Annotated in this window: 67 protein-coding genes, 1 tRNA gene and 1 pseudogene (2 of these 69 cut by a window edge); 66 read left to right on the plus strand and 3 right to left on the minus strand. The window is 63.0% G+C overall.

Annotated features, from left to right (window positions below):
• The 6 genes from pbN1_RS17285 to pbN1_RS17310 all read left to right on the plus strand — a co-directional run.
• A protein-coding gene (locus pbN1_RS17285) for a lipocalin-like domain-containing protein (protein ID WP_169203612.1) crosses the window boundary here: on the plus strand, positions 1-672 show its 3' portion. Its footprint begins 435 nt before the window's first position; the window shows 672 of its 1,107 coding nt (coding positions 436-1,107); the start codon falls outside the window, past its left edge; the stop codon is at positions 670-672.
• Positions 673-745: 73 nt separating this feature from the next.
• Positions 746-830: transfer RNA gene (locus pbN1_RS17290), tRNA-Leu, on the plus strand.
• 61 nt (positions 831-891) lie between these two features.
• Positions 892-1,692: a tyrosine-protein phosphatase gene (locus tag pbN1_RS17295; RefSeq protein ID WP_169203611.1), complete on the plus strand. Its 801-nt coding sequence runs from the start codon at positions 892-894 to the stop codon at positions 1,690-1,692.
• A gap of 90 nt (positions 1,693-1,782) precedes the next feature.
• Positions 1,783-2,487 (plus strand): polysaccharide biosynthesis/export family protein, encoded by a 705-nt coding sequence (locus pbN1_RS17300; protein WP_169203610.1) that lies wholly within the window; start codon positions 1,783-1,785, stop codon positions 2,485-2,487.
• A 37-nt stretch (positions 2,488-2,524) separates the two neighbouring features.
• On the plus strand, positions 2,525-4,816 hold the full coding sequence (locus pbN1_RS17305; protein WP_169203609.1) for a GumC family protein: 2,292 nt from the start codon (positions 2,525-2,527) through the stop codon (positions 4,814-4,816).
• Entirely contained in the window at positions 4,813-6,318 is a 1,506-nt protein-coding gene (locus pbN1_RS17310) for a J domain-containing protein (protein WP_210147556.1), read from the plus strand. The genes pbN1_RS17305 and pbN1_RS17310 overlap by 4 nt, the downstream gene beginning before the upstream one ends.
• A gap of 133 nt (positions 6,319-6,451) precedes the next feature.
• Here the strand turns inward: pbN1_RS17310 and pbN1_RS17315 are convergent, their stop codons facing one another.
• The 3 genes from pbN1_RS17315 to pbN1_RS17325 all read right to left on the minus strand — a co-directional run bounded on the left by pbN1_RS17315 (position 6,452) and on the right by pbN1_RS17325 (position 9,590).
• Entirely contained in the window at positions 6,452-6,952 is a 501-nt protein-coding gene (locus pbN1_RS17315; protein WP_210147557.1) for a hypothetical protein, read from the minus strand.
• A gap of 75 nt (positions 6,953-7,027) precedes the next feature.
• Positions 7,028-8,293, minus strand: a complete 1,266-nt coding sequence (locus pbN1_RS17320; RefSeq protein ID WP_169203230.1) for a tetratricopeptide repeat protein — start codon at positions 8,291-8,293, stop codon at positions 7,028-7,030.
• 292 nt (positions 8,294-8,585) lie between these two features.
• The gene (locus pbN1_RS17325; RefSeq protein ID WP_169203229.1) at positions 8,586-9,590 is read right to left on the minus strand and encodes an Rpn family recombination-promoting nuclease/putative transposase; all 1,005 of its coding nucleotides are present in this window, start codon (positions 9,588-9,590) and stop codon (positions 8,586-8,588) included.
• 472 nt (positions 9,591-10,062) lie between these two features.
• On the opposite strand from pbN1_RS17325, the gene pbN1_RS17330 reads away from it, so the two are divergent.
• The 60 genes and pseudogenes from pbN1_RS17330 to pbN1_RS21000 form a co-directional block, all read left to right on the plus strand.
• Positions 10,063-11,169, plus strand: coding sequence for an MraY family glycosyltransferase (locus pbN1_RS17330; RefSeq protein WP_169203228.1), 1,107 nt, complete (start codon positions 10,063-10,065; stop codon positions 11,167-11,169).
• A 212-nt stretch (positions 11,170-11,381) separates the two neighbouring features.
• Positions 11,382-11,639, plus strand: a complete 258-nt coding sequence (locus tag pbN1_RS17335; protein WP_169203227.1) for a DUF4160 domain-containing protein — start codon at positions 11,382-11,384, stop codon at positions 11,637-11,639.
• A gap of 4 nt (positions 11,640-11,643) precedes the next feature.
• Entirely contained in the window at positions 11,644-11,901 is a 258-nt protein-coding gene (locus pbN1_RS17340; RefSeq protein WP_169203226.1) for a DUF2442 domain-containing protein, read from the plus strand.
• A gap of 57 nt (positions 11,902-11,958) precedes the next feature.
• The gene (locus pbN1_RS17345) at positions 11,959-12,204 is read left to right on the plus strand and encodes a DUF6364 family protein (protein WP_169203225.1); all 246 of its coding nucleotides are present in this window, start codon (positions 11,959-11,961) and stop codon (positions 12,202-12,204) included.
• Positions 12,204-12,632: a TA system VapC family ribonuclease toxin gene (locus pbN1_RS17350; RefSeq protein WP_169203224.1), complete on the plus strand. Its 429-nt coding sequence runs from the start codon at positions 12,204-12,206 to the stop codon at positions 12,630-12,632. The genes pbN1_RS17345 and pbN1_RS17350 overlap by 1 nt, the downstream gene beginning before the upstream one ends.
• 294 nt (positions 12,633-12,926) lie before the next feature.
• Positions 12,927-14,372, plus strand: coding sequence for an MBL fold metallo-hydrolase (locus pbN1_RS17355; protein ID WP_169203223.1), 1,446 nt, complete (start codon positions 12,927-12,929; stop codon positions 14,370-14,372).
• A 282-nt stretch (positions 14,373-14,654) separates the two neighbouring features.
• The gene (locus pbN1_RS17360) at positions 14,655-16,037 is read left to right on the plus strand and encodes a Fic family protein (RefSeq protein ID WP_210147558.1); all 1,383 of its coding nucleotides are present in this window, start codon (positions 14,655-14,657) and stop codon (positions 16,035-16,037) included.
• Between the two features lie 7 nt (positions 16,038-16,044).
• The gene (tviB, locus tag pbN1_RS17365; protein WP_169203221.1) at positions 16,045-17,322 is read left to right on the plus strand and encodes a Vi polysaccharide biosynthesis UDP-N-acetylglucosamine C-6 dehydrogenase TviB; all 1,278 of its coding nucleotides are present in this window, start codon (positions 16,045-16,047) and stop codon (positions 17,320-17,322) included.
• Between the two features lie 188 nt (positions 17,323-17,510).
• Entirely contained in the window at positions 17,511-19,001 is a 1,491-nt protein-coding gene (locus pbN1_RS17370; protein ID WP_169203220.1) for an ATP-binding protein, read from the plus strand.
• 110 nt (positions 19,002-19,111) lie between these two features.
• Positions 19,112-19,240: a hypothetical protein gene (locus tag pbN1_RS20985; protein ID WP_280516160.1), complete on the plus strand. Its 129-nt coding sequence runs from the start codon at positions 19,112-19,114 to the stop codon at positions 19,238-19,240.
• A gap of 123 nt (positions 19,241-19,363) precedes the next feature.
• The gene (locus tag pbN1_RS17380; RefSeq protein WP_169203219.1) at positions 19,364-20,002 is read left to right on the plus strand and encodes a type II toxin-antitoxin system MqsA family antitoxin; all 639 of its coding nucleotides are present in this window, start codon (positions 19,364-19,366) and stop codon (positions 20,000-20,002) included.
• On the plus strand, positions 19,999-20,472 hold the full coding sequence (locus pbN1_RS17385) for a hypothetical protein (RefSeq protein WP_169203199.1): 474 nt from the start codon (positions 19,999-20,001) through the stop codon (positions 20,470-20,472). Before pbN1_RS17380 ends, pbN1_RS17385 begins: the two co-directional genes overlap by 4 nt.
• A gap of 155 nt (positions 20,473-20,627) precedes the next feature.
• The gene (locus pbN1_RS17390) at positions 20,628-21,659 is read left to right on the plus strand and encodes an NAD-dependent epimerase/dehydratase family protein (RefSeq protein WP_169203218.1); all 1,032 of its coding nucleotides are present in this window, start codon (positions 20,628-20,630) and stop codon (positions 21,657-21,659) included.
• 58 nt (positions 21,660-21,717) lie between these two features.
• Positions 21,718-22,101 carry a hypothetical protein gene (locus tag pbN1_RS17395; RefSeq protein ID WP_244857003.1) on the plus strand — a complete coding sequence of 128 codons (384 nt, stop codon included), beginning with the start codon at positions 21,718-21,720 and terminating at the stop codon, positions 22,099-22,101.
• A gap of 115 nt (positions 22,102-22,216) precedes the next feature.
• Entirely contained in the window at positions 22,217-23,284 is a 1,068-nt protein-coding gene (locus pbN1_RS17400; protein WP_210147559.1) for an O-antigen ligase family protein, read from the plus strand.
• On the plus strand, positions 23,277-24,392 hold the full coding sequence (locus tag pbN1_RS17405) for a glycosyltransferase (RefSeq protein ID WP_169203215.1): 1,116 nt from the start codon (positions 23,277-23,279) through the stop codon (positions 24,390-24,392). Before pbN1_RS17400 ends, pbN1_RS17405 begins: the two co-directional genes overlap by 8 nt.
• The gene (locus pbN1_RS17410; RefSeq protein ID WP_169203214.1) at positions 24,376-25,590 is read left to right on the plus strand and encodes an MATE family efflux transporter; all 1,215 of its coding nucleotides are present in this window, start codon (positions 24,376-24,378) and stop codon (positions 25,588-25,590) included. Before pbN1_RS17405 ends, pbN1_RS17410 begins: the two co-directional genes overlap by 17 nt.
• Positions 25,581-26,120, plus strand: a complete 540-nt coding sequence (locus pbN1_RS20990) for an acyltransferase (RefSeq protein WP_169203213.1) — start codon at positions 25,581-25,583, stop codon at positions 26,118-26,120. Before pbN1_RS17410 ends, pbN1_RS20990 begins: the two co-directional genes overlap by 10 nt.
• A gap of 151 nt (positions 26,121-26,271) precedes the next feature.
• A pseudogene (locus tag pbN1_RS17420) lies at positions 26,272-26,977 on the plus strand (IS5 family transposase); the annotation flags it as partial.
• Positions 26,978-26,995: 18 nt separating this feature from the next.
• Positions 26,996-28,162: a glycosyltransferase family 4 protein gene (locus tag pbN1_RS17425; RefSeq protein ID WP_169203212.1), complete on the plus strand. Its 1,167-nt coding sequence runs from the start codon at positions 26,996-26,998 to the stop codon at positions 28,160-28,162.
• A gap of 3 nt (positions 28,163-28,165) precedes the next feature.
• A complete protein-coding gene (locus pbN1_RS17430) occupies positions 28,166-29,347 on the plus strand; it encodes an AAA family ATPase (RefSeq protein ID WP_169203211.1) in 1,182 nt (393 codons plus the stop codon).
• Positions 29,348-29,438: 91 nt separating this feature from the next.
• Positions 29,439-30,617 carry a LegC family aminotransferase gene (locus tag pbN1_RS17435; RefSeq protein WP_210147560.1) on the plus strand — a complete coding sequence of 393 codons (1,179 nt, stop codon included), beginning with the start codon at positions 29,439-29,441 and terminating at the stop codon, positions 30,615-30,617.
• Positions 30,614-31,801, plus strand: coding sequence for a UDP-N-acetylglucosamine 4,6-dehydratase (locus pbN1_RS17440; RefSeq protein ID WP_169203210.1), 1,188 nt, complete (start codon positions 30,614-30,616; stop codon positions 31,799-31,801). Before pbN1_RS17435 ends, pbN1_RS17440 begins: the two co-directional genes overlap by 4 nt.
• A gap of 1 nt (position 31,802) precedes the next feature.
• Positions 31,803-32,480, plus strand: coding sequence for a sugar transferase (locus tag pbN1_RS17445; protein WP_169203209.1), 678 nt, complete (start codon positions 31,803-31,805; stop codon positions 32,478-32,480).
• On the plus strand, positions 32,477-33,067 hold the full coding sequence (locus tag pbN1_RS17450; RefSeq protein WP_169203208.1) for a GNAT family N-acetyltransferase: 591 nt from the start codon (positions 32,477-32,479) through the stop codon (positions 33,065-33,067). Before pbN1_RS17445 ends, pbN1_RS17450 begins: the two co-directional genes overlap by 4 nt.
• 226 nt (positions 33,068-33,293) lie before the next feature.
• Complete coding sequence (locus pbN1_RS17455; RefSeq protein WP_244857004.1) at positions 33,294-35,177, plus strand: nucleoside-diphosphate sugar epimerase/dehydratase; 1,884 nt, start codon at positions 33,294-33,296, stop codon at positions 35,175-35,177.
• Between the two features lie 229 nt (positions 35,178-35,406).
• Positions 35,407-35,655: a DUF6932 family protein gene (locus pbN1_RS17460; protein WP_169203207.1), complete on the plus strand. Its 249-nt coding sequence runs from the start codon at positions 35,407-35,409 to the stop codon at positions 35,653-35,655.
• A 9-nt stretch (positions 35,656-35,664) separates the two neighbouring features.
• Positions 35,665-36,621, plus strand: a complete 957-nt coding sequence (locus pbN1_RS17465; protein WP_169203206.1) for a hypothetical protein — start codon at positions 35,665-35,667, stop codon at positions 36,619-36,621.
• A gap of 282 nt (positions 36,622-36,903) precedes the next feature.
• Entirely contained in the window at positions 36,904-37,203 is a 300-nt protein-coding gene (locus pbN1_RS17470; RefSeq protein WP_244857005.1) for a BrnT family toxin, read from the plus strand.
• Positions 37,193-37,513: a helix-turn-helix domain-containing protein gene (locus pbN1_RS17475; RefSeq protein WP_244857007.1), complete on the plus strand. Its 321-nt coding sequence runs from the start codon at positions 37,193-37,195 to the stop codon at positions 37,511-37,513. Before pbN1_RS17470 ends, pbN1_RS17475 begins: the two co-directional genes overlap by 11 nt.
• Before the next feature lie 5 nt (positions 37,514-37,518).
• Positions 37,519-37,692 carry a sugar phosphate nucleotidyltransferase gene (locus tag pbN1_RS21065; protein ID WP_342343985.1) on the plus strand — a complete coding sequence of 58 codons (174 nt, stop codon included), beginning with the start codon at positions 37,519-37,521 and terminating at the stop codon, positions 37,690-37,692.
• Positions 37,693-37,803: 111 nt separating this feature from the next.
• On the plus strand, positions 37,804-37,992 hold the full coding sequence (locus pbN1_RS17485; RefSeq protein ID WP_169203204.1) for a type II toxin-antitoxin system HicA family toxin: 189 nt from the start codon (positions 37,804-37,806) through the stop codon (positions 37,990-37,992).
• Between the two features lie 5 nt (positions 37,993-37,997).
• Positions 37,998-38,387 carry a type II toxin-antitoxin system HicB family antitoxin gene (locus tag pbN1_RS17490; RefSeq protein ID WP_169203203.1) on the plus strand — a complete coding sequence of 130 codons (390 nt, stop codon included), beginning with the start codon at positions 37,998-38,000 and terminating at the stop codon, positions 38,385-38,387.
• 140 nt (positions 38,388-38,527) lie between these two features.
• The gene (locus pbN1_RS17495) at positions 38,528-38,731 is read left to right on the plus strand and encodes a hypothetical protein (protein WP_169203202.1); all 204 of its coding nucleotides are present in this window, start codon (positions 38,528-38,530) and stop codon (positions 38,729-38,731) included.
• Positions 38,732-38,801: 70 nt separating this feature from the next.
• On the plus strand, positions 38,802-39,083 hold the full coding sequence (locus pbN1_RS17500; RefSeq protein WP_169203201.1) for a nucleotidyltransferase family protein: 282 nt from the start codon (positions 38,802-38,804) through the stop codon (positions 39,081-39,083).
• A gap of 315 nt (positions 39,084-39,398) precedes the next feature.
• Positions 39,399-39,743 carry a VanZ family protein gene (locus tag pbN1_RS17505; protein ID WP_210147561.1) on the plus strand — a complete coding sequence of 115 codons (345 nt, stop codon included), beginning with the start codon at positions 39,399-39,401 and terminating at the stop codon, positions 39,741-39,743.
• 40 nt (positions 39,744-39,783) lie between these two features.
• On the plus strand, positions 39,784-41,340 hold the full coding sequence (locus tag pbN1_RS17510; RefSeq protein WP_210147562.1) for an ATP-binding protein: 1,557 nt from the start codon (positions 39,784-39,786) through the stop codon (positions 41,338-41,340).
• 251 nt (positions 41,341-41,591) lie between these two features.
• The gene (locus tag pbN1_RS17515) at positions 41,592-41,927 is read left to right on the plus strand and encodes an H-NS histone family protein (protein ID WP_169204263.1); all 336 of its coding nucleotides are present in this window, start codon (positions 41,592-41,594) and stop codon (positions 41,925-41,927) included.
• Positions 41,902-42,330, plus strand: coding sequence for a hypothetical protein (locus pbN1_RS17520; RefSeq protein WP_210147784.1), 429 nt, complete (start codon positions 41,902-41,904; stop codon positions 42,328-42,330). The genes pbN1_RS17515 and pbN1_RS17520 overlap by 26 nt, the downstream gene beginning before the upstream one ends.
• Positions 42,330-42,518, plus strand: a complete 189-nt coding sequence (locus pbN1_RS17525; protein ID WP_169204264.1) for a DUF4160 domain-containing protein — start codon at positions 42,330-42,332, stop codon at positions 42,516-42,518. The genes pbN1_RS17520 and pbN1_RS17525 overlap by 1 nt, the downstream gene beginning before the upstream one ends.
• Positions 42,515-43,009: a DUF2442 domain-containing protein gene (locus pbN1_RS20855; RefSeq protein WP_169204265.1), complete on the plus strand. Its 495-nt coding sequence runs from the start codon at positions 42,515-42,517 to the stop codon at positions 43,007-43,009. The genes pbN1_RS17525 and pbN1_RS20855 overlap by 4 nt, the downstream gene beginning before the upstream one ends.
• On the plus strand, positions 43,006-43,668 hold the full coding sequence (locus pbN1_RS20995; RefSeq protein ID WP_280516161.1) for a WecB/TagA/CpsF family glycosyltransferase: 663 nt from the start codon (positions 43,006-43,008) through the stop codon (positions 43,666-43,668). The genes pbN1_RS20855 and pbN1_RS20995 overlap by 4 nt, the downstream gene beginning before the upstream one ends.
• A gap of 91 nt (positions 43,669-43,759) precedes the next feature.
• Entirely contained in the window at positions 43,760-44,200 is a 441-nt protein-coding gene (locus pbN1_RS17535; protein WP_169204273.1) for a hypothetical protein, read from the plus strand.
• 56 nt (positions 44,201-44,256) lie between these two features.
• Positions 44,257-45,249, plus strand: coding sequence for a ParB/RepB/Spo0J family partition protein (locus pbN1_RS17540; RefSeq protein WP_169204272.1), 993 nt, complete (start codon positions 44,257-44,259; stop codon positions 45,247-45,249).
• On the plus strand, positions 45,155-46,543 hold the full coding sequence (locus tag pbN1_RS17545; protein WP_169204271.1) for a Mu transposase domain-containing protein: 1,389 nt from the start codon (positions 45,155-45,157) through the stop codon (positions 46,541-46,543). The genes pbN1_RS17540 and pbN1_RS17545 overlap by 95 nt, the downstream gene beginning before the upstream one ends.
• Positions 46,530-47,324: an IS21-like element helper ATPase IstB gene (gene istB / locus pbN1_RS17550; protein ID WP_210147564.1), complete on the plus strand. Its 795-nt coding sequence runs from the start codon at positions 46,530-46,532 to the stop codon at positions 47,322-47,324. Before pbN1_RS17545 ends, istB begins: the two co-directional genes overlap by 14 nt.
• 421 nt (positions 47,325-47,745) lie before the next feature.
• Positions 47,746-47,973 carry a type II toxin-antitoxin system RelE/ParE family toxin gene (locus pbN1_RS17555; protein ID WP_244857008.1) on the plus strand — a complete coding sequence of 76 codons (228 nt, stop codon included), beginning with the start codon at positions 47,746-47,748 and terminating at the stop codon, positions 47,971-47,973.
• On the plus strand, positions 47,966-48,277 hold the full coding sequence (locus tag pbN1_RS17560) for a helix-turn-helix domain-containing protein (RefSeq protein ID WP_169204319.1): 312 nt from the start codon (positions 47,966-47,968) through the stop codon (positions 48,275-48,277). The genes pbN1_RS17555 and pbN1_RS17560 overlap by 8 nt, the downstream gene beginning before the upstream one ends.
• Positions 48,244-48,615, plus strand: a complete 372-nt coding sequence (locus pbN1_RS17565; protein ID WP_244857009.1) for a type II toxin-antitoxin system RelE/ParE family toxin — start codon at positions 48,244-48,246, stop codon at positions 48,613-48,615. The genes pbN1_RS17560 and pbN1_RS17565 overlap by 34 nt, the downstream gene beginning before the upstream one ends.
• Positions 48,616-48,762: 147 nt before the next feature.
• A complete protein-coding gene (locus pbN1_RS17570; RefSeq protein ID WP_169204317.1) occupies positions 48,763-49,980 on the plus strand; it encodes an IS256 family transposase in 1,218 nt (405 codons plus the stop codon).
• Positions 49,981-50,064: 84 nt separating this feature from the next.
• On the plus strand, positions 50,065-50,292 hold the full coding sequence (locus tag pbN1_RS17575; protein WP_425305743.1) for a helix-turn-helix domain-containing protein: 228 nt from the start codon (positions 50,065-50,067) through the stop codon (positions 50,290-50,292).
• A gap of 51 nt (positions 50,293-50,343) precedes the next feature.
• Positions 50,344-50,568 carry a hypothetical protein gene (locus tag pbN1_RS17580; protein ID WP_244857010.1) on the plus strand — a complete coding sequence of 75 codons (225 nt, stop codon included), beginning with the start codon at positions 50,344-50,346 and terminating at the stop codon, positions 50,566-50,568.
• A gap of 32 nt (positions 50,569-50,600) precedes the next feature.
• Positions 50,601-50,834: an addiction module protein gene (locus pbN1_RS17585; RefSeq protein ID WP_169204243.1), complete on the plus strand. Its 234-nt coding sequence runs from the start codon at positions 50,601-50,603 to the stop codon at positions 50,832-50,834.
• A complete protein-coding gene (locus pbN1_RS17590) occupies positions 50,835-51,128 on the plus strand; it encodes a type II toxin-antitoxin system RelE/ParE family toxin (protein WP_169204242.1) in 294 nt (97 codons plus the stop codon).
• A gap of 86 nt (positions 51,129-51,214) precedes the next feature.
• Entirely contained in the window at positions 51,215-51,622 is a 408-nt protein-coding gene (locus pbN1_RS17595) for an NAD-dependent epimerase/dehydratase family protein (protein WP_210147565.1), read from the plus strand.
• Between the two features lie 93 nt (positions 51,623-51,715).
• Complete coding sequence (locus tag pbN1_RS17600) at positions 51,716-52,411, plus strand: glycosyltransferase (protein ID WP_244857272.1); 696 nt, start codon at positions 51,716-51,718, stop codon at positions 52,409-52,411.
• On the plus strand, positions 52,408-52,545 hold the full coding sequence (locus pbN1_RS17605; protein WP_169204240.1) for a hypothetical protein: 138 nt from the start codon (positions 52,408-52,410) through the stop codon (positions 52,543-52,545). Before pbN1_RS17600 ends, pbN1_RS17605 begins: the two co-directional genes overlap by 4 nt.
• An 18-nt stretch (positions 52,546-52,563) precedes the next feature.
• On the plus strand, positions 52,564-52,950 hold the full coding sequence (locus pbN1_RS17610; protein WP_169204239.1) for an NUDIX hydrolase: 387 nt from the start codon (positions 52,564-52,566) through the stop codon (positions 52,948-52,950).
• A 31-nt stretch (positions 52,951-52,981) separates the two neighbouring features.
• Positions 52,982-53,977 (plus strand): Rpn family recombination-promoting nuclease/putative transposase, encoded by a 996-nt coding sequence (locus pbN1_RS17615; protein WP_169204238.1) that lies wholly within the window; start codon positions 52,982-52,984, stop codon positions 53,975-53,977.
• Positions 53,978-54,082: 105 nt separating this feature from the next.
• Positions 54,083-54,102: the beginning of a WecB/TagA/CpsF family glycosyltransferase gene (locus tag pbN1_RS21000; RefSeq protein ID WP_280516162.1), read on the plus strand. It continues 331 nt past the right edge of the window; the window shows 20 of its 351 coding nt (coding positions 1-20); the start codon lies at positions 54,083-54,085; the stop codon falls past the right edge of the window.

Consider the following 54,102-nt stretch of genomic DNA (forward strand, 5'->3'; position numbering starts at 1 on the left):
TGGGCGCTCGAATGGTCGCAGGACCATTACCGCGCCTCGGTCGACGCCGACAGCTTCGCCTACGACCTGCGCTTCGACCCCGCCGGCCCGCCGCTGCCCAACGGCCAGGACGGTTTCAGCCAGAAGGCGCCCGACCCGCGGCACGCGAGCTATTACTACAGCCGTCCGCAGCTCGGCGTGAGCGGCAGCCTGCGCGTGCGGGGCAAGACGCACCGCGTCGCCGGCCACGCGTGGCTGGACCACGAATGGTCGAGCGCCTACCTGCCGGAAAAGGCGCGCGGCTGGGACTGGATCGGCATCAACCTCTCCGACGGCGGTGCGCTGATGGCGTTTCGCATGCGCACCGCCGCAGGCGAAGCGATGTGGACCGCCGGCACGCTGCGCCGCGGCAACGGCGCCCCGCGTGCGCTCGCCCCCGGGCAGGTCGCGTTCATCCCCGGGCGGCGCTGGCGCTCGCCGCGCACCGGCACCGAATACCCGGTCGAATGGCAGCTCGACATCGACGGCCGCCGCCTGCAGCTGCAGCCGCTGATGGACGACCAGGAACTCGACAGCCGCCGCACCACCGGCACCGTTTACTGGGAAGGCGCGGTGCGCCTTCTCGAAGACGGCCGCGAAATCGGCCGCGGCTACCTGGAGATGACGGGCTATGGCGAGCGCCTGAGAATGTAGCCTCAATGTAACGTCGGCCATCCCCCCTTCTATGTATAATCCGCGCTCCGGGCGTCGTTCGAGCGCCTGGCGGGCGAGGGTGGCGGAATTGGTAGACGCACTGGATTTAGGTTCCAGCGCCGCAAGGCGTGAGAGTTCGAGTCTCTTCCCTCGCACCACCCGGCTTTTCTGCATCCGCACCCGCATCCTTTCCCGTATTTTTTTCGACCCCCGCGCGGCATGATCGACCTGCACTGCCACATGCTTCCGGGCATCGACGACGGGGCAACCGATCTTGCGACTGCGCTCGACATGGCGCGCATGGCCGCGGCCGACGGCATCACCACCGTGGCGTGCACGCCGCACATCTATCCGGGCATGTTCGACAACGACAGCGCCGGCATCGCCGCGGCGATCCACGCCCTGCAGCAGGAAATCGACGCCGCCGGAATCCCCCTCCGGCTGACCTGCGGGGCCGACGCGCACGTCGCGCCGGAGCTGCTGTCGCGGCTCAAGGCGGGCAGCGTGCCGCGGCTGGGCGACAGCCGTTATTTTCTCCTCGAGCCGCCGCATCACGTCGCGCCGCCGCGCTTCGAGGAATTCGTCTTCAATCTCCTCGCGTCCGGTTACGTCCCCGTCGTGACCCACCCGGAGCGGCTGACCTGGATCGAAAGCCACTACCCGATGTTCGGCGAACTCGTCCGCTCGGGGGCGTGGATGCAGGTGACCTCCGGCAGCCTCACCGGGCGCTTCGGCAAGGAGGCGAAATACTGGGGCGAGCGCATGCTCGACGAGGGCCTCGTGCATATTCTCGCGACCGACGCCCACAGCGCGCGCCGACGGCCCCCGCTGCTCGCCGAAGGGCGGGCCGCCGCCGAACGCCGGCTCGGCGCCGACGAGGCATGCAATTTGGTCGAGGTCCGGCCCGCGGGTATACTCCGCGACCTTTCGCCCGAGGAACTGCCGCCGTTGCCGCAAACCCGCCGTTCTTCGGCGAGCATGCGACCCGGCTTCTTCAACCGGCTGTTTCGACGGCATTAGCCTGCTTTGTCGAAAACGTCAGATTTTTCCGCGTCGGCCACAGGCTCTTGCCCTAGAGTCTCGGCTCCGTCGTCCGGGGAGTGGTTGTAAATGCGTGTTTACCTTGCAGGCGTGATGTTGTCCTGCGCAATGATTTCGTCGTCCCCCGTTCATGCCCAGGCGACGTCCACGCCGGCGCCCGTGGCGTCGGTCCTCCCGTCGGCGGGCACCGCGCTCGACGATCCCGGTCCCCTGTTCGACGACTACTACATCGGGCCGTATGACCTGCTCGAAATCACCGTCTTCCAGGTAGAGGACCTGTCGCGCACGGTGCGCGTCAATGCGCGCGGCCTCATCGGGCTGCCGCTGATCGGCCAGGTCCAGGCTGCGGGGCTGAGCGCCCGCGTCGTCGAGGAGGAGATCGCGCGGCGCCTCACCGAGTGCTGCCTGCAGGACCCGCAGGTCACGATCTTCATCAAGGAGTTCGTCAGCCAGCGCGTGACCGTCGAAGGCGAGGTGACCAAGCCGGGCATCTTCCCGCTGTCCGGGCGCACGTCGCTGCTGCAGGCCATCGCGCTCGCCGCCGGCGTCAGCGAGATCGCCGATATCAACCAGGTCAGCATCTTTCGCACGCTCGCCGACGGCAACAAGGAGCAGCTGGTGTTCGACCTCGAAGCCGTGCGCTCCGGCAAGGTCGATGACCCGCTCATCCAGGGCAACGACGTCGTCGTCGTCGGCAGCTCGACGACCCGTTCGATGGTCAAAAGCGTGACCGGCACCCTGCGCGGCTTCATCGGCTTCGGCACCGTCCGCTAGTCTTCCGAACAATTCGCAAAAAAAATCCCCGGAAATGATGGATAACACAGAAAAGCCGGATGCCGGCGACGAGCGCGGGCAGGAAGCCCCGCGCCGCAACGCGCTGATCGAGCGCCGCGAAAGCACCGCGCTCGCCCGTCCCACCGAATGGCGTTCCCATGTCGAGGAGGACGATGACGACACGATCGACCTGCGCGCGATCTGGGACACCATCGTCAAGCGCAAATGGACGGTGATCACGTTCTTCGTCATCGTCATGGTCTCGGTGCTGACCGCGACCTTCCTGATGACGCCGATCTACCGCGCCAGCCTCACGCTGCAGATCGAGCGCCAGGAAGCCAAGGTGCTCGACTACCAGGGCGTCACGCCCAACGAAATGCAGGGCGACACCAAGGACTTCTACGAGACGCAGTACGAGCTGCTGAAGAGCCGCTCGCTCGCGCAGCGCGTCATCGACCAGCTCAACCTCGGCGACCACCCGGTTTTCGCCGCAGCTAATCCGTCGCTGCTCGCCAGCATCAAGGGGCTTTTCGTAGGGGAGGAAGAGGAGGCAGAGGCGGTCGAAGGCGACGCCGAGCAGATCCGCAAGCTCAAGCTGACGAAAGCTTTCCTCGAAAACCTGACGATCGAGCCGGTGCGCAATTCGCGCCTCGTCAAGATCCATTTCGACAGCCCCGACCCGGTGCTCGCGAGCCGCATCGTCAACGCCATCTCGGAAGCCTTCATCAATGTGAACCTCGAGCGGCGCATGGACGCGTCGTCGTTCGCCAAGGTGTTCCTCGAAGAGCGGCTGCAGCAGTTGAAGATGAAGCTCGGCGAAACCGAGAAGGAACTCGTCGCCTTCGCGCGCGAGGAACAGATCGTCCGCGGCGGCGAGCAGGAAGCGAGCGTCGACACCCAGGTCATGCAGGAATTCACCACCGCGCTGGCCAAGGCGCAGCAGGAGCGCATCCGCGCCGAAGCGATGTACCAGCAGCTCGAAAGCGGCAGCGTCGAAGGCATCCCGCAGGTGCTGGAAAACAAGGTGATCCAGGAGTTCAAGGGCCACAAGGCCAAGCTCGAAACCGAGTACCAGGAAAACCTCAAGATCTACAAGCCCGGCTATCCGAAAATGGTCCAGCTGCAGAGCCAGATCGACGAGATGCAGGCCAAGATCGCCGAAGAACTCGCCCACGTGCGCAGCGGCATCCGCAGCGCCTACCAGGCGGCGCGCTCGCAGGAGGCGATGCTGCAGGTGAAGATGGACGAGAGCAAGCGCACCGTGCTGGGCGTCCAGGACCGCAGCATCCAGTACAACATCCTCAAGCGCGAAGTCGACACCAACCGCCAGCTGTATGACGGCCTGCTGCAGCGCTACAAGGAAGTCGGCGTCGCCGGCGGCGTCGGCGTGAACAACGTGTCGGTCGTCGACAAGGCCGAAGTCCCGCTCCAGCCGTTCAAGCCGAAGACGCTGCTCAACGCGCTGATCGCCGCGCTGCTCGGGCTGTTCGGCGGCATCGGCCTGGCTTTGCTGTTCGAACACCTCGACGACACGATCAAGGACGGCGAAAGCATGGAGCGCCTGCTCGGGCTGCCGGTGCTGGGCCTGGTGCCGCTGATCAAGCGCGCTGGCGACGCCACTCGCGAGCTGGTGCTGGAGCAACTCGACGACCCGCGCTCGGGCTTCTCCGAAGCCTATCGCTCGCTGCGAACCGCGATGCAGTTCTCGACGCAGGACGGGATACCCAAAGTCCTGATGGTCACCAGCGCATCGATGGGCGAAGGCAAGAGCACCACCGCGCTGGCGCTGGCGATCAACCTGTCGCAGATGGGCGCGAAAGTCCTGCTGCTCGACGCTGACCTGCGCAAGGCCTCGATGCACCGCAAGCTCGGCCTGGCCAACACGGCGGGGCTGACGAACTACCTCGCGGGCGACTCCAGGCCGGTCGACGTCACGCAGCCGACACCCTATGACAAGCTCTTCGTCATCACGTCCGGGCCGCTGCCGCCGAACCCGGCGGAACTCCTCGGCAGCGCCAAGATGGTCGCGCTGCTCGATGTCGCCAAGGACCGTTTCGACTGCGTCATCGTCGACGGCCCGCCGGTGCTCGGCCTCGCCGACGCGCCGCTGCTCGGCAGCATCACCGATGCCACCGTCGTCGTCGTCGAGGCGGGCGGCACGCGCAAGGACTTCCTCGCCGGCGCGCTCAAGCGTCTGCGCAGCACGCGGACCCACGTCATCGGCGGCGTGCTGACGAAGATCGCATCCCGCAGCGGTGCCCAGGGCTACTACTACAACTCCTACTACCAGTACGGCGGCGACACCGAAGGCAGTCGTTCCGCGGCATGAGCGCGGCCAACCAGCAGGGCGGCGGGGGGGCCGCCGAGCTAGCGCTGGCCGTGTTCGCCGAGCCGACGCGCTTCGGCGAACTGGTGCGCGGCGGCGGATCGCTGCCCGCGGACACCATCGTCGTCATGCGCGCGGCAGCCGAAGCGATGCGCGACGGCAGGCAGCACATGCTCGACGAGAACCGGCGCGCGGCGCTGTTCTTCGTCGAGCATGTGCTGCTGGCGTATGAAGCGGACCATTACCGTGCTCTCGGGCTGAACCGGGACGCCACGGACGACCAGGTGCGCGAGCACTACCGCGTCATGATGGGCATTTTCCATCCCGATCGTCAGGGCTGGGCCGACAGCGACCGGGAAAAACTCTCGGCGCGGATCAACCTCGCGCACCACGTGCTGCGGGACGCTCACCGCCGCGCGGCCTACGACCTGGAGCGGATGCAGGCGCGGCCGCGGATGTCCGTCTCGATCAAGATCGTCTCGCAGGCGGAACGCAAACGCGCTGTCGACGCCGCCCCCACGCTGTCGGAAAAACTGCCCCTGACCGTGCGGCGGAATTTCCCGCAGTACGTCCTCGGCAGCGTCGCGCTCGTCGGCCTCGTCGCCGTCCTCGCCGTCTATTTCAATCGCGCCCCTGCCGGCGCGATCGGCGCGTCCCGGGCCGCGTCGAAAGTCCCAGCCGCCGTTGCCCGCCCCGAACGTCCCGCCCCGGTTCCGCAGGCCACGGTTCAGCAGGCCCCCCTCGCAGCGGCGCCGGCCAAGGTGGCAGAAGTCGTGCCGGCCAAGGCGATGCCCGCCGCGTCGCCGGTGCCGCCAGCAGCCGGAAACATCCCGGCGCCTGCAACCCCCGCCCCCGTGGACCGGACACCGGGAAAAAACCCGCCCGACGCAGCTATCTCCCCGGTTCGCGAACACGTGCCCGAGCTGCCCGAGGCCGTCCCCGCCGTTCGCAGCGAACGCCCGCCGGTCGTCGTCGACAAACCGCTCGAAGTGGCCGCAGCGCCTGTCACACCCCCGCCGCCGCGCGCCCTCCCGCAGGCTGAAACGCAACCCCCGCCAGTCGAAATCATTCCCGCACCCGCACGCGCCGCGGAGGCGCCTGCTCCCGCGAGTCCGCCGGCCGAAGCGGCCGTTCCTGCCGGCCTGACGGTATCGGACGCAGCGCGCGTCCTGGGCCAGTTCTCGTCGTCCTATCAGCTCGGCGACATCGACCGCTTCATGAAGCTGTTCACCGAAGATGCACGCTCCGAAACCGGCCGCAGGGCGCAGATTCGCAAAGACTACGAGCAGCTGTTCGGCTCGACCCAGGCGCGTCGCATCGAACTCCTCGACATGCGCTGGTCGCCGGACAGCGCCTCGGCGCGCGGCGAAGGCGGCTACCTGGTGCGGATCCGGCGCAGGGGCGACGCCGGCGAGGAAGTGTTTGCCGGATCGATCCGTCTGGAACTCACCCGGCGCGGCCAGGACGTGCTCATCAGCGGCCTGTTCCACAAGCCCTCCGACTGACCGGCAGGGCAGGGTGGGGCGGGCTGAAACCCGTCCGCTCGTTCGGCGCGCTTTCCCCGGCACAATTGAAAAGGGCCCCGCGCTGTGCGGAGCCCCTTGGAAATTCGACCGGCGCGGCGCGTGGCCGCTCGGCTTATTGCCCGCTGATCGGGGAGTCGTTGTGGTCGTCGTCGTGGTTTATGCCATACGTGGCGCCCGCCAAGACCAGGCCGCCGCCGATCAGCGCGCCCATGCCGGAACTCAGGCCCCCCAGGCCACTGCCCGGCAGATTCGACGCGCCTGGGTTCTGCGGCGCGCCGATTGCGGCGGCATACTTCGCGGGTTCGGGGTTTGCCGACAGCGGGCCGGTGGCGCAGACATCCACGCCGCCGATCGCCAAGACTGCGTTTTCCTTGAGGTTGGTCACGCAACCTTTGGTAAACGCGACGTCGGCCTTCGAACCTTTCAGCGTGATGACGCGGTCGCCTTCGAGCAGGGTGGAACCGGCCTTGGCGACGGTGTAATCCTTGCCCTTGTGGATCAGGACTTTTCCATCGACGGCCGTCAGTGCGGCCACCTGCAGCGGCTCGGCGGCATGCGCGGCACCCATCGTGCCAACCAGGGCGATTGCGGCGGCGATTCCAGCGATTTTCATTGTTTGGCCTCTCGGTGAGTTCAATGTAACAAAATTCGATGTAACAAAACTTTGGAACGGAAGATACAGGGCGCATCAGCGAGCGTCAAGCCGCTCGATCACAATGTCATCGAACCAGATCGGCCCGCTGGCCTCGAAGTCCAGCGCGACCTGGCCACCGAGCTGTAGCCGCAGCACCTGTGCCGGGCACTGCACGGCGGGGACGGTGAAGGGCGTCTCGAACTTGCGCCACGCCGAGCGGCCGGAAAAATATTCCGTGACGCCGATCTCTCGCTCGCGCGCGCCGCCGATGCACGCCACCGTCCACGTCAGTCCCGGCTTCGCTTCCAGCCCGTCGGGGCGCACCCGCCCGCGCAGCACGTAGCTTCCCGGTTCCAGCATCACGTGCTGGCTCAGGTGGCGGTAGCGCACGCGCGGGCCGCGAAACACGACGTTCAGCGCGGCGGCGCCGGTCGCGCCGGGCGTAGGCAGCGGCTCGGCCAGCACGTGGCCCGCCTTCGCGCTCACCCAGTCGAAGCCGACGCCCGAGAGTGGCTGTTCGAAGCCGCCGTTGAACACGTTGCCCATTCCTTCGAGCTGCTCGACCGGCAGCGCGCTCATCCACGCCAGCCGCGCATCGAGCCACAGGCCTTCGCGCTGCAGGCGCCGCAGCACCGCCGCGAGGCCGTGGCCCTGCAGCGAATTCGCCACGCTCGCTTCCGACAGCGCATACAGCGCCATCACCGTTTCCAGCCGCTCGCCCTTGTTCGCCGCGAAAGCGACGAACGCCGGCCACCACGCCACGGGTTCCGCGAGCAGCGCCGAAAGCGCCGCGCGATTCGCGGGTTCGTCCGCGATGCGCAGCAGCTCCGGGAACATCGCCGCGCGCAGGCTGCCGCGGCGGGTCAGCGCCACGCTCGAATGGCGCAGCGCCGCGGCGAGGTCGTTGCGCCCCAGCTCGAACCCGGCCGCGATCAGGCGCACATCCACCTTCGCCGGCGCGAAGGCCGCCGCCGCGTCGATCGCGCTCCTCGCGCGCCGCTCGTCGCCGGCTTTTTCCCACAGCGCGCCCAGCAACGCATACGACAAGCCGTAAGTCGGATCGGCGCGCACCGCCCGCTGCAGCAGCGCAACCGCCTCTTGCGGGTCGGCGTCGAGCAGCTGCCGCGCCTCGCGGGTCAGCGCGACCGGATGTTCCACGCCAGGCAGTTCCGCCGCCGCCACCGTTTCGCCGGCATCGGCGTAGTGGTCGGCGAGGTTCAGCGTGACGATCCGCCACGCCGCGAGCGCGGCGAACAGCGCGAAAGCGAGCCACCTGGCGAGGTTGAGGGGACTCGTGAAGGGGGGCGGGCGGTTTGGCATGGGGGCGCAGTATACCCGGCGCACGTTTGGTGACCGATTTTAGAACTTGAGACTCAGCTTGACGTAAGCGCACACCGCAAGGGCGGATGAGCCGAAGGCGTTATCCGCCAAGTCTTGCGGCGGTGCCTATGCAGGCGCCGGAGTGGTGGAAGGCGCTGCGCTTTTCAACCCTACGCGGGCTGCTCGCACTACGCGGGCTGCGCGGTCAAGCGCATGGCGGAGAGATCCCTGAAATGGTCACGAGGACATGCGCATTCCCCCGCGCAACAGGAAGACCGACGCCGCCGTGGCCTCAATGTTCTTCAAATACGTCATCGAGCGTCGTGGCGTCGAGCACCTTGATCGCCCAATTCTCGAGCTGGTTGGTACTCGCCGCGGCGAGCCGGACCCGGCAGGTTTTGTCGAGCGGACCGAAACGGCGGGTGAGCAGACGCTCGAGCAGAGTGACTTCGCCCTCCTGACGGCCCTCCTGACGGCCCTCCTGGCGGCCCTCCTGGCGGCCTTTCCGGAGGCCCTCCTCGAGCCCTTGTTGTTTCCACTCCTCGGTCCATTCGATCACGCGTTCTGCAAGCATGGTTTCTGCCTCGTGTAAGTCCGCAATTTCCGGGATCCGGACGCCCGGCAGGCGCCCGGGCAACAGCACCCGCTTGATCCAGACGGTAAAGGCACGCCGCAGGCTGCTCTGTTCGGGGGCGCGCACCCAGTCGCTCAGTGCCGCGATCGTTTGCCGCAGATCCTCCGGGCTGTGGCTGCGCTCCAGCCGAAAGAGCGCGGCGGCCAGATTCCGGATGTCGGGCAGATCGCTTTCGCGTAGCGCCCCTTCGTCGAGCAGCAGGTAGCGCATCTGCGGGCGGTAGCGCTCGAGCCCGCCGCCGGGAAGGGTTTCGACCAGCTCGGCGACGTCGGTGGCGGCGTTCCATCTCGACTTGCCATTATAGAGAACCAGCGGCAGCACCGGCGGCAGCTTGCCATCCGCGCTCAGGCTCTTCTGGCGGACCAGCTCCTGATAGAGCAGGCCCACGTAGGTGAGCAGGCGCACGGCCATGAACGGGTCCGAGCGCGACTGGAACTCGAGCAGCAGATAGACGTACAGCCAGCTCTCGCCCCACCGCACTTTCCAGATGATGTCGTCTTCACGGTCACGCAAGTCGTCCGCCACGTAGCTGCCGCTGACCTTTTCGAGGCTGCCGAAGTCGAGGCCGGCCACCCATTCCTCGTGCACAAACCCGCGCAGCAAGTCTTCGACCATCTGCGGGTGCGAGAAGAGGTGTTTGTAACCGTTGTCGTGGTCGGTCATGATCGCTGCCGTCATTTTTGGGCGGCCGCCGGGAAAGCGGCCTCGCCATTTTGCACCACCCCGTTGCCACTGGTGCGCGGAATGCTCAACCCGCATAAGGCGGAAGGCGCTGCGCTTTTCCGCCCGAGCTCACCCGGCCTTTTCCCACAGCGCGCCCAGCAATGCGTACGACAAGCCGTGTGTCGGGTCGGCGCGCGCCGCAGTCCGGCGCGCGTCGATCCGGGAGATACCGTAATTACGGTATAACCCTGCTCATGACACTACCTTAGATGCCTTACCGATAAGTACCTGCATTCTGCCGTGAAATATTTGCTTGCAGGGCATGTTTATGTTGATAACATTGCGCCCCGTGCTTCGAAAGAAGCCGCAGGGCCGCGCCCCCGAGGGCATTTCCGCCGATCCGAGACTTGTCGGGGCGGGAAGGCAAGGGCACAGGCAACAAGCAAACAAGCCAGAAAATGAGAAACGCCTGATGAGTTTTCCGGAAAGTTTTTTCGCCATCGCAGCAACCTCCTGCCTTGTTGCCATTGTCATCGTCCTCACCAAGAATCTGCACGGTCGCTTCACGCTGGACTCGGATCATGGAATCCAGAAGTTCCACGTCGCGCCGACCCCGCGCGTCGGAGGCGTCGCGGTGGTGGCGGCGCTCGTCGTCGGCGCCTTCACGGCGGGCGCGGACGAGCAGGCGATCCTCTTCCCCCTCCTGCTGGCCGCGGTGCCGGCGTTCGGCTTCGGCATTGCCGAAGACCTCACCAAGAAGGTCAGCGTCACCCGGCGGCTGGTGGCCACGCTGTGCAGCGGCGTGCTGGCCTGGCTGCTCACGGGCATCGCGCTGCATCACCTCGACCTCGCGCCGGCCGATTTCATCCTGCAGTGGCTGCCGGCGGCGGTGATCCTCACCGCGTTCGCGGCGGGCGGAATCGCCAACGCGGTCAACATGATCGACGGCTTCAACGGTCTCGCCGGCGGGGCGCTGGTCATCATGTTCGGCGCGCTCGGCCTCGTGGCCTTCCAGGTGGACGACGTCGTCCTCGCGTCCGTCTGCTGGACTTTCGCCGCCGCGTTCGCCGGCTTCCTCGCGATCAACTTTCCCGCCGGCAAGATCTTCCTCGGCGATGGCGGCGCCTATCTCGGGGGCTTCGCGCTCGCCTGGCTCGCCATCCTGCTGCCGGAGCGCAACACCGAAATCTCCCCGTGGGTCAGCCTGCTGATCTGCGCCTACCCGGTGATGGAGCTGATCTTCAGCATCGCCCGCCGGCGCCATCGCGAGCACCACCCGGGCGCGGCCGACCGCCTGCATCTGCACAGCCTCGTGCATGCGCGCGTCGTGCGCCATTTCGTCCACGCAGACCACCCCACCTTGCGCAACGCAGCCGTTTCGCCGCTGATGTGGCTGTTTGCGTTCGTCCCCGCCGGCTTCGCGCAGTTCGGCTGGCACAGCCGCAGCCAGTGCCTGGCCGCGGTCCTTCTCACGTTCGCGGCCTACCTGCTGTGCTACCTGCGGCTGGTGCGTTTCCGCTGGCCGTGGTCTCCCGCCTCCGCCGCCCTGGACAACGCCGACGCGCTCGACCGCGCCTGAGCGTTTTCCCGCCATTTCCAGTGATAATCCCGCCCCGGCTTCCACCTCGGGCGCGACGCGGTCGTGAGAATCGTCGCTGGCAACCCGGCGCGGCAGTACGTGCGGCGCCTGTGGTACGCGCGCTCAACGTCGAAGTACGTATCATCGTGGTCCTGGCATAAGTGGTCCGGATACCATGCCAAGTCATAACCAACAGCTACAAGGTTCATCCAATGCCTGAGATCAGTCGCTTCCTGGGAATCGTGATCTACATGAACTGGGCGGATCATCCCTTGCCTCACTTTCATGCGCGGTACGGCGCCTACGAGATCATGGTGGAGATCGAAACTGGCGTCGTCCGTGGCGAGTTCCCCAAGCGCGCCCTTCGTGCAGTCCTTGAGTGGCTGGACGAACATAAGGCCGAACTCGCAGAAGACTGGGAGCTTGCGCAGCTGCGTAAGCCGCTCAAACCGATTTCGCCTTTGGAGTAAGACCATGTTCCTACATACCACACGCGTTGAAGTGCGCCCCGGCTATCGGCTCTACCTACAGTTCAATAACGGCGCCGCCGGGGAAGTCGCCCTGCTCGATGAACTTTGGGGGGAAATGTTCGAGCCGCTCAAGGACGAAACGCTCTTCAGGACCGCCCATCAGGATGAAACGCTGGGCACCGTGGTCTGGGCCAATGGCGCCGACTTCGCGCCCGAGTTTCTGCTCGCGCTGCTACAGGCTCAGACCAGCCAGGTGGCATGATTGCCTCCTTCCCGCTGATTAGGATTAGACCCTGAGGGAGTAACTGAGGAGCTCACCATGCGCACTACGATCGACATCGAAAGCGACGTCCTTGCCGCCGCGAAGGAAATCGCACGCCAGCAACACACCAGTGTCGGCAAAGTCATCTCCCGGCTCGTTCGCCAAAGCCTGACCGGTGCCGCTGCCCCGCAAACCGTTGCCCACCAGACTCCCGCAGTCCCCGGCTTCGAGCCCTTTCCGGCCCGTGACGTCATCGTGACCAACGAGCTCATCGACCGTCTGCGCGACGCCGAGGGAATCTGATGCGTGCGCTGCTGGACGTGAATGTCCTCATCGCGCTGCTCGACGGCAGCCACGTGCACCACGCACGCGCAAGCCGGTGGCTCGCAGGTGAAATCGAGCATGGCTGGGCATCGTGTCCGCTGACCCAAAACGGTTGCCTGCGCATCATGGCTCAACCTGCCTACCCGCAGGCTTTGCCACTGGGCGCCGTTGCAAGCCGTCTGGCCCAGGCCACCGCACACCCGGCGCACCAGTTCATCGCCGACGACTACAGTCTGCTCGATGGCGCACAGATCACCTGGCAAAACCTGCTCGGTCACCGGCAGATTACCGACACTTATCTGCTCGGCCTCGCCGTGCGGCACGACTGCCGCTTCGTCAGCTTCGATGCACGGATCAACCCCGGCATCGTCACCGGCGCACAGCCCAAACACTGGTGCACGCTTTGACGCGGCCGGCTCTCAGTACAAGCAGTACGGTACATAACCCTGCTCATGACACTACCTTAGATACCGTACCGATAGGTACCCGCACTCTGCTGTGAATTATTTGCTTGCAAGGTATGTTTATGTTGATAACATCGCGCCCCATGCTTTGAAACACCCGCCCCATCCAGAGACATGCGCAATCTGTCGGATATCAACCTCGCCCTCATCGTCGCTAACCGCTTCCCCGGCAGTCGCCGCGACGTGACCAACGAGGTGCACTGTCGCGATCGGTGCGGCTCGGACAGCTGACCCCCCATGCTCACGATCACCCACCACGGCGCCATCACCGGCGTTACCGGCTCCTGCCACGAACTCACGCTGCACGGGCCGGGTGGGGCGAAAGCCGGCATGCTTGTCGACTGCGGCATCTTCCAGGGCACCGAAGCCGCCGGGCGCAGCGGCGCCGATGAGCTGGCCGTCGACTTTCCGATCGCGCACCTCCGCGCGCTGGTCGTCACCCACGTCCATATCGACCACGTCGGGCGCATCCCGCAGCTGCTTGCGGCCGGCTTCGACGGGCCGATCCTGTGCTCGCCGCCTTCGGCGCTGATGCTGCCGGAGATCCTCGAAGACGCGCTCAAGATCGGCTTCACCCGCGACGCCCGCCTCATCGAGCGCGTGCTCGACCGCATCCGCGCCCGCATCGTGCCCGTGCCGTTCGGCCAGTGGCATACCGTGTTCAACGACGGCGCCGGCCGGCTCGCGATCCGCCTGCAGCGCGCCGGCCACATCCTCGGCTCGGCCTACGTCGAGTGCGACGCCACCACCGCGGCCGAACACCAACGCATCGTCTTCTCCGGCGACCTCGGCGCCCCTGATTCGCCGCTGCTGCCCGAACCGCGCCCGCCCGAGCGCGCCGACCGCCTCGTCATCGAAGCCACTTACGGCGACCGCGACCACGAAGACCGCGCCACCCGCCGCCACCGCCTTCAGGCCGTGCTCGAACACGCGCTCGCCGACGGCGGCACGGTGCTGATCCCGGCTTTCGCCATCGGCCGCACGCAGGAACTGCTCTACGAAATCGAAGACATCATCTTCGAAGCCGGCGACGACCCGCGCTGGAAAGAGCTCGACATCGTCGTCGATTCGCCGCTCGCGGCCGAATTCACCCGTCTCTACCGTAAGCTCAAACCGTACTGGGACGAGGAAGCGACTGCCCGCGTACGCGAGGGCCGCCACCCGCTGTCCTTTGACCAGCTGCTCGTCCTCGACCGCCACGAAGACCACCTGAAAGCGGTCGATTACCTCACCCGCACCGGCCGGGCCGCTGTCGTCATCGCCGGCTCGGGCATGTGCGCCGGCGGGCGCGTCGTGAACTACCTCAAGGCGATGCTCGGCGACGCGCGCAACGACGTGCTGTTCGTCGGCTACCAGGCCGCCGGCACGCCGGGCCGCGACATCCTCACCTTTGGTCCGCGCGGCGGCTGGGTCATGCTCGACGGCGAGCGCCACCCGATCCGCGCGCAGATCCACCAGGTCGGCGGCTATTCCGCGCATGCGGGGCAGTCGGACCTGTTGAGGTTCGTCACCGGGATTCCGCAGATGCCTGCGGAGATCCGCATCGTGCATGGCGACGACGAAGCGAAGGCGGCGCTCAGGCGCAAGCTGGAAGCGGCCGGTGCTGGCAACGTCCTGATTCCCGACGCCACTGCCGGCGAAATGCCAAAGGTATCGCCATCTCACCAAGGCTTCACAAAGTGAACCTCATGAAAATCCACGTCCTTATCGCAATCGCTGCGCAATAAAATCGACCAGAAACGATTTAATCGATAAATTTTCGACCGCCACGTTCGTTTTTCGACTGCCATGCCATCCACCCGGCTTCTCTTCGACAACAGCGCGCTAGCGCTCGACGCCTCGCGGCGTTGGGCAGGCTATGCTGCGCTGATGCGGGGTTTGAAGCTCGAAGCGCCGCTGACCGAGCGCTGCGCCGTGGCCAGCGGGCACGTCAAGGGCAGCGTCAGGCTCGAAGGCGAACTGCGGGTGTACGACCAGCGCTACCGGCCCGCCGACGACATCGCCGGCCACCTGTTATTCGCGCTCAAGCACGAAACGCTCGACCTGCTGGTCCTCAAGCGGGTGCTGCAGCGGCTCGGGGCGGAGGCCGTCACTCACATCATCGGCGCCAACGCCAGCCGTCAGCAGGCACGCCGGCTTTGGTTCCTGTACGAATGGCTAACCGGCGAGAAACTGCCATTGAGCGACGCGCCGGCCAGCCAGCGATACATTCCGCTGCTCGATCCGTCGCGCTATTTCACGGCCGCGGTAGCGCCATCCCCCCGGCACAAGATCGGCAACAATCTGCCGGGCGTCCCGGCGTTTTGCCCCATCGTGCGCAAAACGCCCGTGCTCGAAGCCTTCGTCCGGTCGCAACTGGCCGACCGTGTGCAACAGGTCATGGGGCGCACTGCGCAGGACGTCTGGCGACGGGCAGCCAGCTTCCTTCTGCTGGCCGACAGCCGCGCTTCGTTCGCCATCGAAGGCGAACGCCCCCCCCGCAGCCGGCTCGAGCGCTGGGCAAACGTCGTCCGGCGCGCCGGAGCCCAACCGCTGTCGCTGGACGAAATCCTGCACATGCACGACGAACTCATCCACGACCACCGCTTCGTCGCTAAAGGTCTGCGCACGCAGGGCGTTTTCCTGGGAGAACGGGACCGTGACGGCGAGCCGATTCCGGAGTTCATCGGCGCCCGCGCCGCGGACCTTCCGGACCTGATGGCCGCGCTGCTGGACAGCCATCGCATCATGACCGAACGCGACGTGGACCCCGTCATCCACGCGGCGCTGATCGCCTTCGGTTTCGTTTTCATCCACCCGTTCGAAGACGGTAATGGCCGGGTGCACCGCGCGCTGATTCACCACATCCTGGCCGAACGCAGCTTTGCCCCCGCCGGGTTGGTCTTTCCGGTCAGCGCGGTCATGCTCGAGCGCATTGACGGCTACCGCAACGCCCTGCGCCAGCACAGCGGCCCGCTGATGCCCTTCATCGAATGGCAGCCCAACGCCCGGCGCAACGTCGATGTGCTCAACGATACCGCCGACCTGTACCGCTTCGGCGACTACACCGCACTGGCCGAATACCTTTATGCGTGCGTCGAACACACCATCACGCAACTGCTGCCCGACGAAGTGCGCTACCTGCAATGCCACGACCGGGCGCTTGCCGCGATTGCCCAGCGGATTGACATGCCGGAAAACCTCGCTCGCGACCTCATCATGTTCATCACCCAGAACGACATGAAGCTGCCTGCCCGCCGGCGCAAGAAGGAATTCGCCGCGCTGACCGACGCGGAAGTCCAGGCCATCGAGGCCGACGTCGCGCAAGCGTTTGCCGATCAGTACGAATACCAATCAGATAAGGCGTAATGACAAAATGTTGACACTTGGAGACATCAGACTGGCCATCATCGGCCTCGGCTACGTCGGCCTGCCGCTCGCCGTCGAATTCGGCCGCAAGCAGCACGTCACCGGCTTCGACATCCACGCCGAGCGCATCATTGAGCTGCAGGCCGGCCGCGACCGCACGCTCGAAGTCGACGCCCGCGAGCTCGCCGCCGCCGAATACCTGCGGTTCACGGCCGACCCGGCCGACCTGGCCGAATGCAATGTCTTCATCGTCACCGTGCCGACGCCGATCGACGAACACAAGCGACCGGACCTGACACCGCTGATCCGCGCCAGCGAGACCATCGGCAAGGTGCTCAAGCGCGGCGACATCGTCATATACGAATCCACCGTCTATCCCGGCGCCACCGAGGAAGAGTGCGTGCCGGTGCTCGAACGCGTCTCCGGCCTGCGCTTCAACCACGACTTCTACGCCGGCTATTCGCCCGAGCGCATCAACCCCGGTGATAAGGCGCACCGCGTCAGCACCATCAAGAAGGTCACTTCCGGCTCGACGCCGCAAGTGGCCGACCTCGTCGATGCGCTCTACGCCCGCATCATCACCGCCGGCACCCACAAGGCCCCCAGCATCAAGGTCGCCGAAGCCGCGAAGGTCATCGAGAACACCCAGCGCGATCTCAACATCGCGCTCATCAACGAACTCGCGATCATTTTCAACAAGCTCGGCATCGACACCGAAGCCGTGCTCGAAGCCGCCGGCACCAAGTGGAACTTCCTGCCGTTCCGCCCCGGCCTGGTCGGCGGCCACTGCATCGGCGTCGACCCGTACTACCTCACGCACAAGGCGCAGGCGATCGGCTACCACCCGGAAATCATCCTCGCCGGGCGACGGCTCAACGACGGCATGGGTGCCTACGTGGTGTCGCAGCTGGTGAAAGCCATGCTCAAGCGCCGCATCCAGGTTGAAGGCGCGCGCGTGCTGGTGATGGGCCTCGCCTTCAAGGAAAACTGCCCCGACCTGCGCAACACCCGCGTCGTCGACATCGTCCGGGAGCTCGCCGACTACAACGTCCGGGTGGATGTATTCGACCCGTGGGTGGATGCGGACGAAGCGCGGCACGAATACGGCATCACGCCGATCGAGCTACCGGCACCCGGCCAGTACGACGCAGTGCTGCTCGCCGTGGCCCACGACCAGTTCAAGGCGATGAGCGCGCAAGGCATCCGCGCCCTCGGCAAGCCCGAACACGTGCTGTACGACCTCAAGTACGTGCTGCCGCGGCAGGCGGCCGACCTGCGCCTATGAAATCCGCCGTCAATCGCGGCTTCGCCGCTCCTGCATCGCACCCGTGCCACGGCACGTGCAGGAGCGCCGGCGGGCGCGACTGCGGCTTCATCAATAACCTGCATAATTATTCAATTAAACATATACTTAAGGCGCCTTCAGCCTTAATATAAAAACCTTTACATTACCTTCCAGTATCACCTGCACATATGCAACCCTGGGGCTTCTACGGTCGACAACGCGAACTGGCGGACCTGCGCACAATTCTCGAGCGGGGGCGCTGGTTTTTCGTACAGGTGTCTGGGCGACGGCGCATCGGGAAGACTTCTCTCATCCAGCAAGCACTCAACCAAACCGGGCGCCAAAACCGGCTTTACATACAAATCCCGGACTCGGACCCCACAGGCGTACTCGTTGCCTGCAACGACTACCTCGAAACCTTTGGTATCGACGACCGCGTTCGCAGCCTGGGTGATCTCGCCCAAGTGATCACCAAGCTTGCAGAACAAGGCTATGTCATCGCCCTGGACGAGTTCCAGTACTTCAGCCGCAAACCGCTGTTCGACTTCTGCTCGCTGTTGCAGGCCGAAATCGACAAACTTTCGGCTCGTGCCGACCGCGTCAAAGGAGGGTTGATCGTCCTCGGCTCGTTGCACGCCGAAATGGCTGCCTTGCTCGAAGACCGAGCCGCCCCGCTCTTCAACCGCACCACCGACAAGCTGATGCTGGACCACCTGGATGTCGCCTCCCTGCTGGAGATGCTCGATATCCATGCCGACTGCGAACCTGAACGCCTGCTGTTTTTGTGGAACCTGTTCGAGGGCGTACCCAAGTTCTATCGCGATGCCTACGAACAAGGCGTACTCGACGCTGACCGCCCAGCTTTGCTCCGCGCGCTGTTCTTCAGCAGTTCTTCGCCGCTGAAGGGCGAGGCAGACAACTGGTTTCTGCGCGAATTCAGGGGGCGCTACGACATGCTGCTTCAGCACGTCGCCCGACACCCTGGATGCACCAACGCCGACATCGAAGCCGCGATATCCAACGTTTCCCCCCAAGAAGGCAAACAGGTCGGCGGATATCTCAAAGTGTTGAGCGAGCGTTACGCCATGATCGAGCGCCGCTTGCCCATCTTCGCCAAGTCCAAGGCACGCAGCGGACGTTATTACATCCGCGACAACTTCCTCCGAAGCTGGTTGGCAGCCCTTCAACGACCGGTTTCAGCAGTGCATTTCAGCCCCGAAGCGCAACTCATTGCCCAGGCCGACCAACTCCTGGCAGAGGCAGAGGGTGCAGCCCTGGAAGAACTGGCAGGTAGGCTATACGAAGAAACAAGCCGCAAAGGACTGAGCGATTTTCCCCTGTCCGAGCGCATCAAGGGCTATTGGGATCGCGCGGGCGTCGAAATCGACCTTGTCGCCGTTAGCGAAAGCACACGCCGTATCCGATTCGGCACCTGCAAACGCAACCCCGACAAACTGCTCGCCAGCATTCCCAACCTGCGCAAGAACGTTGAAGCCTTCATGAAGCACCACACGCAATATGAGGACTGGACCGTCGAGTATTGCGCAATCGCACCACGGATCACTTTTTCACTTATCGACAAACTGACAGCCGAAGGGATCATTGCGCAATCGCTGCCAGATCTTTGGCACCCACTGCTGCCCCACGCGCAGCGCCAAGCCGCTATCGCCCCTGCCTGAAACGTCACGATGTCACGCTACGAACACCTCCGCCAATCGCTTCCCCACGCCCCCGCCCCTGGCTCGTCACCGGCGTCGCCGGCTTCATCGGCTCGAACCTGCTCGAAACCTTGCTCAGGCTCGACCAGCGTGTCGTGGGGTTGGACAACTTCGCCACTGGCTACGCGCGCAACCTCGACGAAGTGCAAACGTTGGTCGCTCCAACGGGCCTTGGGCAGCCTGCGATGCCTACACGGTGACACGCCTGGAATGGCACCACGCGGCACATAAGGAACTTCGCATTACCTATTACCTGAAGTTTGCAATCAGCAAGACCGGCAGCATGTTGCTGTCGATATCGAACCACCCGGAGGGAGCCTGACATGGAAAACCAACTGCAGCATCGCGGCGAATGCTGCCCCGCCTGCGGCGAGGGGCTCCTTCACGCCCGTGTCGAAACACAGGTCGTCGAATACGGTGGCCAGACGGGCGAGATCCCGCTGCATTACACCGTTTGCGATACGTGCGGCTCCGAACTTGCCGGGCCCGCTGATGCACTGGCCAACAAGCGCGCAATGATCGCTTTCCGCAAGCAGGTCGACGGGCTGCTCGCGGGCGTCGAGATACGGGTTTTTCGTCAGCGCTACAAGCTCAAGCAGGAAACGGCCGCAGCCCTGTTCGGGGGCGGCAAGATCGGGTTTTCCCGCTACGAAAACGACGACGTCGCGCAGAGCGCCGCCATGGACAGCCTGCTGCGCCTGTGCGCGGCTTCGCCAGGCAACGTGCTGACGCTGGCGAAGCAAAAGCAGATCGCACTTTCCGCCGAGACCGTCGCTGCGATCAAGGACCACTGCCGTGACCAGCTCATGACCATTGCACCCGCCGTCCAGAAAATGCTCGACAGGGAACTCGCAGCCCAACGCAAACAGGCTTCGGTGAACGCTGCAAACGATCGTGCCACGCGGGCAGAAGGAAACGTTAACCAAACCGTCGAGTTGTCTCGTTGGAGCAAGGCAGCATGAAGCCGAGCCCGATCACTTTTGTTGACCTCAAGTTCCTGCGGGTGCATGTCGAAGCCGATTTCCACGGCGAGGCAAAGCCAGCCGACGCCTTCGATTTTGACGGCGCCTTGCTTGCATGGAGTTTGAACCACGGCCAGCGCGAGGACGGATCCTGGTGGATTGCAGTGGGTTTTGCGACCAACGACGGAACGGATGGCCCAAATTGCCCTTACAAGATCGACATGCAAGCCATCGGTGTTTTCGAGGTTTCGGAGTCGGTCGACGCCGGCATACGTGAAGAGCTCGTCTTCGAGAACGGCGCCGCCCTCGTGTATGGCGCGATTCGCGACATGGTTTCCACCATCACCGCGCGCAGCATCTCCGGTCCGCTGATGCTGCCCACGCCCACCTTCGTGGGCAGCTTTGCCGAGCATCGTGGAAAACTCGCGGAAATCCAGTCCGGGAAAAACGCCCGCTGTAGCTTCGATTGACGTAGCCGTGCCGCTCACTCCTTTGTCCTTGGCGATTAACATAACCAGCGTCCACACAAGCGCCCATTGCAGGAGCGTCGGCGTTTCGCAGGCCGACACAACATTCATACCCTCGACCCCTTGCCGGTGAAACGCCGGCACTTCCCAGCCGCCCAATGATCGCCTACCAAGCCCTTCAATCCATCCTCCGCGACGCCCCCAAGACCTGGCTCGTCACCGGCGTCGCCGGCTTCATCGGCTCGAACCTGCTCGAAACCCTGCTCAAGCTCGACCAGCGCGTCGTTGGTCTGGACAACTTCGCCACTGGCCACGCGCGCAACCTCGACGAAGTGCGAACGCTGGTCACTCCCGAGCAATGGGCGCGCTTCATGTTCATCGACGGCGACATCCGTAAGCTCGACGACTGCCGCCGTGCCTGCGAGGGCGTCGACTACGTCCTCCACCAAGCCGCGCTCGGCTCGGTGCCGCGCAGCCTGGATGACCCGATCACCAGCAACGCCACCAACATCGACGGCTTCCTCAACATGCTGGTCGCCGCGCGCGATGCCGAAGTCAAGAGCTTCACCTACGCCGCCAGCAGTTCCACCTATGGCGACCACCCCGGCCTGCCCAAGGTGGAAGACACAATCGGCAAGCCGCTGTCGCCGTACGCCGTCACCAAGTACGTGAACGAGCTCTATGCCGAGGTTTTCGCGCGCAGCTACGGTTTCAGCACCATGGGCCTGCGCTACTTCAACGTCTTCGGCAAACGCCAGGATCCCAACGGCGCCTACGCCGCCGTGATCCCCAAATGGACCGCAGCAATGATCCAGGGCGAAGACGTCTTCATCAATGGCGACGGCGAAACCAGCCGCGACTTCTGCTTCGTCGACAACGCGGTGCAGGTCAACCTGCTGGCGGCCACCACACCTGACCCGGCCGCCCGCAACCAGGTCTACAACGTCGCCGTCGGCGGGCGCACCAGCCTGAACCAGCTATTCGAAGCGCTGCGCCAAGCGCTGGGGGAAAACGGTGTGCGCTACCACAAAAGGCCGATGCACCGCGAGTTCCGCGCCGGCGACGTGCTCCACTCACAGGCCGACATCGGCAAGGCGGAACGCCTGCTCGGCTACGCCTCCAGTCACGACATTCACGCCGGAATCAAGGCGGCGATGCCGTGGTACAGCCGCTTCCTCGCGCATGAGTGATTGGGAGCCCTATAAAACGACATCCTCCCCGAAACGACGCCCACGAAATAATCGATTCATGACCATCGACGAGCACCAGCGCCCTGACCTCACTCCGCTAATCAAGACTTCCGAATCAATCGGTAAGGTGCTCAAACAGAGCGACATCGTCATCAATGAATCCACCGTTTATTTCGACGCACACAACGAAAACTGCGTAACGGCGCTAGCGCTAGAGAAATTCATCAGCCTCCGATTCGACGACGACTTCTTCGCCGGCTACAGCGCGACGCGGATCAACCGGGGCGACAAGCAGCACTGCGGAACAACGATCAAAAAGGTCTGGGTCCAGGGCAAAGCCAGGAAAGGCCTTTCAGATATTCCATCATTCAACCGCTTCCGAGAGTTCCAAACGAAGAATATCCGTCCCAAAAATAGAGAGCACACCCATGACAGTTTATGAGTCGACCGGGAGGCGCGCTCGAACGCTAGTAACTTCAGCCCTCCTAATAGCCGGTGCACTATACTCGACCGAACAATTCCGACTGGTCGCGCTTGTAATTTTTGGCGTAACCACGGTGCTGATGGCAATAGCTTCATTTTCAAGTATTCGCTACGGAAAAATTGTAGTAAATCGCCCTCAGGCGGCGTTATTCGTTCTGCTAATTTTCACGATGGTCTTGTCAGCAGTCTGGAATGAGGCTTTTGATCTTGGGATGGGTGCCGTGATCATTGCCGTTTCTTGGCTCTACTTGGCTAGAGTGTTGCCATCCAAGCCGTATGATTCATTCCCTTTACTTATCAGTGTCTGGGTGACGTTCCTCTCTATCTCTGTGTTTAATGCTCTTTATCCGCTAGTCTTTCCATATAAAGGCATGTTTTACAACCCTAATTCGCTTGGTGGATTTTATGCTGCCATGAGTGCAGGGTTTTGTGTATGTATCCTTTATGGGGTGAGCGAGAGAAGGTCTATTTTTCCTCATCTCCTCGCCTTGGGATTTTGCGTGGTACTTACCTTGGTATCCAATAGTCGTATTGCATTCGCCTCCGCAGTAGCCAGTGTCATCCTAATGGCAATAGCAATGGCTAGGGTCGGTGCAAAAAAGCGATCGAAAGGGCGGGCTAGATTGTATCTAATAGCCATCCTAGCCGTCTCTTTAATGGGGGCAGGATTTTTTTGGCAGGGTATCTATGATGTCTTTATTCAAAAATTTATAATTAAAGCGAGTGCCGGTGATATCTCTAACTCTCGATTTGATATATGGGAACAGATATTAGCAAATATAACTTTGCTGGGAAATGGAAGGGATGCGTTTGCAACGATGGATCATGCGGCGCATAGCACCTATTTCTCAATACTTGCGCAATATGGATACCTATCGGCCTTGCTTTTTGTCCTTTTGATAGGGTGGACAATTGTATTGAGCACTCGGAAGGCAGTTATGAAGTTCTACGGCGGAGCGCCTCTTATTTTTGCGATTTCATTCGCGCTGCTCTCCATCACCGAAGGAATGTTGATGAAGACTTCTATGTTTCTGTTAATGCTAGTGCTAAACTTGCCGACGATTAAATTAACCGGCAACGTCGAGGTGGAGAACAAATCTCGAAGGTTTCAGCAAGCACAGAGAATCCTTCAGAATGTCTAATAGACAAGTGGTTTTCGTCATAAATAGCTTGAGAGCAGGGGGCGCCGAAAGGGTTGCCTCGCTTTTGGTAAACTATATCCATAAAACAACTCCTGTGCGAGTTGAGGTGGTAACTCTAGATAGCCGCCGTTATTTTTATTCTCTTCCCGAGGGAGTAGATGTGGTATGCGTGCCCGGCTATCGTTTCTCTATTGGTATTCTTAGGCTGCCAATGATGGCGTGGCAAGCGATATGGTTAACGCTTCGGGTGTTGATTAAATATTCGAGGTCGTCGGATGTTACGCTCGTCGGGTTTCTCCATCGTGCGAACGTCGTAGCTTCGACCGCTGCTTATATCACAGGTAAGCGGGTAATCCTGTCTGAGAGATCGCTATTCTCCGCCTCATACAAGGGGATGAAGGCGCGGATAATGAAACGTATTTTGATAGGCGCATACGCGCTGCCAAGTCGAATTATCGCGATTTCATCCGCTGCGAAAAACTCGTTGGTCAGTCAACTGAATGTGAATGCCGATCGAATTAATACAATTAACAATCCTTCATTTATTCAGTCTCGCTATCGAACCGCAGCACCTTCCGAAATTTGTAGCTTATTATTCGTCGGTAGGTTAGTTAAGTCAAAAAACGTGGATTTTCTCCTACGAGGGCTCGCGCGTCTGAACTTTGGCTTGTCAACATATAAGTTGACCATCGTGGGAGAGGGGCCGGAACTTCAATCTCTCGTGGCTGCGGCAGAGGCTTATGGAGTGGCCGAGAGCGTAGCGTTCGCAGGGGCCAGTCATGACGTGCTGTCACACTATGAAGCTGCCGATATCTTTGTGTTTGCGTCTGACTATGAGTCTTTCGGTAATGTGTTGATTGAGGCTGCATCCACTGGTTTACCGGTGGTGACCTCCGATCAACAAGACGGGCGTCAGGATATTTTTCCTGATGATAGCGCTGGTGCGGTTTTTTATTCGGCAGAAGACGTTTCAAGTTTTGTGAACGCGGTGTGTTATTTAAGCAACGGAGATGCTTGGCTTAAGGTGTCAGAAGCAGCCACTAGGAACGCCGAACGATTTCGACTGACGAGTATCATGTCAGAATACGTTGATGAAATACTTCGATAAAGCGGTCTCGTACGCACAAGGCGTGTGGCGTGGTGGTGGGAGCATAGGTGCTGCCAAACTTGCCTTGATTGTTGTTGCAGCCGCTACCGAATTACTTTTGGTTAACCTGCTGACACCAGCTCAGAGGGGCGAAGTGTTTTATGTAAGAACAGGTGCGGATCTGGCGGGAACAGTCTTCGTCTTTGGTCTAGGGAACGCGGCGGTCTATTTTTCGAGACGGGTAGCTGAAAACTATTTGATCTTCGCCTTGCATAGTGTGTTTTTGATATTTTCTGGTCTATTAGTAGCAGGTGTGGTTATGTTGTCGACAGGGGGAAATGGCAGTTTACTGTGGACGGTTGCCCTTTCTGTCGCCTTCTCGATCTACATTTACATTCAAAGAGTATTCATCGGCTCTGGCGAGTTCGGTAAGCATAACATTGCGACGCTGGTTCCAAAGATAATAGTCCTCACTGCAGTGGCAGTTATTCTCTTATGTCAGTTAAGCGCCGGCATTGGAGTTGTTTTCGCGATTATGACTGTCGCGCATCTCGCAGTGGTTGCGCTGTTTCCGTGGCCCCAAATTTTAGCGTTTCACCGAGAGTTTCGCGGGCGCGTAGCAAAATACTACAAAGAGGCGCTAAAGTATGGTTGGGGGACGCTCCTCCCAAATATCGCAGCCGCCCTCAAAAATAGATTTGAAGTGTTCGTGATTCAATATATTTTCGGAGATGCAGTTCTCGGTGTTTTTGCCTTGTCTAAAAGCTTGCTCGCCCCCCTTGCAGTTGTGACAACTACAGTATCGGTACTTCTTTTGAGGCATTTTTCAAGGAACCCCGACGTACGCATAGGCAGCCGGCTGCGGTGGATGTTTATTGTTTGTATCGGCTTGGTTGCCATTGGTTTGGGTGGGTTTCAATTGGGCGAGTGGTTAAGCTGGGTGCCAAATGGGTATAAGGACGCAAAACGGTATTTTATTATATGTGGAATTGGGGCGTCTTTTCTCGCATGTTCCTCTTTGCTACAGAGTTTCCTATTCTCGCGAAATAGACCTAGGATGGTTCTTGTGTCTATTGCCGCTTCGATTATTCCATTAGCCACCATTCCGGTTGTTAATTTTTCCAATGTAGAGGCGCTTCTATGGGTTGTTCAAATCTCTTACATTGTACAGTTTTGCGTAAACTACATGCAGTATAAGAGGCTGTCAGGATGGGTTTAATTGAACGGGTTGTTTGGATACTTAAAAAATTAATTGCTGTAGTTGTTTTTAGATTTAGGGGAAAAATTGCGGCGAATAGATTGCTCGGTGTCAAGATAGGTAACGGCTGCTCTATATACACGCTTCTTGATGGCACTGAACCATTTTTAATCGAAATCGGCGATCGCGTAACTATTACCGAGGGGGTTGTTGTGTTAACTCATGATGGAGCTACGCGGTTGGTTCGCAAGCCTAGCGGCAGTAGGTGCTATAGATATGGCCGAGTGATCATAGAGTCCGATGTTTTCGTAGGAGTACGTTCAATAATAATGCCTGGCGTTACAATCGGGCGCGAATCAGTTGTCGCAGCGGGCTCTGTCGTTACGGCAAGCGTGCCGCCTGGATCAGTGGTCGCCGGAGCGCCTGCACGAGTCATTTCCTCGATTCAAGCCTATCGTGAGAAGATTTGTCGTACGTGCACTGCTGGGGACGAACTGGTGCCCTACAGCACGTATCGGGATAAAGTGATAGCAACGCTTAATAACGGTTAAGGTGGCCACTAGAATCGCCTTTTTAAGTTATTAATTTGTCGTGACTGCAATTTCAGGAATTGAGAGTTTTAGAGATGCCCTGATGAGGAATTGCAGTTTGTGGCCCTCTATGACCGAAAACGCGCTGCACCTCGACTATAGCTTCCGCGGAATGTTTGCTTTGCGCTGGCTCGCCCGAGCGGGCGCGCCGTGGCAACTGCTGTTGACGAATGATTTTCCGCCCTGGCAGATGGTGTATCAGCAGTTTCGCCGCTGGAACGAGGCGGGCTGTTTCGAGGCGATGGTGAGCGACATGCGTTCGATCATCCGCGTCAGCGACGGTCGCCCGGGCCAACCCAGTGCCGTGATCCTCGATGGGCGAACGCTGCAAAGCAGCTGCGAGAGCGGGCCGCGTGCCGGCTACGACGGCTACAAGCGGCGTCGGGGCAGCAAAGTGCACATGGCCGTCGATACGCTCGGGCAACTCGTTGCGCTGACCGTCACACCGGCCAATGAACAGGAGCGCGCGCAGGTCAAGGACCTGTGCGAGGCGGTGCAGCAAGCCACGGGCGAAACGGTGAAAGTGGCGTGGGCCGACCAGGGCTACACGGGCGACGAAGCCCGCAAAGCGGCCCAGGCGGCGGGTATCGATCTTCAAATCGTCAAACTTCCCGAGGCGAAGAAGGGATTTGTCTTGCTGCCTCGGCGCTGGTCGTCGAGCGCAGTTTCGGGTGCTGTCCCGATTCAGACGACTGAGCCGGGATTTCGAGCGGATGCCGCAAGTGTTGGCCCGATTGCATTTCGTCGTCTTCTGCATCCTCATGCTGCCCAAGGCCGCGTTCTGGCTGGCCTGGAAGCAAGTTCATAACACGCTCTAACTGCAAGAGCATCGAATCATGACCTTCCTCCTCATCGCCGGCTTCCCCGACTCGCTATTGCACTTCCGCGGCCCCTTGCTCGATGCCTTGCAAGCCCGCGGCCTGCAAGTGCATGTCGCTGCGCCCGACTTGGCTTCGGGCAGCTCCCTACGTCAAAACCTGGAATGCCGCGGTCTGGTGGTGCATGACATTCCCCTGCGCCGTGCGGGCATGAACCCTTTTGCCGATCTCACCACCTTGGCGCATCTGTGGCGGCTGATGCGCCGCATTCGTCCCGATCATGTGCTGGGCTACACCATCAAGCCGGTGATCTATGGTTCGCTGGCCGCATGGCTCGCGGGCGTGCCGCGCCGCTTCGCGCTGGTCACCGGCTTGGGTTATGCGTTTCAGGGGCAGGACGATGGGGGCGACCGCCGGGGCAGGCTGCGCACACTGGTGCAGGGGCTGTATGGCCTCGCGCTGGGGCGCACGCACAAGGTTTTTTTTCAGAACCCGGATGATGAGGCCCTGTTTCGTACGCGCGGGATTCTTGCACCGCGGGCGCCGTCGTGTGTGGTGAATGGCTCGGGTGTGGATGTGGCGCAGTATGGCCGGGCGCCGCTGCCGCACACCCCGCGGTTCTTGCTGATCGCGCGCCTGCTGGGCGACAAGGGGGTGCGCGAGTATGTCGAGGCGGCGCGCCGGGTGCGCGCTCGCCATCCCGAGGCGATGTTCAGTCTGGTCGGCTGGATCGATGAAAACCCGGATGCGATCGCGCAGCAGGAGCTGGACCAGTGGGTCGGGGAGGGCACGGTCGGATTCCTGGGCCGGCTCGGCGACGTGCGCCCGGCGATTGCCGATTGCAGCGTTTATGTTTTGCCGTCCTATCGCGAAGGCACACCGCGCACCGTGCTGGAGGCCATGGCCATGGGGCGCCCCATCATCACCACCGACGCGCCGGGTTGCCGCGAAACGGTGGTTGACGGCGACAACGGCTTTCTGGTGCCGGTCAAGGCGGTGGAGGAGCTTGCGGCGGCGATGCTGCGCTTCATCGAAGACCCTGTGTTAGTCGCCCGCATGGGTGCCAGGTCGCGGCGAATCGCCGAAGAAAAATACGATGTCCACCGGGTAAACGCGGTGATGCTCGCTGAGATGGGCATTCACGAAGGCAGCCCTAAAATGCCATCTCACACGATCGAGGGCTGAATCATGCATGTCGATGCGCTTCGGGTAGAGAACTTCCGCTGCTTTGTGCAGGAGACGTTCGAGTTCCAGTCTGGATTCAACCTGCTTGTCGGTGTCAACGGCAGCGGCAAGACCTCGCTGCTGAAAGCCGTTGCGGCTGGGTTGGCAACTCCGATCAACGGGCTGGGAAAAAGCGCACATTGGCCGCATGCCGAGGAGGCGAACGCCCGCCTTGTCCTGATCGAACTGCAGGGGCGGGTTCGGTATGAGCGGTGTTACCCCGTACGTATCGAGCTCGAAGGCGAAGTTTGCGGGTCGGCACGAAGTTGGTGGGTGGAACAACCCGGGCCGGGCAGCCAGGCAAAATTCGAACATACGGTCTTTTCTGCAATCGCGGACGAGTCCGCCCGCATCGCTCAAGGTGGACAGGGCGCTTTGCCGCTAGCGGCGTTCTATGCGGCCGAGCGGCAGTGGCGGCCGAGCGGGGTGGGCGCTGACACCGCCGTGCGGCATCAGGATTCGCGCCTGGACGCTTATGCTTCCTGGTACGACGCAGCGCTCGACATGAAGGGGCTCGAGACCTGGGTCATTGGCAAGTCGCTCGAGCGCCTGGAAACCGAGTCGGGTAGTCGGGATTTCGACAACGGCGGTGCGCTCGATGAGCTGGCGCTGGTCAACCGCGCCGTGGCGCTCGCGATACCGGGGGCGAAAGGCTTGCGCTACGACATCCGGTACCGGCGCCTGGTTCTGGACTGGCAGGATGGCGATCCCGTCCCGTTCGAGATCCTGAGTGATGGCCAGCGAGCCTTGACCGCGCTGGTGGCCGACATCGCGCGACGCGCGTGTCTGCTCAATCCCCAACTGGGTGCGCGTGTGCTGGACGAAACGCCTGGCGTGGTCCTGATCGACGAACTCGACATGCATTTGCATCCGGCGTGGCAACGCCGGGTTTGCGGGGTGCTGAAGACTGCGTTCCCGTGCATCCAGTTCATCGCCGCCTCGCATTCGCCGCAGATCATCGGCGAGCTCATGGCCGACGAAATTCTGCTGATGAAGGGCGGCAAGGTGGTCGGCCATCCCGAGCGGGCGCTGGGTTTGCCAAGCAGCGAAGTGCTTGCCGAAATCATGGGAACCGAACCGCAGAATGCGGAGGTCGCGGAGGCACTGCGAGGCGATTGCACAGGCGGCGCTGAAGTATGCCGATAAAGAAGAGCGCAAAGCGCGTCGGCTACGTCAGCGCCGTGTTTAGCCCTCCCGACCCGAACCATCCGAAATCCAATAATCAACGCTTCTTGTCATGACAGATAACGACACCCACTTTGCCGCCCTTGTCGATTTGGTTGGCACGCTGTACGGGGGCGACCCAACGCCCTTGCATCGCCCGGTTTTCGAAGGCAACGAAAAGCAATACCTGATCGACTGCATCGACTCGAACTTCGTGTCCTCGGTGGGGGCGCGCGTGACCGAGTTCGAAGAGCGGATCGCCGGCTTTACCGGTGCACGGTTCGCGGTTGCAACGGTTAACGGCACGGCCGCGCTGCACGTCGCCCTGCAACTCGCCGGCGTGGAGCGCGGCGATGAGGTGATCAGCCAGGCGCTCACGTTCATCGCGACCTGCAATGCGCTGACTTACGCCGGTGCCCGGCCGGTCTTTATCGATGTGGACCGGGACACCCTGGGCCTGAGCCCGGGGGCGCTGAGAGCCTGGCTTGCAGCGAACGTTGCAATGCGTGACGGGCAGGCCTTCAACCGGGCTACTGGCGCGCGGATTGCGGCCTGCGTGCCGATGCACACGTTCGGCTTGCCCTGCCGCATCGAAGAGATCGTCGCGATCTGTGATGAGTACGGGATACCCGTCGTGGAAGATACCGCGGAGTCGCTCGGCAGCTACGTCGGCGAACGGCATACCGGCACCTTCGGACGGCTCGCGACGTTCAGCTTCAACGGCAACAAGATCATCACCACCGGCGGGGGCGGGATGATCGTGACCGACGATGAGGAACTGGCCAGGCGCGCCAAGCACCTGACGACGACGGCGAAGATTCCGCATCCGTACGAGTTCGTGCACGACGAGGTCGGCTACAACTACCGGTTGCCCAACGTGAATGCCGCGCTCGGCTGCGCGCAGATGGAAAAGCTGCCCGCGATGCTGGCGATCAAGGCCGATGTGGCGCGGCGCTATGCGGCGTTTTGCGAGGAGCATGGCATCCGCTATGTCGGCGCACCGCCGGGCACGCGACCGAATTTCTGGCTGAACGCGATCGTGCTCGACTCGCGCGCGGAACGTGATGCGCTGCTGGAATACACCAACAGCCGGGGCGTCATGACGCGGCCGATCTGGCGTTTGATGTCGTCGTTGGAGATGTTCAAGGATTGCCAGCACGATGGGCTGGAAAACTCGCGCTGGCTCGAGGATCGCGTCGTGAATCTTCCTTCCAGCGTTCCCGAAAGCGAATTCTGGAGACTCCAGCAATGAATGTGCTTCAACTGATCGGGCGCGAGCGCCTGTTGTTCGATACCGACCTCGCGCGCGAGGAAAAGCGCTTGACCGAGCTGGTGAAAGGCAGCCGTTTTCTGGTGATCGGCGGGGCGGGGTCGATTGGCCAGGCGGTTACGCGCGAGATCTTCAAGCGCAGGCCGCGCGTGCTGCATGTGGTCGACATCAGCGAGAACAACATGGTCGAGCTGGTGCGCGACATCCGCAGCACGCTGGGCTACATCGACGGCGACTTCCGCACCTTCGCGATCGACTGCGGCGGGCGGGAGTTCGACGCCCTGATGAACGCCGGGGACGGTTACGACTATGTGCTGAACCTGTCGGCGCTCAAGCACGTGCGCAGCGAGAAGGATCCGTTCACCTTGATGCGCTTGATCGAAGTGAACGTGCTCAATACGCTCGCGACCATCGCCCAGGCGCGCAGCAAGGGGGCGCGCAAGTACTTTTGCGTGTCGACCGACAAGGCGGCCAACCCGGTGAACATGATGGGCGCGAGCAAGCGGATCATGGAGATGTTCCTGATGCGCGAGAGCCTGAGCCTGCCGATTTCGACTGCGCGCTTTGCCAACGTGGCGTTTTCCGATGGCTCCTTGCTGCACGGCTTCAACCAGCGCTTTGCCAAGCGCCAGCCGATTTCGGCGCCGAACGACGTGCGCCGCTATTTCGTCACGCCGCAGGAGTCGGGCGAGCTGTGCCTGATGTCGTGCCTGCTCGGGGACAACCGCGACATCTTCTTCCCGAAGCTGAGCGAGGCGCTGCATCTGACGCGCTTTTCCGACATCGCGGTGCGCTACCTGGAATCGCTGGGTTACGAGCCGCACGAATGCGGCAGCGAGGACGAGGCACGCGAACGCGCCGGGGAGCTGATCGCGCAGCGCAAGTGGCCGGTGTATTTCTTCGCCAGCGACACCACCGGCGAAAAGGACTTCGAGGAGTTCTTTACCGAGCGCGAGACGCTCGACATGGCGCGCTTCGACACCGTCGGTGTGATCAAGAACGCGGCCGAGTTCGATGGCGCCCGTCTGGACGGCTTTGTCGCCCGCATCGAGGCGATCCGCGCCCAGCTGACCTGGGACAAGGCGGAGATCGTCGCGCTCTTCAACGAGATGATCCCGGACTTCGACCACAAGGAAACCGGCCGGTATCTGGACAATAGGATGTGACATGCAGCGAATTCTGGACATTCTTTTTTCGGGCCTGGCGTTGCTGGTGCTGTCGCCGCTTCTGGTGCCGGTGATGATCGCGCTGCGTCTGAGCGGCGAAGGCGAAGTCTTCTACGTGCAGCAGCGCGTCGGCCGCGGCGGCAAGTCGTTCGGCCTGTACAAGTTCGCGACGATGCTGAAGAACAGCCCGAATCTCGGCACCGGCACGGTCACGTTGAAGAACGACCCGCGCGTGCTGCCGCTCGGCGGTTTCCTGCGCAAGACGAAGATCAACGAGCTGCCGCAACTGCTGAACATCCTGTTCGGCGACATGAGCATCGTCGGCCCGCGACCGCAGACGCAACGCTGCTTCGATGCGTTTCCGCCGGCGTCGCAGGCGCAGATCGTGAAGGTGCGGCCCGGGCTGTCGGGAATCGGCTCGATCGTCTTCAGGGGCGAGGAGGATATGCTGCACGCCAGCGCCGCGCCCGAGCGCTTCTACGATGAAGTGATCATGCCGTACAAGGGAAAGCTGGAAGAGTGGTACGTGGCGAACCAGGGGCTGCGGACGTATTTCGCCTGCATTGTGATGACGGTGTGGGTGGTGCTGTGCCCTGCGTCGCGAGTGACCTGGAAGGCCTTTCGCGGGCTGCCGCAGCCGCCCGACGCGCTGCAGGGCGCAGTGGGTTACGGCCAATGAGTGCGGATCGAAAAGGCGATATTTACCGGCAGGTCGCGCAGCTCCACCTCGATGGGCTCAACAGCGGCTTCCTCGCCAAGCTGGGCCCCGGGGTTCTGGCGCTGATGTACGAGGCAATCGATCGGGCGTCGGGTAGTGTGCTGTTGGTTGAATGCGACGGCGAGCGCGTCGTGGGCTTCGTTTCAGGCGGGCTCGGCATGCGGCCGGTCTACCGGCAGATGCTGCGCAGGCCGTTCGCGCTGGCGCTGAGCCTGCTTCCGAGCTTGCTGCATCCGTCGCGCATCGTCCAGGTGCTCGAGGTTCTTCGCTATGGCCGAAAGGCTGGAACGAATACCGCGCTGCCCGCGGCCGAGCTCCTGAGCATCGTCGTCGCGCCCGAGTCACGCGGCCGGGGCGTGGCCGAGCGGCTTTACCGGCGCCTGCTCGTGCACTTCGGCGCGGAGGGCATCGCGGCCTTCAGGATAACGGTGGGTGGCAAGCTCTCACGGGCGCATGCGTTCTATAAGAAGATGGGGGCAAAGCCCGTCGCGGAAATCGAAGTACACGCCGGGGAGCGGTCTGTGGTGTACGCGCATGAGACTGCGTGAGTCGTTTACACAGGTGAGGGCATCGACCTGATCGTGTTTGCGCTCTCACGCGCTGTTACCATCACGGCCTTTGCAACTGCCGAGTCGGGGTGGTCTGTCAGTGCTGCATGGATTGGGTGAGCTTGGGCGGCGCGCGCGCTGCACGCTGTTGAATGCATTGGGTCTCGTCGGGGCCGACCGTGCGAGCGGCGGTGGATCGGTGTTCATGGGTCGTTGGTTCCAGCGCATGCGCTCGCGCGTGCTGGTGCTCGCCTACGACCTCGTCATGCTCGCGCTGGCGTGGGCGCTGGCGTATTGGACGCGCTTCAACCTGGGCCACGTACCGGCTGAATTCGTCGCCGAGGCCGGGCGGATGTTGCCGCTGGTGGTGCTGGTGGTGGGCTCGGTGTATTGGGGCTTCGGACTTTATCGCGGGGTGTGGCGGTTCGCGTCGCTGACCGACCTGGCGAAGATCGTCCAGGCGGTGCTGGTCGGCACCACGTTGCTGCTCGCCATCCTGTTCGTATTCAACCGCGTGGCCTATGTGCCGCGGTCGCTGCCGATGCTGTTCGTGGTCTACCAGATCATGCTGCTGGCCGGCCCGCGCCTGATGTACCGTTGGGTGAAGGACCGGCGCATCGATCCCGGCACCGGCAAGCGGGTGCTGATCGTGGGCGCCGGGTCGGATGGCGAGATGCTGGTGCGGGATCTGCTGCAGGACCGTGATGCCGGCTACCTGCCGATCGCCTTCGTCGATGATCACCACCACCGCCTTGGCCGCACCCTGCACGGCGTGCCGATTCGCGGCACCATCGACGAGCTGCCGCGGGTGGTGGATGTCTTCGGCATCGACCTGATCCTGCTCGCCAGGCCGAACGCGACGGCAAGGGAAATGCAACGCATGGTCGATCTGTGCGAGGCCACCGGCAAGCCCTTCCGTACGGTGCCGCCGACCAAGGACCTGGTCGCCGGGCGGGTCGCGGCGGGGCAGTTGCGGCAGGTTTCGATCGAGGATTTGCTCGGGCGCGACCCGGTGTCGCTGGACTGGGCGGGGATCCGCCGCAGCCTGAGCGACCACGTGGTGCTGGTGAGCGGAGCGGGAGGTTCGATCGGCGCGGAGCTGTGCCGGCAACTGTGCCGATGCAATCCGCGTCTGCTGATTCTGATCGATCACAGCGAGTTCAACCTTTACAGCATCGAAACCGAACTGCTGGAGTCGCCCGACGCGCCACCGATCGCGCGCCATCTGCTCTCCGTGACCGATGCGGTGGACGTGCAGCAGGTGTTCGAGCGCTACCGGCCGCAGGTGGTGTTCCATGCCGCCGCGTACAAGCACGTGCCCTTGCTGGAAGACCAGGTGGAGGCGGCCGTGCGGAACAACGTGATCGGCACGCAAGTGATGGCACAAGCGGCCGCGGCGTGCGCGTGCGAGCGCTTCGTGCTGATTTCCACCGACAAGGCGGTGAACCCGACCAACGTGATGGGTGCGACCAAGCGGCTGGCCGAGCTGATCTGCCAGGCGCAGGACAGCCGCGCTGCGAGCCGCTTCATGACGGTGCGCTTCGGCAACGTGCTCGGCTCGGCCGGCAGCGTGGTGCCGCGTTTTCAGCGGCAGATTGAACGCGGCGGTCCGGTGACCGTGACCCATCCGGACATCGAACGCTTTTTCATGACGATTCCCGAAGCCTGCCAGTTGATCATGCAGGCGGCAGCGATCGGCGACGACGCGGACACCTTTGTGCTCGACATGGGCGAGCCGGTGAAGATCCGTTACCTGGCCGAGCAGATGATCCTGCTGTCCGGCTATCAGCCCGGTCCCGATATCCAGATCCGATACACCGGGCTGCGCCCCGGCGAGAAGCTGTACGAGGATCTGTTCTACCCTGCGGAATGTCTTGTTGACACGCCCCATCCGCGTATCCACATCGCTCGCCAAACGCAATCCTTCGACCGTGAGCAACTCGCAGCCGCCCTGCAGGAGATCCATGCCGCGCTGGAGGTGCGGGACCGTGATGGACTGGTGGCGGCATTGAAACATGCGGTTCCGGCGTGGGAATGCGGTGGGGGTGAGGATTATTACGCTTCAACAGGGCAACAAAGACATACGGATGGGGAGTGTCTTGCAGGCTGAGCTGTACCCGCGCATCGGGCGCGCCTGTTGTTACATCACGGTATTCCTGGACGGCGAGAGAATTAGTGATCATGGCCGAAAACTCGGGGACCGGCGAACGCGTCGAATGCGACGTGATGTACATCGACAACGTAATGAATCCTGGGGCAAGTGGTAGGCCGCTTTTCAACGCGAGCGGAGAGGCTGTCGGCGTCATATCGCAGCGAGCTGTGAGCGGTTGACACGGGGGATGAAGGACGATGCGGTGTGGCGGGACTTTGTGAGGGCGACGCCGGAGATTTTCGATCCCCGGGCTACGAAGAGGCGCTACCTTTGCGATGCTTATCTGGTCGATCTGGACAGACGAAGCGAGATGCTTGTAGAGGACACGAAATATTGGTTCGGGCTATTCTCGCATCAGCGTGAAACGTCGTTGTGGAAAGGGATGCTGCAAGTGCCTCTGTGCGCCGACGACGATCGGGCCAGTGAGCTGCTTTGAGGTGGTCACATGCTAAAGATGTTGCAGCTTGACGGATTGCGTGCAGACCTGGCGGCGGTCGAGGGGTTACTGGCGTCGCGATCCGAGGAAGAAGATCCGGTCGGCTGGTTGCAACTGTCGATCCGCCGCGAGGAGATCGAGGAAGAGATCCGCTCCGCGCAGGCGGCGGACGTACATGCCAGCGTGGGTCTGTTTTTTGGCGGGCGCCCGGTCGTGGGGTCGAGGGGCATTCGCGCCGATTTCGCCGGACAGATGGTCGCGCAGTTTCAGGATCTGGTGTCGAAACGGCTGGCCACACTCGAGTCGGGCCCGCTCGCTGCGCGCGGCCCGGTGCCGTTGCGCGAGAAAGCGCAACTGATGATCACCGACGTGGCGCGCGGTTCCTTCGGCTTCGTGCTGGAAGAAGAGCCATCGTCCGACGCCTTGACCGACACGCCGTTGCAGATCGTCGTGGGGGAGATGTCGGAGCTCATTTACCGGTTGTCCTTGCCGGAAGATGAAATCTTCGAGTCTGTGTCCGATACGCTGGACGAGCGATTGCTTTTGTCGGTGCAGCGTTTCTTCCAGTTGCTCGATGACGCCGGGGCGACGCTGCGTATCGTTCAGGGCGAGAAGAGCCTGCCCATGGACGCCGAGGCCATCCACCTCGCCCGCTCGCGTAGTGAGGCGCTGCAGATTGCGCAGCGCGACGACGAAGAGATCGAGGGTGTGCTGTATCTGCTGCCTGCGACGCGCAGGTTTGAGTTGCATGGTGTCGGCGGTGGGGATGAGGTGGTGAAGGGCTCGGTGAGTCCGGAGTGCCTCGAAGCGCTGGCGGGTGGCGTGGGCGTGCAAGCCGCGGACGTGGTGGGCCAGCGGTGGCGGGTGCAGGTGCGCGTTCGCGAGGTGCAGCAGCGTAGCCGCAAACCGCAGATCAATTACACATTGACCGGCTTGCTGGCTCCGACTGGCTCGGCTGCCGCCTGAGCGCCGCGGTGAAGGACACGCCGCTGGCGGGTCGCAAGGTGTTCGTCTACGCCGGCAACATGGGCGTGGCGCAGGGGATGAACGCAGAACGGTTGCGGTGATTGCGGTTGTCTGACCGATTCGCGCGAGGCCGATTTGCCGTGGCAGATCTGCTTTTTGCACGCCTCGCAGCTGCCCACGGGCCTGAGCGCCAATGCGCCCCGCCCAGCCGCGATTGCGGCGGAGTGTCAGAGACCTTGTTCATGGTTTACACGAACTTCCAGGCTTGCTCGCAGTCGGCCAGTGAACTACATTCATCGCATGGACTTTGAATGGGACGAGGCGAAAAGCGAAGCGTGCTTTCAGGAGCGCGGGTTTGATTTTGCCTATGCGGCCAGGGCGTTTTTCGATCCCGACCGGCTTGTTCAGCTCGACACCCGCTACAGTTACGGCGAAGAGCGCTATCAGCTGATGGGCAAGATCGAGCACAGGCTGTTTGTGGTCGTCTATACGCCGAGAAACACGGTCATGCGCATCATTTCGGCGCGCAAAGCCAACCAGCGAGAGGTCAAGCATTATGAAAACCGCACGAGTGAGGATTGATCCCACCAAGCCGGAGTCGCTCGCACAAGGGCGGATCGACGCGGCGCGCGTCGATGCCACGTCGGAGGCGGCGCTCGCGCGCCAGCGGGCGGCCGACGATGCCGAGGCAATGCAGGAGGCGGCAAAGTTCGCGCGCCGCGTGCGCAAGCGCCTGAGCTTGAGCCAGGCTCAGTTTGCGGAATGCATCGGTGTGCCGCTCGACACGATCCGCAACTGGGAGCAAGGCAAGCGTCGCCCCACCGGTGCCGCCAAGGCATTGCTGAAGGTGCTGGACAAAGCCCCCGAGGTCGCGCTGGCTGCGTTGCATTGATCGAAATGCGCAGCTGCTCGTGCAGCAGGAGTCTTTCGTTTGGTCACTGCTTGAGCCTCACGGTGCGGGGGTCCTACCTGCATGTGAGCCTGCTCGGGCGCGGCTTCGCCTGGCTGGATACCGGGACTCACGATTCCTTGATGGAAGCGAACCACTTCGTTCAACCCTGGTGCGCGTGAGCCGCCGCGCGGTGTATGCCCGGTAACCGACGGGCAACAGGGCCGCCTTCTCATTACACACGAATACACAACTGAATTGACCGCTGCGCATTGTTGTGTAGAATTACACACATGAAAAGCACCGACATCATCAAGCGACTGGAGTCAGAAGGCTGGCAGCGCGTCGGTGGCAAGGGCGACCACATAAAGTTCAAGCATCCCGGCAAGCCCGGCCACGTAGTGGTGCCACACCCGCGCAAGGACGTGGCGATCGGCACGCTGCGCAACATCTACCGGCAGGCCGGATGGGATTGGAGGTGAGGAACATGTTGTATCCCGTGTACGTGCATAAGGACGAAGGCAGCGCCTACGGGCTGACCTTCCCGGATTTTCCGGGCTGCTTTTCCGCTGCGGACGAATTGGCTGACCTGCCGCGCATGGCGCAGGAGGCCGTGGAGGTGCATTTCGAGGGGGAGAACATGGCGATCCCGAAGCCGTCCGCCCCCGAGCAATGGGGCGATGATGAGCGCTTCCACGGTGGGTACTGGATGCTGGTGGAAATCGACCTGGCGCGGGTGAGCGCAAGGCCCGTGCGGCTGAATATCTCGCTTCCGGAATACCTGGTGCGGCAGATCGACGCCTATGCCGCGTCCCATCATCAAAGCCGGTCGGGCTTTCTTGCCCGGGCGGCAGAAGAGGCGATGCGAGCGCGATAGCCAGTTCGTACCCCCATCGTAAACAGGGGGATACCCACTTTCTTTCGTTCTCGGATATCTTCGGCATCGATCTGGTTCTGCTCGCCAAGCCGAACGCCACGGCAAAAAGTTTGTGCGGCTGATCAAGGAGCGGTTTGACGATGAATTCACAAAAGTCTTCGGCATCGAGCCAGACGCCCTCACGGCCAACGAGGCAGAGTACCTGGTTGGCTTCAAATCGATTGACGCCATCCGAAATCGCCTTGCTGCAACAGAGCAAGGAATCGATCGCCGACTACGTTCAAAAGGAATTACCCGAGCGTCTGAAGCAACGGCATCTGGAGCACATGCTGACAAAGGTGTGACGCCTTCCCACCCCGACACGTTCGCGTGCCCGCTGTAAACTGCAAGATGCCCCAGGAACGGAGTGCGCACATGCGAATTTCTGCCGACAAGGCTCAACTTGCTTCCGACATTATCGCCAAGCAATACGGCGAAAATGCCCGGATATGGTTATTTGGCTCTCGCGCTGATGACAACCAGCGCGGTGGCGATGTGGACCTCTACGTGGAAGCTGACTCCGCGGACGTCATGCGAAAGGTTCGCTGCAAGGCAGCGCTTACCGAGTTGTTCGACCTGAAAGTAGATCTGATCGTAGGCATAGGCGACAAACCGATTCATCGCATTGCGAGATCAACTGGAGTGCGTTTGAAATGACCGAAAACCTCAGGATCATTCACAAAAAGCTCCACTACTTGGCTCGCATGCAAGCCGACTTGCAGCACTCCATTGGAAAGATGGCTTCTCCGCTCCGGAAGACCTGCCGGTGATCGTGTCGACCCACCCTGCTCCATCGTGATTGATGAGACGCCGCTGGCGGGTCGCAAGGTGTTTGTGTACGCGGGCAACAGGGGCGTGGCGCAAGGCACCAGGCTGGCAGAATGCTGCTTGGGGTTGTTCGAGCAACGGTTTGCGGTGAGGCAGACGGTGCATCAGATCGTGGCGGCGCTGGGGTGAGTGAAGGTGTAGATGATGCGTAGCGCGCTGTTTGCGGCTGCCTGCCTGGCGGTGGCTGTGTTGTCGCTGCTACCCGGCGCGGCGCTGCCGCCGGTGGCCTTCAACGTGTGGGACAAGGCGCAGCACGCGGGCGCCTTTGCGGCGCTGGCCGTGCTGGGCCTGTGGGCGTTTCCGCGCCAGCCGGTGGCGGTGGTGGGGGCGTTGCTGGTGTATGGCGTGTTCATCGAACTGGCCCAGGGCGCCACCGGCTGGCGCTACGGCGATTGGCACGATTGGCTGGCTGATGCGGTGGGGGTGACGCTGGGGGGCATGGCGTGGCGCTGCGGCGGGGTTGTGCGGGGAAGGATGGGCGTGGCGTAGCGGCTACAATCGGGGCTTTGCTGTTCCGGAGCCGGCCCTCATGTCCCGCAAGAAGCTGCCCATCGGTATTCAGACCTTCGCACGCATTCGCGAGGATGGCTGTTATTACGTCGACAAGACGGGCTTCGCGCTGCAGCTGATCGAGGAAGGCAACTACTACTTCCTGTCGCGCCCGCGGCGCTTTGGCAAGAGCTTGCTGCTCGACACGCTGGCCGAGCTGTTCGAGGGGAATGAGCCGCTGTTTCGCGGGCTGGCGGCGCATGGGAAATGGGACTGGACCCGGCGGTTTCCGGTGCTGCGGATCAGCTTTGGCGATGGGATGTTGCAAAGCCGCGCGGCGCTGGATGAGCGGATCAACGAGCTCTTGACGGAAAACGAGCAGCGACTGGGTTTGACCGTCGAGCGCGCCAGCGTTGCCGGCCGCTTCGGGGCGCTGATTCGCCAGGCCGAGCAGGTGCATGGCCAGCGGGTGGTGGTGCTGGTCGATGAGTACGACAAGCCGATCCTGGACAACCTGACCCGGCCCGAGATCGCGCGCGAGATGCGCGACGGGTTGCGCAACCTGTATTCGGTGATCAAGGGCCAGGATGCCCACATCCGCTTCGCGATGCTCACCGGGGTGTCGAAGTTCAGCAAGGTGAGTTTGTTCTCGGGGCTGAACAACCTCAACGACATCACCCTGGATGAACGCTACTCGGCCCTCTGTGGCTATACCGACGAGGACGTCGACACGGTGTTCGCCCCGGAGCTGCCCGGGCTGGATCGGGACGAGATCCGCGCCTGGTACAACGGCTACAACTGGACGGGGACATCGGTCTATAACCCGTTCGATCTGTTGTTGCTGTTCCAGAAGCGGCAGTTCCGGCCGTTCTGGTTCGAGACGGGGACGCCGACTTTTCTGGTCGATCTGCTGACGGCACGGCGTACCTTTACGCCGGACCTGGAAAGGGTGGTGGCGCTCGAGTCGCTGCTCTCGAGCTTCGATGTCGACCGGATTCCGACCGAGGCGCTGATGTTCCAGGCGGGCTATCTGACCATCGATTCGGTGCGCTATCTGCCCGGCCTGATGCAGCTGACGCTGCGCTACCCGAACCTGGAGGTGCGCAGCAGCCTCAACAATGCCCTGCTGGAGGTGCTCTCCGACGACCCGGCGCGACACGGCGTGCACCTGCCCCAGCTCTACGACCTGCTGACAGCAAACGATTTCCCCGGCCTGCAGCAGCTGTTTACCGCCTTCTTCGCCAGCATTCCGCACGACTGGTACCGCAACAACCCGATCGCCCAGTACGAGGGCTACTACGCCAGCGTGTTCTACAGCCACTTCGCCGCGCTGGGGCTGGATATTCGGCTGGAGGATGTGACGAATCGCGGTCGGATCGACATGGCGGTGCTGTTCAACCGCAACGTCTATCTGTTCGAGTTCAAGGTGGTGGAGCTGGTGCCCGAAGGCAAGGCGCTGCAGCAGCTGCGCGACCGCGCCTACGCCGACAAGTACCGCGCCCGCGGTGAGCCGATCCACCTGATTGGGGTGGAGTTCAGCCGCGACAGCCGCAGTGTGGTGGGGTTCGAGGTCGAGCGGGTTGCGGCCTCCTCGTAGGATGTTCTAGTCGCGCTCGGCGGTATTGTTGGTTTTCTGGATGAGCGGGGCTATGCTGGGTGGCAACAGCGCCCAAACCTCTGATGCCGGCTCGTCCGGCATTATGTTTGGGCCTTCTTTTGTCGCTCTTGTGCGACGTTGCATGACAGTTTCAACTCGCGGAGGACACCCGATGCTGCGCGCCATCGCGACAGAAGAACTCAGGCTGAGCGGGTCGAAAATTTGAGAACAACACAAACCGAGCAGGCGTAATGAGCACCTATCAGGAAATCCTCGCGCGGATCGAAGCGCTCAAGCAGCAGGCCGAAGAAATGCGGCAGACCGAGATTGCCGGCGTGATCGCCGACATCCGGCAGAAGATCAGCGATTACAACCTGAGCGCGGCCGACCTGGGCTTCGGCACTCCGGCGCGGGCCGAGAAACCGGCGGCGGGCAAGCGCGGGGTAGTCAAGGCGAAATATCGCAACCCGGCCACCGGCACGAGCTGGTCCGGCCGCGGCGTGATGCCAAAGTGGCTGAAGGCCGAGCTGGATGCGGGCAAGGCGAAGGAGGCGTTCCTGATTGCGGATGAAGGTGCGCAGGTCTGATGAATCGCGCCCGGGGCGCGGATCGATTGCGATGAAATCCGGAGCCGGGATTTCGGGGATGCCAGCCGCGGGCGGGGAACGGGCGTGGAAGGTCGTCGCCCTGGCGATAGTGGTCGCGCTCTTCGATGAGGGGCTGCCGGTGCTGCTGGCCTCGGCGGATTGTCACCACCTGGTCATCCAGAAACGCGGCGCCGCCGACGCGGTGCTGCCTTCCAAGCTGACCAACATCCTCGCCGCGGGCGGCAATGCGGTGATTACCGCGGATGCCGACACCACGCTCGGCGTGCTGTGCAGCGAGCGGGAGGGGCACCAACTCGGGAAATCTGCTTGCAGTAGAGCAACCATTGCACTAAATTCGATGTTATGCCGATACTTCAACGCTTTCCTGCGTCACGCGTATTGATGTATGCCGGTGATCACCTGCTTCCCCACGTCCATGTCAAATTGCGCGATGGACGGGAATGCACGGTGGACATCGGCTCACTTGAGATCAAGGGCCGCATTGCGCCACGCGAGATCAAGGAGGAGTTGGACTGGATCGAGTCGAACCGGGCATTCCTGCTCGGCGCATGGCGGAGGTATAACCCGTGAGCAACTATTTTTTCCCCAAGCTGTTGGCTGTGGAAGCCCTCGCCCCTTATCGCTTGCGCACGAACTGGAGCACCGGCGAGTCGCTGGAGGTCGATGTAGAAGGCGTATTGCGTTCAATCCCCACACTCATCGCCATCCTCAACCCGGAGGTGTTTGCCCGGGTTCATGTCGGCGAATGGGGTAACAGCATCGAATGGATCGACGAGGAGTTCGGTGCGGACAACGTCTACGCCTGGGCCAAGGAACAGGCCGGCGATGTCAGCCATCAGATGTTCGACGAGTGGATGCACCGCAACGCGTTGTCGCTCAACACGGCGGCCGAGGCCCTGGGCATCAGCCGCCGCATGGTCAGCTACTACCGCACGGCGCACAAAGCCATCCCGCGTGCGATCTGGCTGGCCTGCCTCGGCTGGGAAGCGACACGACCAAAGACCAAGACGCTTCCGCGTGCTTTGCCCACGGCTCGCGAGTATGCAGCACTCCACGCTTGAAGCTGGCCGGTTATCACCACGGCTACTTCTGGAGCAACGAAGTCGGAACGGTCGAGAAGATCCGCGCCAGCGGCGCGCAGTCGCTGTTCGTGGCGATCACCTCGCCGAATAAGGAGAACTTCATCAACCGCTGGCACGACCAGTTTGGCGTGAGCGTCGTGATGGGCGTGGGCGGCACCTTCGACGTCGTCGCCGGCAAGGTAAAGCGCGCCCCGCTGCAGCCCTATGAGGGGCTGCCGGTGCTGCTGGCCTCGGCGGCTTGTCACCTCGTCATCCAGAAACGCGGCGCCGCCGACGCGGTGCTGCCTTCCAAGCTGACCAACATCCTCGCCGCGGGCGGCAATGCGGTGATCACCGCCGATGCCGACACCACGCTCGGCGTGCTGTGCACCGAGCATCCCGGCATCGCGGTGCTGGCGTACCGGCTGCGGGTGGCGGATTCGATCATGCTGGCGCTGCCGGATGCGCAGCACGAGCGCTATCGCTGGTGGCGGCCGGCGGACATGCGCGAGAGCGCGGCGGTGCATGGGAATGCGCGGGCGTATGTGAACGACCCCGCGCAAGCCCACCGCATGACGCGCTGGCTACGCGCGCCTGGGCCCTCAGCGCTCACCAGAATTGACCCGGCTTCCGCTCAAGTAATTGACCCAGCAATCTGAGGTAGGGTCGCCGCCGTGACGGCGGCCGATTGATCTATTTGGCCCGCCTGTCGGACGCTCTCTGGAGGGTTCCCTCGGCAGAGGTCCGTCCATGCAGAGCAAACAGTGCGCTGGCTGCGGCAAGTTATTCCATCCCCGGCCGCAAACCCCCCGGCAAAGTTACTGCGCGTCGGCGGCGTGCCAGCGGGAACGGCGACGTCGCTGGCAACTGGCGCGGCGGCAGAGCGATCCCGAGTACCGAGAGAATCAGGCGCGGGCGCAGGCGGCGTGGGCCGCACAGCATCCCGATTACTGGCGCGAGTACCGGCGTTCGCATCCGGCGTACAGCGACCGTAACCGCCGCCAGCAGCAGGCGCGCGACGCGAGGCGGGCGGCACGCGTTCTTGCAAAGATGAACGTGTGGACGCGTGAAACGCCCGTGCCCTCAGGGATTTACCGGCTGAGCCCGGCCACGCGTGACGATCTTGCAAAGATGGACGCGTGGATGGTTCGAATCACTGCGGTTTCAAGCCCTTACGCACCCTCCGGCTGATCTTGCAAAGAGAGGACGTCATCGCCATTCGCAGCGCGGCTGGGTAGGGTTCGGTCATGGACACCCCGGCCCCCCAGATGCCTGAAGTCGATCTGCACCGCCTCGATCTGCGCTTCGCCGACGCGCGGCTGCTCGAGCCGCGCGCGATCGAGGCCCTCGCCCGCTCGATCGAGCAAAGCGGCCAACTCATTGCGTGCATCGCCGTCCCCGACGCCGACAGCCAGCGCCTGATCCTGGTCGACGGCTACCGGCGTGTGCTCGCCCTGCGTCGGCTCGGACGGGACACCGCGCGGGTGGAAGCCTGGGCGTGCGATCTCGCGCAGGCCCTGTTGACGATTCTCGCGCAAGCCGGCCGCCGACCTTTCGCGGCGCTGGAAGAGGCTCTGCTGCTGCAGGAACTCGTGCGCGGCCAGGGGCTCTCGGAGCGCGAGGTGGCGCGCCGCTGCGGCCGCGACGTGAGCTGGGTCAGCCGGCGTCTGGAGCTCGTCTGCGGCGTGCCCGAAGCCGTGCTCGCGGCCGTGCGCCAGGGCACGGTTTCGACCTGGGCGGCGACACGGGTTCTGGCCCCGTTGGCGCGCGCCAACACCGCGCAGGCGACGCAGCTGCTCGCTGCGCTGGCGGCGACGCCGCTGTCCACCCGAGAGCTGCAGGTCTGGTTCCGGCATTACCTGACGAGCCCGAGTGCCGCCCGCGAGCGCATGGTGGCCCAGCCGCGCCTGTTCATTCAGAGCCTGCGCGCGCAGGAAGAAGAGCTCGCCGATACGCGCCTTCGCGCCGGGCCGCACGGCCAGTGCGCGGCCGATGTCCGGCAACTCTTGGCGCTGATCAGGCGGCTGCGTAGCCGGCTGCCGAGCCTGTCCCGCGAAGTGCTTCCCGAATCCCTTCTCGGCGCGCTCGCTCACCTGCGCGCCGCCCTCGATGCGCTGCACTCCGAGCTTGCGAGGAGCCTTGACCATGACGCCGAGCCAGATTCGCGATGCCGTCCGAACCCTGCAAGCCCAAGGCAAGAGCCTGCGCGAGATCAGCCGTGTGCTCGAGCTATCGCGTAATACCGTGCGCCGGATCGTGCGCCCCGACGATCCGGCGCGATCGGAAGACGCATGCCCGGGTGTGCCGCGGGCCTATTTGAAGTCGGCCTTCGAGCGCGCCCAGGGCAACGTCGTGCGCGTGGCCGAACTGCTCGCCGCCGAGTACGAGCTCACCGTCTCGTACAGCACGCTGACCCGCTGGGTTCGCGAGGCCGGACTGCGCGCACCGCCCCCGCGTGCCGGGCAATACTTCTTCGCGCCGGGCGAGGAAATGCAGCACGATACCTCGCCGCATCGCGTCACCCTGGGCGACAAGACCGTGACCGCGCAGTGTGCCGGTCTCGTGCTCGCCTACTCGCGCCGGCTGTTCATCCGGTATAGCCCGCGTTTCACGCGCTTCGAAGCCAAGGAGTTTCTGCTCGAGGCGGTGCGCTTCATGGATGGCGCTTGTCCGCAGTGCATCATCGACAACACCAGCGTGATGCTCGCCGCCGGCGCCGGAGCGGATGCTGTCATCGCGCCCGAGATGGCGGCCTTCGCCCGCACGCTGGGGTTCGAATTCCGTGCGCACCGGGTCAATCATCCCGATCGCAAGGGGCGGATCGAGCGCAACTTCTTCTTCGTCGAAACCAATTTCCTGCCCGGACGCCGCTTCACCGACTTCGACGACCTGAACCGCCAGGCGCTCGCCTGGTGCCAGGAGGTGGCCAATGCCCGACCGAAGCGGTCTCTGGGGATGTCGCCGGAAACCGCCTATGTGCTCGAGAAGCCGTATTTGCGGGCGCTGCCCGCGGTGCTGCCGCCGGTCTATGAGGTCTTCGAGCGGGTAGTGGACCTGAACGGCTATGTCTCGCTCGAGGTCAATCGCTACTCCGTGCCGGAGCGTCTGGTCGGGCAGGCGGTGACGGTCTACAAATATCCGGCCCGCGTCGACATTCATCATCGCCATCGCGTGGTGGCGACCCATCTGCGGCTGATCGGCCAGCGCGATGCGCGCAGTACCGACGCCGCGCACCATCCCACCCCCGTCAGGGCCAGCCGCACGCCGGCCCTCGAAGCGCAACTGCGCGACGACAGCCCCGAGCTCGAGGCCTATGTGCGGGCCCTCAAGCAACGCGGTCAGGGCCGTGGGGCCCGGGCCTTGCGACGCCTGCTCGAGCTCCAGCGCACCTATCCCGGGGAAGCCTTTCTGGCGGCCGTGCGCCAGGCGGCGCACTACGGGCTGTACGATCTGGGGCGGCTTGAGAAACTCATCCTGCGCGAGGTCGCCGGCAACTTCTTTGCGTTGAACGACGCGCTCGATGACGACGCGTGAGCAGATCCACGCCCAGCTCGCCCAGCTGCGGCTGCGCGGCATGGCCGCCGCCCTCGATGCCGAATTCGAGCGCGCCGAGCGCGAAGGCGCGCCGCCGGCCGAAGTCGTCGGGCGCTTGCTGGCGGCCGAAGCGGCCGAGCGGCGCGAGAAGAGCCTCGCGTACCGACTGACGCAAGCGAAGCTGCCCTGGCGCTGGACGCTCGATTCCTTTCCCTTCGACCGCCAGCCCGGGGTCGATCGGGGCCAGATCCGCGCCCTGGCCGGACTCGACTTCCTGCGCCGCAACGAGAACATCCTGCTGATCGGCCCGCCGGGGACCGGCAAGACCGGCATCGCGCTGGCGCTTCTGCGCGCGGCGTGCCTCAATGGCCACGCCGCGCGCTTCTACAAGGCCCAGGTCCTGCTCGACGAGCTCTATGCCTCGCTCGCCGATCGCTCGACACCGAAGCTCCTCGCGCAACTCGCCCGCTTCCAGCCACTGCTGATCGATGAACTGGGCTATCTCACCCTCAAGCCCGAGCAGTCCAATGCCTTCTTCCGGCTGATGGATCAGCGCTACGGGCGCGTCTCGACGCTGATCACCACGAACTTGGAACCGAGCGCCTGGTACGAGTTGTTCGCCAACAAGGCCCTTGTCGACGCCTTGCTCGACCGGCTCCAGCACCGCTGCATCACCATTCGCATCGACGGACCCTCCCTGCGAACCCCAGTGCCGCACTCGCCGCCGACGAACAAGGGCGCGTCGAAATCGGCGCCCCTCCCGTGCGCACCCGCGGCATAACCCGCCCCATCATTCCCTGCGCAAACCCTGGGGCGCTGCCCCAGACCCCGCACTCGCCGTGAGGCAGACGCCGGGGATGGAAAAATCCCATCCCCGGCGCTGCCACGAGCGTATCTCCCCTCCAAGGCGTCAAGGGCTTTCGCGGCATAAACGCGGCGATAAACCCGCCGCATTTATTCCACGGTCCCTTGACCCCTTTCCGGGTTGTTCACTGCGCACTGGCCGGGTCCGTTCTGATAAGCAGAAATGGGTCAGTTTCCGTGAGCGTCGAGGCCTGGGCAACGCGGTGGCCAGAAGTTAGCAAAACCGCTAACATTCAGAACATGAACTGGACAGTCAGTTACTTCAACGAGGGCGGCAGCGGGAAATCACCAAATGGCCAGTCGGCATCTACGCCGACTTCCTGCGCCTCATCTTCCTGATGGAGGAGCACGGTGCCGACCTGCGCCTACCGCACTCTCGCGCCATGGGCGATGGCCTCTTCGAGCTGCGCTGCAAGGGTGAGGAAGGAATTGGCCGAGTGTTCTACTGCACGTTGGTCGGACGCCAGATCGTCATCCTGCACAGCTTCATCAAGAAGACGCAGGAAACTCCAGACCGGGAGCTGAAGACTGCCCGCAAGCGACTGAAGGAGGTCAAACATGGATAGAGAGCATTTCAAGCCGGTTCGCCTGGACACCAAGGCGGAACTTGCCCGTGCCATGCAACGGCCGGGATTCAAGGCTGCGTGGGACGGACTGGAGGAAGAGTACGCGGCACTCAACGAGCTGCTCCAGGCGCGCAAGCAAGCCGGCCTGACGCAGGAAGAAGTCGCTGCCCGCATGGGCACGACCAAGAGCGCCGTGTCGCGTTTGGAAGCATCCATTCGTAGCGAAAGCCATTCGCCCTCGTTCGCGACGCTGCGCAAGTACGCGCACGCTTGCGGCAAGCGACTGGTCATCAAGATGGTCTAATTGAAAGTTGGGAGACGACCCCCGATTTCCCGCACCGCCAGCCGCACGCAAGCGCTGAACCCCGGCCTGAAGCGGGCCGGTTCCTCTACAAGAAGCGGGTTGCCCGCCCTGGCGGCGGCAAGAGCGGCGGTTACCGCACGCTGCTGTCGGCCCGGATCGGTAGCCGCTACGTGTTCCTGCATGGGTTCCCCAAGAGCGACAAGGCGAACATCACGCAGGAGGAGAAGAAGGCGCTGCAGTTCGCCGGCAAGGTGTTCCTGGAACTGTCCGCCGAGGCTTTGTCGAAGGCGTTGCTGTCGGGCGTGTTATTGGAGGTGCATTGTGAGCAAGATCATTGAGTCCCTGCGGGGTGACTTGGCCGCGCTTCACAAAGCGGGGATTGAGTCCGTAAACTGCTGTAAATCGAGTGGCAGGTAGCCACCGCTTCAGTTCGGTACGATGACGTTGTCGAAGCGTTGATCAACCGAAGAAAGGCAGGCGAAGCGATGGCTGGATATGATGTTAGCGTAGGGCGTGATTTGTTGCCAGGGCTGTTGAGCGGTCAGGACGGGCTGGCGAAACTGGTAGAAGCGGTTCTGAACCAGATACTGGAGGCGCAAGTGACAGAAGCGTTGGGAGCGGAGCGGCACGAACGCACGGAAGAGCGCGCCGGCTACCGCAACGGCACGCGAGCACGCACGCTCTACACACGGGTGGGGCCGGTGACGCTGCTGGTGCCGCAGACGCGGGATGGCAGCTTCTCGACAGAGATCTTCAAGCGTTACCAGAGGAGCGAGCAGGCGTTTGTACTGGCGCTGATGGAGATGGTCGTGCAAGGCGTCTCGACGCGGAAAGTATCGGCGATCACCGAGGAGCTGTGCGGCACGAGCTTTTCCAAATCGACGGTCAGCGCGCTCTGCGCCGGACTGGACGGACGTGTCGGTGCCTTCAACGAGCGACGGCTCGAAGGCGATTACCCGTTTGTTCTGGTCGATGCGCTGTTCATCAAGAGCAGGGAAGGCGACCGCGTCGTATCGCGCGCCGCACTGGTCGTGTCGGGCATCAGGAGTGACGGCTACCGCGAAATTCTCGGCGTGAAGATCGGCGACACGGAGAGTTTCGCCACTTGGGATGAGACGTTCCGCTGGCTCAAAGGCCGGGGGTTGAAAGGCGTCATGTTCGTCGTTTCCGACAGCCACGGCGGGCTGACGCAGGCGGTCGCAAAGCATTTTCAGGGGGTGACCTGGCAGCGCTGCCAGGTGCATCTGATGCGCAACATTCTGGGGAGCTGCAGCGCCAAGATCCGGGCCGACGTGGCGGCGGCAGCCAAACTCGTCTTCCAGGCGGCGGACATGGCCGAGGCCAAGCGCCGGCTCGCCGAATTCGTCGAGCGCTTCGAGAAAACGGCGGCAAAGGCCGTGGCGTGCATCGAGGAAGGTTTCGCCGACGCAATGGCGGTCATGGCGCTGCCAGAGAAATACCGGCGGCGGCTGCGCACGACCAACATGCAGGAGCGGCTCAACGAAGAGATTCGCCGTCGCGAGCGGGTGATCCGCATCTTCCCCAACGACGAATCCGCCCTGCGCCTGATCGGCGCCCTGTTGGCCGAGCAGAACGAGGTCTGGCAGGAAAGACGATATCTGGATATGGATGAATTCGCGGAGTGGGTCGCCGCCCGCGCCGCCGCCGGCGAGAGCAACAACGTTGTTGCTCTCGCCGGATAAAAACCATTCGTCATCATCCGGGCTGAAGAGAATTTACAGCAGATTTTGGACTTGACTAAAGCGGGGGCGCTCAGCAAGGTGACGATGCGCGAGTTCGACGCGATCTGCCCGCCGCCGGTGCGGGAGTTCAGTGCTGCCGATATCAAACGTCTGCGCGAAGCCTTGAAGTTCAGCCAGCCGGTGTTCGCTCTTCATTTGCACACGTCGGCCTCGACAGTGCGCAAGTGGGAGCAAGGCGAAACCCATCCCACCGGGCCGGCCCTAAAGTTGCTCAACGTCATCGCCGACAAGGGCTTGCAGGCCATCATCTGATGCATCACCTGCAGCCCTGAACCGAGTGGCATCGGCAAGTACAGCGGCGAGATGGCGCGCTGGCTCACGGACGGTGACCGCGCCGCCCTATTGCCCGGACTGGAAGGTGTGGCCTTGCTGGGCCCGACCAAGGCGCGGGAAAGGCTCGGCTGGACGCCGGAGATCACCGTGCAGCAGATGTGCGCGGAGATGGTGGCGGAGGACTTGAGGGTGGCACGGCGGCATGCGTTTCTGAAGGCGCATGGGCACGATGTGCCGGTGGCGGTGGAGAACTGAACTAGAATCGTCGTAGCAGAAGGAGAAATAGCATGCACCGCTCCATCCAGGAACTCGGCATCGATCGCCTAAGCGTGGCGGATCGCATCGCGCTTGCCCAGGAGATCTGGGACTCCATTGCGGAATCAGTTCAGAACACCGCACCCAACGCGGCCGAGATTGCCGAGCTCGACCACCGTCTTTCGGAAGACGAGAACGCCCCTGAATCTGCTATTGACTGGCAGCAGATCCGCTCGGCCGCCCTTCGCAAATGGTCGCAGAACTGAATGCACCGAATTCTGTTTCGGCCGCAGGCGCGTGATGAATTTGACGCCGCAGGGGATTGGTACGAACGCGAGAGCCGCGGTCTCGGCAAAGCGTTTCTCGACGCAGTCGAAACTCAGCTCTCGCGAATCGGGGCCGACCCACTGGCCTATCCCGTGGTTCATCGCGACATCCGCAAGGCCGCGCTGAAGCGCTTTCCTTACTGCATCTATTTCAGGCTGCGTGGCGACGCGATAGTCGTCCTTGCCGTCTTCCACACTGCACGCAATCCAGCGACCTGGAAACGGCGTAGTTGATGCGAATCTGCCCGCCCGATACCACACGCTCGACACCCGAAAACCCATGACCCCAACGACACCATCCTCGTCGCCGGCATTGTGGCATGGTCGGCTCGGCCATCGTCCGTCGCCTGCAGGCGCTGGACTACGCCAACATCCTCACCGCCGGCCGTGACACCCTGAACCTGCTCGATCAGGCGGCGGTGCAGGCTTATTTCCGCGTCAACAAGATCGATCAGGCCTATCTGGCCGCGGCCAAGGTGGGCGGCATCCATGCCAACAACGCCTACCCGGCCGAGTTCATCTACGAGAACCTGGTGATCGAGGCCAACGTCGTCCATGCGGCCCATGTGAGCGGCGTGCAGAAGCTGCTGTTCCTGGGTTCGTCGTGCATCTATCCCAAGCACGCCGCGCAAGCTGCTCGAGGTGTCGCGCCTGCGGGCGCTGGGCTGGGCGGCCCGCATCGGCCTGGAAGAAGGCCTGCGCGACGTGTACCGCTGGTATGTCGATAACGTGGAGCAGGCGCGGGCGGCGTAATGCGAATCCTGATCTATGGCATCAACTACAGTCCCGAGCTGGCCGGCATCGGCAAGTACAGCGGCGAGATGGCGCGCTGGCTCACGGACAGGGGCCACGCAGTGCGGGTGGTGACCGCGCCGCCCTATTACCCGGACTGGAAGGTGTGGCCGGCGTTTGCCGGCTTGCGCTTTGCGACGGCGAACGAAGGCGGCGCACGAGGGCGACGTCGGTGTGCTGCGCTGCCCGCTGTATGTGCCGGCCCAGCCCACGGCGCTGAAGCGCCTGCTGCATCTGGCGAGCTTTTCGCTGTTGTCGTCGGTGGCCGTGCTGGCGCAGTGGCGCTGGAAGCCGGAACTGGTGGTCCTGGTGGTGCACACCCTGTTCTGCGCCCCCCAGACCCTGCTGCTGGCGAAGCTGAGCGGGGCCAAGTCCGTGATGCACGTGCAGGACTACGAGGTGGATGCCCTGTTCGGCCTTTCGATCGCGAAGGGCTGCCTGGTGTGGTGAAGCGTTTTGCGTATGCCATGGAACGCACGCTGCTGCGCGCCTTCGACCGCGTCTCGACGATTTCCAGCGGCATGCTCCAGCGGGCCCGGCCGAAAGGCGTGGCGGAAGGCAAGTTGCGCTGCTTACCCAACTGGTCGGAAACGGCGCGCTTTCGCGACGTGGTGCGCAGCCCCGTGCTGCTGCGGCAGCTGGGCGTGGACCCGGACAAGCGCGTGCTGCTGTATTCCGGGAACATTGGGCTCATTGGCAACCTCGGCAAGGCCTGGAGACGGTGATCGAGGCGGCCGAATGCCTGCAGCAGCGCGACGACCTGGTCTTCCTGATTGTCGGCGAAGGCGCCGGCAAGCGCAGACTGGTGGAGCTGGCGCAGCGCAAGGGCTTGCGCAACGTGCACTTCGCGCCCTTGTAGCCCTATGAGGGGCTGCCGGTGCTGCTGGCCTCGGCGGATTGTCACCACCTGGTCATCCAGAAACGCGGCGCCGCCGACGCGGTGCTGCCCTCCAAGCTGACCAACATCCTCGCCGCGGGCGGCAATGCGGTGATCACCACCGATGCCGACACCACGCTCGGCGTGCTGTGCACCGAGCATCCCGGCATCGCGGTGCTGGCGTACCGGCTGCGGGTGGCGGATTCGATCATGCTGGCGCTGCCGGAAGCGCAGCACGGGCGGTATCGCTGGTGGCGGCCGGCGGACATGCGTGAGAGCGCGGCGGTGCATGGGAATGCGCGGGCGTATGTGATGGGCCGTGCGGGGGCGAGTTGTCCTATGCTCGGGCGCCACTTGAATGTTGGCCACGATATTCAAATGGGTTAGGCTGCCGCTTTGCTCATTCCGCCGCCCGCCTATGCCCACGCCCCACGATTCCGGCTACAAGCTGCTGTTTTCCGACCCGCTGATGGTGCGGGACCTCGTCCAGGGTTTTATCGACGACCCTTGGCTGCAAAGGCTCGATTTCTCGACCCTGGAGCCGGTCAAGGGCCATTACGTCAGCGAAGACCTGCGCGACCGTGCCGAGGATGTGGTGTGGCGCGTGCGCGCCGGCGAGGACTGGCTCTATCTCTACCTGCTGATCGAGTTCCAGAGCCGCGTCGACCGCTTCATGGCGCTGCGCATGATGGTCTATGTCGGACTGCTGTATCAGGACCTGATCCGCCACCGCCAGCTCGGGCCTTCCAGGCTGTTGCCGCCGGTGCTGCCGATCGTGCTCTACAACGGCGAACGTCGCTGGCGCGCGCCGGTCACGCTCACCGAGTTGCTGCCCAAGGTGCCCGCCTTCCTCGCGCCGCTGCAGCCGCAGATGCGCTATGTGCTGATCGACGAGGGGGCGGTGCCCGCCGACACGCTCGCCCGATTGCCGCGCAACCTGGTCGCGGCGATCTTCCGCCTCGAGCAACCGCAGTCGCCCGAGGAGGTCCAACGCTTCGTCGCCGAGTTCGAGGCCGCCACGCGCGGCGACGAATTCACCACCGTGCGCCGGGTGATCGCCATCTGGCTGCGCGCTGCCTTGCTTCGAAACCGCAAATACCCCATCCTGCTGCCCGAGCTGGATGACTTGCAGGAGCTGAGCATCATGTTGTCGCGACGCATTGAACAATGGGCCGAGGGCTATATCGCCAGCGGCCGCGTAGAGGGTCGGATGGAAGGCCGGATGGAGGGTCGCGCAGAAGGCGAGGCCCGCGTCCTCGAGCGCCTGCTCACCCGTCGCTTCGGCCCTCTGCCCGCCTGGGCCGAAGCCCGGCTGAGCACGGCGGGGGAAGCAGAACTGGAGCAGTGGACCGACGCCGTGCTCGACGCCGCCAGCCTCATCGAGGTACTCGGCCCGCTGCCCGCCGATCACTGAGTTGCGCCGCTCCCGTCACGACCGCCCGGGGATCCCGCCAGGGGCGGTCGTTGTTTTTCTACTCCCGGAAGATCGTGTCCCCGATTTGCCTGCCCGGAAGAGGTGGTGAGCCTCACCGCCAGCCG

The sequence above is a fragment of the Aromatoleum bremense genome, assembly GCF_017894365.1.
Classification (GTDB): Bacteria; Pseudomonadota; Gammaproteobacteria; order Burkholderiales; family Rhodocyclaceae; genus Aromatoleum; species Aromatoleum bremense.

Coding starts and splice junctions, on each gene's coding strand:
- pbN1_RS17595 (WP_210147565.1), top strand. CDS start 51,215: ATGGTCGGCTCGGCCATCGTCCGTCGCCTGCAGGCGCTGGACTACGCC.
- pbN1_RS17615 (WP_169204238.1), top strand. CDS start 52,982: ATGCCCACGCCCCACGATTCCGGCTACAAGCTGCTGTTTTCCGACCCG.
- pbN1_RS17455 (WP_244857004.1), top strand. CDS start 33,294: ATGCGCTCGCGCGTGCTGGTGCTCGCCTACGACCTCGTCATGCTCGCG.
- pbN1_RS17440 (WP_169203210.1), top strand. CDS start 30,614: ATGAATGTGCTTCAACTGATCGGGCGCGAGCGCCTGTTGTTCGATACC.
- pbN1_RS17590 (WP_169204242.1), top strand. CDS start 50,835: ATGCACCGAATTCTGTTTCGGCCGCAGGCGCGTGATGAATTTGACGCC.
- pbN1_RS17340 (WP_169203226.1), top strand. CDS start 11,644: ATGTTCCTACATACCACACGCGTTGAAGTGCGCCCCGGCTATCGGCTC.
- pbN1_RS17380 (WP_169203219.1), top strand. CDS start 19,364: ATGGAAAACCAACTGCAGCATCGCGGCGAATGCTGCCCCGCCTGCGGC.
- pbN1_RS17545 (WP_169204271.1), top strand. CDS start 45,155: ATGACGCCGAGCCAGATTCGCGATGCCGTCCGAACCCTGCAAGCCCAA.
- pbN1_RS17600 (WP_244857272.1), top strand. CDS start 51,716: ATGGCGCGCTGGCTCACGGACAGGGGCCACGCAGTGCGGGTGGTGACC.
- pbN1_RS17465 (WP_169203206.1), top strand. CDS start 35,665: ATGCTAAAGATGTTGCAGCTTGACGGATTGCGTGCAGACCTGGCGGCG.
- pbN1_RS17310 (WP_210147556.1), top strand. CDS start 4,813: ATGAGCGCGGCCAACCAGCAGGGCGGCGGGGGGGCCGCCGAGCTAGCG.
- pbN1_RS17505 (WP_210147561.1), top strand. CDS start 39,399: ATGCGTAGCGCGCTGTTTGCGGCTGCCTGCCTGGCGGTGGCTGTGTTG.
- pbN1_RS21065 (WP_342343985.1), top strand. CDS start 37,519: ATGCGCAGCTGCTCGTGCAGCAGGAGTCTTTCGTTTGGTCACTGCTTG.
- pbN1_RS17510 (WP_210147562.1), top strand. CDS start 39,784: ATGTCCCGCAAGAAGCTGCCCATCGGTATTCAGACCTTCGCACGCATT.
- pbN1_RS17395 (WP_244857003.1), top strand. CDS start 21,718: ATGACCATCGACGAGCACCAGCGCCCTGACCTCACTCCGCTAATCAAG.
- pbN1_RS17500 (WP_169203201.1), top strand. CDS start 38,802: ATGCGAATTTCTGCCGACAAGGCTCAACTTGCTTCCGACATTATCGCC.
- pbN1_RS17355 (WP_169203223.1), top strand. CDS start 12,927: ATGCTCACGATCACCCACCACGGCGCCATCACCGGCGTTACCGGCTCC.
- pbN1_RS17345 (WP_169203225.1), top strand. CDS start 11,959: ATGCGCACTACGATCGACATCGAAAGCGACGTCCTTGCCGCCGCGAAG.
- pbN1_RS17570 (WP_169204317.1), top strand. CDS start 48,763: ATGGCTGGATATGATGTTAGCGTAGGGCGTGATTTGTTGCCAGGGCTG.
- tviB (WP_169203221.1), top strand. CDS start 16,045: ATGTTGACACTTGGAGACATCAGACTGGCCATCATCGGCCTCGGCTAC.
- pbN1_RS17540 (WP_169204272.1), top strand. CDS start 44,257: ATGGACACCCCGGCCCCCCAGATGCCTGAAGTCGATCTGCACCGCCTC.
- pbN1_RS17435 (WP_210147560.1), top strand. CDS start 29,439: ATGACAGATAACGACACCCACTTTGCCGCCCTTGTCGATTTGGTTGGC.
- pbN1_RS17450 (WP_169203208.1), top strand. CDS start 32,477: ATGAGTGCGGATCGAAAAGGCGATATTTACCGGCAGGTCGCGCAGCTC.
- pbN1_RS17370 (WP_169203220.1), top strand. CDS start 17,511: ATGCAACCCTGGGGCTTCTACGGTCGACAACGCGAACTGGCGGACCTG.
- pbN1_RS17485 (WP_169203204.1), top strand. CDS start 37,804: ATGAAAAGCACCGACATCATCAAGCGACTGGAGTCAGAAGGCTGGCAG.
- pbN1_RS17410 (WP_169203214.1), top strand. CDS start 24,376: ATGAAATACTTCGATAAAGCGGTCTCGTACGCACAAGGCGTGTGGCGT.
- pbN1_RS17335 (WP_169203227.1), top strand. CDS start 11,382: ATGCCTGAGATCAGTCGCTTCCTGGGAATCGTGATCTACATGAACTGG.
- pbN1_RS17405 (WP_169203215.1), top strand. CDS start 23,277: ATGTCTAATAGACAAGTGGTTTTCGTCATAAATAGCTTGAGAGCAGGG.
- pbN1_RS17575 (WP_425305743.1), top strand. CDS start 50,065: ATGCGCGAGTTCGACGCGATCTGCCCGCCGCCGGTGCGGGAGTTCAGT.
- pbN1_RS17495 (WP_169203202.1), top strand. CDS start 38,528: ATGAATTCACAAAAGTCTTCGGCATCGAGCCAGACGCCCTCACGGCCA.
- pbN1_RS17315 (WP_210147557.1), bottom strand. CDS start 6,952: ATGAAAATCGCTGGAATCGCCGCCGCAATCGCCCTGGTTGGCACGATG.
- pbN1_RS17385 (WP_169203199.1), top strand. CDS start 19,999: ATGAAGCCGAGCCCGATCACTTTTGTTGACCTCAAGTTCCTGCGGGTG.
- pbN1_RS17320 (WP_169203230.1), bottom strand. CDS start 8,293: ATGCCAAACCGCCCGCCCCCCTTCACGAGTCCCCTCAACCTCGCCAGG.
- pbN1_RS17555 (WP_244857008.1), top strand. CDS start 47,746: ATGGAGGAGCACGGTGCCGACCTGCGCCTACCGCACTCTCGCGCCATG.
- pbN1_RS17580 (WP_244857010.1), top strand. CDS start 50,344: ATGGCGCGCTGGCTCACGGACGGTGACCGCGCCGCCCTATTGCCCGGA.
- pbN1_RS17295 (WP_169203611.1), top strand. CDS start 892: ATGATCGACCTGCACTGCCACATGCTTCCGGGCATCGACGACGGGGCA.
- pbN1_RS17490 (WP_169203203.1), top strand. CDS start 37,998: ATGTTGTATCCCGTGTACGTGCATAAGGACGAAGGCAGCGCCTACGGG.
- pbN1_RS17585 (WP_169204243.1), top strand. CDS start 50,601: ATGCACCGCTCCATCCAGGAACTCGGCATCGATCGCCTAAGCGTGGCG.
- pbN1_RS17460 (WP_169203207.1), top strand. CDS start 35,407: ATGAAGGACGATGCGGTGTGGCGGGACTTTGTGAGGGCGACGCCGGAG.
- pbN1_RS17425 (WP_169203212.1), top strand. CDS start 26,996: ATGACCTTCCTCCTCATCGCCGGCTTCCCCGACTCGCTATTGCACTTC.
- pbN1_RS17325 (WP_169203229.1), bottom strand. CDS start 9,590: ATGACCGACCACGACAACGGTTACAAACACCTCTTCTCGCACCCGCAG.
- pbN1_RS17305 (WP_169203609.1), top strand. CDS start 2,525: ATGGATAACACAGAAAAGCCGGATGCCGGCGACGAGCGCGGGCAGGAA.
- pbN1_RS17430 (WP_169203211.1), top strand. CDS start 28,166: ATGCATGTCGATGCGCTTCGGGTAGAGAACTTCCGCTGCTTTGTGCAG.
- pbN1_RS17560 (WP_169204319.1), top strand. CDS start 47,966: ATGGATAGAGAGCATTTCAAGCCGGTTCGCCTGGACACCAAGGCGGAA.
- pbN1_RS17535 (WP_169204273.1), top strand. CDS start 43,760: ATGCAGAGCAAACAGTGCGCTGGCTGCGGCAAGTTATTCCATCCCCGG.
- pbN1_RS17300 (WP_169203610.1), top strand. CDS start 1,783: ATGCGTGTTTACCTTGCAGGCGTGATGTTGTCCTGCGCAATGATTTCG.
- pbN1_RS17525 (WP_169204264.1), top strand. CDS start 42,330: ATGTATGCCGGTGATCACCTGCTTCCCCACGTCCATGTCAAATTGCGC.
- pbN1_RS20990 (WP_169203213.1), top strand. CDS start 25,581: ATGGGTTTAATTGAACGGGTTGTTTGGATACTTAAAAAATTAATTGCT.
- pbN1_RS17515 (WP_169204263.1), top strand. CDS start 41,592: ATGAGCACCTATCAGGAAATCCTCGCGCGGATCGAAGCGCTCAAGCAG.
- pbN1_RS17330 (WP_169203228.1), top strand. CDS start 10,063: ATGAGTTTTCCGGAAAGTTTTTTCGCCATCGCAGCAACCTCCTGCCTT.
- pbN1_RS17350 (WP_169203224.1), top strand. CDS start 12,204: ATGCGTGCGCTGCTGGACGTGAATGTCCTCATCGCGCTGCTCGACGGC.
- istB (WP_210147564.1), top strand. CDS start 46,530: ATGACGACGCGTGAGCAGATCCACGCCCAGCTCGCCCAGCTGCGGCTG.
- pbN1_RS17390 (WP_169203218.1), top strand. CDS start 20,628: ATGATCGCCTACCAAGCCCTTCAATCCATCCTCCGCGACGCCCCCAAG.
- pbN1_RS17445 (WP_169203209.1), top strand. CDS start 31,803: ATGCAGCGAATTCTGGACATTCTTTTTTCGGGCCTGGCGTTGCTGGTG.